Genomic DNA, 56,736 nt, shown 5'->3' with positions numbered 1-56,736 from the left:
CGTGAGCCCGAGTCAGCTGCGCGTCGTGCCGCTGGGCGTCGACACCGAGCTGTTCAAGCCGTCCGACCAGCCGCGGGTGCCCGGCCGCATCATCGCGATCTCCAGTGCCGACCGGCCGCTCAAGGGCATCGGACACCTGCTGAACGCCGTGGCCAAGTTGCGTGCCACCCACGAACTGGAGTTACAGCTGGTGGCCAAGCTCGAGCCGAACGGCCCGACCGAGAAGCTCATCGCCGAGCTGGGTATCAGCGACATCGTGCACACCTCGCACGGATTGACCGACGACGAGCTGGCCCGGTTGTTCGCCTCCGCGGAAATCGCCTGCATTCCCTCGCTCTACGAAGGCTTCTCACTGCCCGCCGTGGAGGCAATGGCCAGCGGTACGCCCATCGTGGCCAGCCGGGCTGGTGCGCTGCCCGAGGTGCTCGGCCCCGACGGCGAATGCGCGGACCTGGTGAGCCCCGGTGACGTCGCCGAACTGATCGAAGCGCTCGGCAGGCAGCTGGACTCCCCCGAACGCCGCCAGTGGCTCGGCGCCGCGGGCCGGCGGCGCGCGCTCGACGTGTTCAGCTGGGAGTCGGTGGCCGCCCAGACGGTGCGGGTCTACGAGCAGGCCATCGCGCGGTCCGGGCGGATGACCACGACGGCCGAGGCGGTGGACGAACCATGCTGACCGTCGACTACGACCGGCTCGAGGTCGGTCCCGGCAAGAAGGTCATCGACGTCGGCTGCGGCGCCGGGCGGCACAGCTTCGAGGCGTACCGGCGCGGAGCCGACGTCATCGCCTTCGACCAGGATGCCGCCGAACTGGCCGACGTGGACACCCTGCTGCAGGCCATGGGCGAGGCCGGCGAGGCACCCGAATCGGCCAAGGCACAGGTAGTGGTGGGCGACGCGCTGGCACTGCCCTATCCCGACGACACATTCGACTGCGTGATCGCCTCGGAGATACTCGAACACATCCCCGACGACGACGCCGCGATCGCCGAGCTGATCCGGGTTCTCAAGCCCGGCGGGAAGCTGGCCGTCACGGTTCCCCGCTGGCTGCCGGAGCGGGTCTGCTGGCTGCTGTCCGACGAATACCACGCCAACGAAGGCGGCCACATCCGGATCTACAAGGCCGACCAACTGCGCGCCAAACTTGTTCGCGGCGGACTCACCTTCACCCATACGCACCACGCCCACGCGCTGCATGCGCCGTTCTGGTGGCTGAAATGTGCTGTCGGCGTGGATAAACCGGACCATCCCGCCGTCAAGGCGTATCACCAGCTGCTGGTGTGGGACATGATGTCTCGACCAGCGCTGACCCGGGTGACCGAGGCCGCACTCAACCCGCTGGTCGGCAAGAGTGTTGCCCTCTACTTCGAGAAGCCGATCTCGAATGCCGCGCCCCGCTGATCTCGAGGGCGTCCCGGGCGTCGCCGGCATCCTCACCCCGCAGCAGTGCCGCCAGACGGCGGAATCCATTGCTGCCGTGCAGGAATCCTCCGGCGAGATCCCGTGGTCGGACACCGGCCACACCGACGTCTGGGACCACGTCGAGTGCGCCATGGCGCTGACCGCGGCCGGACTACTCGAACCCGCCCGTGCCGCGTACGAATGGTGCCGCCGTCAACAGCGTTCCGACGGATCCTGGCCCATCCAGTACCGGCGCGGTGTCATCGAAGATCCCAACAGTGACAGCAACTTCTGCGCCTACATCGCCACCGGCGTGTGGCATCACGTACTGGTGACCGGCGATCGGCGATTCGCCGAGCACATGTGGCCAACCGTGCGGGCCGCGATCGACTTCGTGCTGGGCCTACAGGCCGGCACCGGCGAGATCTATTGGGCGCATAGCCCAGCCGGGGTGCTTGCCGAGGCTCTGTTGACCGGAAGCGCCAGTGTGTACCACAGCATCCGCTGCGCGCTGGCCCTTGCCGACCATCTCGACGACCCCCAGCCCGAATGGGAAGTCGCACTGGGCCGGCTCGGCCACGCGATCGCCGAGCACCCCGACGCCTTCACCGAGAAGCCGCACCATTCGATGGACTGGTACTACCCGATCCTCGGTGGGGCGCTACGAGGCCCGGGGGCATCCGCCCGGATCGCCGCTCGCTGGGACGAATTCGTGGTCGACGGGCTGGGCATCCGCTGCGTCAACGACCGACCGTGGGTGACCGGAGCCGAAACCTGCGAACTGGTCCTGGCCCTCGACGCGATGGGCGACCGGCACCGGGCGCGCGCACAGTTCGCCGCGATGCAGCACCTGCGGGAGGAAGACGGCTCCTACTGGACAGGCCTGGTGTTCTCCGACGGCAAGCGCTGGCCGGTCGAACGCACCACCTGGACCGGCGCGGCGGTCATCCTGGCCGCCGACGCACTGTCGGCGACCACCGGCGGCAGCGGGATCTTCCGCGCGGCCGAACTGCCCCGCGGCCTGGAAGGCGACTACGACTGTGAATGCGTCAGGCGCTGATCGGCTGCTCCCCCCACCGGCCGGGCGTCATCCCCTAGTCGCTTCGCTCGACCCGCTCCAACACCCGCAGCGATCCCGTGGCACCCACCTCGGTGAAATCGCCGGAATCCAGTGCACGGCAATAGATGTTGTAGGGCGGCCGGCCGCCGTCCCGAGGGTCGGGGAACACGTCGTGAATGATCAGCGTCCCACCGACCGCCACCCACTTGACCCATCCGTCGTAGTCCTGCTGCGCCGCGCTCTCGCTGTGTCCGCCGTCGATGAACAACAGCTGCAGGGGCGTTCGCCAACCGCGGGCGACCACCGTCGACTTACCCACCACTGCGACGATGGTGTCGTCGAGGTCTGCCGCGTCCAGGGTCCGGCGGAACGTCGGCAGGGTGTCGAATCGGCCACTGACCGGGTCAACCATGGTCGTATCGTGGAACTCCCAGCCCTGCTGATGCTCCTCGGATCCATGGTGGTGGTCGATCGTGTAGAGCACGCTGTCGGTTGCTGCCGCCGCCGCGCCGAGCAACACCGTCGACTTACCGCAGTACGTGCCGATTTCGACGGCCACGCCGTGGTCCAGGTAGCGGACGGCCGCGTCGTGGAGTGCGCGCCCCTCGTCGGCAGGCATGAAACCCACGACGCGGTCAGCGAGATCGAACAGTCTGGAAGTTTGCGCGGCAAGGGCGGTGTCGGGCTGGCTCATCCTCCGAACCTAGCCCGTCGGCATGGTCGATGGCCAGCGCGCACCTTGTCGCCCCAGATGCGTTGTAGTAGCGTCCGGACATGTGTCTGATCCGGTAGCTCGGGAATCCACGCGACGCCGGTTGACAGCCAAGCAGGCCGACACGGTGGACCGCTTGGGCCGAGCCGCCGTCGACGTGCTCAGCCGGGCAGGCTTCTCCGGCTTGACGATCCGGATGGTCGCCGCCGAAGCCGGCGTGGGTGCGGCAACGGCCTACACGTACTTCTCGTCCAAGGAGCATCTGGTCGCCGAGGTGTTCTGGCGCCGGCTGGCCTCGAGCCCCGCTCCTCCCGACAACTCCCCCGACCCGGTCGAGCGGGTGGTCGGTGTGCTGCGCAACATCGCCCTGCTGGTCGCCGACGAGCCGGAGTTGGCCGGGGCGGTCACCACCGCGTTGCTCGGCAAGGACCCCGACGTGGAGCACCTGCGGTTCCGCATCGGCCGTGAGATTCATCAGCGGCTGTGCTCAGCCCTTGGGACGCAATCCGATTCCGAGGTCATCGAGTCACTCGAACAGCTCTACGCCGGGGCCCTGGTGCGAGCCGGTATGGGGTATGCCTCCTACACCGAGATCGCCTCCCGGCTGGAGGCCTCGGCTCGGCTGCTGCTGACCTGAGGATCCGTCGCCAGGGGTTTCCGTACGGCGGCAGGGTTCTTGCTGACGCTGCCGTTCCAGGATCGTTTCGCGCTGCTGAGTTCCGGCGTCCGCATCGTGTACCTGGCGACCGTGGCCTGCTCGCTGACGGCCACCGTTTTGTTGGTGGCGCTGGCGCTGCGCCGCCTGGGGTCATAGCGCCAGGGTTTGACTGACAACCTGGCTGGGAACACCGCGGCCATGTTGATTCGCAGAGTTGCGCGACCCATGCTGGCTGCGGTGTTCATCGGCCAGGGGTTCGACGCGCTCAGAAGTCCCAAGCCGGCCGCCGAAGCCGCCCTTCCCACCCTCGAGGGTCTGCAGAAACTGCCCGAGCCGATCGGCTCGAACGTGCCCAGCGACCCCGAGACCTTCGCTCGGGTCAACGCGGCGGTGCAGATCGGCGGCGGACTACTACTGGCCTCGGGGCGGCTGCCCCGCCTGGCGTCGGCCGCGTTGGCGTTCACGGTGATTCCGGCCAACCTCGGCGCGCACATGTTCTGGGCCGAGACCGACCAGCACCTCAAGGCTCAGAAGCGCCGCGAGTTCCTGACCGACCTGAGCCTGCTGGGAGGGCTGATCATCGCCTCGGCTGACACCGCGGGCAAGCCGTCCCTGGGCTGGCGCGGGCGCCGGGCGGCCCGCAAGGTCACCGAGGCCGTTTCCTCGAATTTGTCGGGATCGAGTTCGGGCCTGCTGGACAGCGACATTCTGGACAAGGTGGGGCCCAAAGTGGGCCACGGACTGCACGTCGGCGCCGAACGTGGCCGCGAGCTGGCACTGGTCGCCGGCGAGCGAACCGCTCCGCTCCTGGAGACCGCGCGCAAACGAGGTGCGGTCATCGCCGATATCGCCCGCGAACGCGGCGCCGAATTGGCCGACGTCGCCCGCGAACGCGGCGCCGAATTCGCCGACGTCGCCCGCGAACGCGGCGCCGAATTGGCCGACGTCGCCCGCGAACGCGGCGCCGAGTTGGCGGAGGCGGCCAGGGATCAAGGCGGAGACATCGTCGAGACCACCCGTTCCCGCGCCAAGAAGGCCAACAAGAAGGCAACAAAGAAGGCCACGAAGTTAGCCAAGCACTGAGCCTTCGGATCGCGCCGCGGCGAAGCCACTGCCCACTGCGCCCCTCGGGGTAGATTGGGCCAGACCGAGCCAGCGGGAGGAGCGATCGATGACCACGGGTGACTACGATCCCAACGCCTACGGACCGCCCGGGGGGTATCCGCCACCACCGCCGCCCAACCCGTATGGTCAGCCGGGTTACGGTGGCTACCCGCCACCGGCGCCGTACGCGCAGCCGGGTGGGCTGGGGCTGCGTTTCGCCGCACGGCTCATCGACGGCATTCTCGTCGGCATCGTCGCATTCCTGCTCGCACTGATCTTCCATGCGACGAGCAATATCCTTGTCACCGGCCTGTTTTCGGGCGTGCTGACCTTCATCTACTTCGTCGCGTTCGAGGTGACGCAGGGCTGGACACCGGCCAAGAAGCTGCTCGGGCTCAGCGTGCACGGACCGGGCGGCGCACCGAAGCCGACCGTGCAACAATCGGCGATCCGCAACTCGTTCACCCTGTTGTCGATCGTTCCCTACATCGGCGGTCTGCTGGCCTTCATCGCCTACATCGTGATCGCGGTGACGATCAACAACAGCCCGACCAAGCAGGGCAAGCACGATGAGTTGGCCGGCGGCACGCAGGTACTCAAGGGCTGAGCGCCCGCTCAGACCACCAGGCTGAGCAGCAGCACAACCACCAGGCCGGTCACCGACAACACCGTCTCCATCAGTGACCAGGTTTTGATGGTCTGCCCCACGCTGATCCGGAAGTACTGGTTGACCAACCAGAATCCGGCGTCGTTGACGTGGGAGAAGAACAGCGAACCGGCGCCGACGGCGAGCACCACCAGCGACACCTGACTGCTACCGAGGCCTTCCACCAGCCCGAGTATCAGTGCGGAGGCGGTGATGGTTGCCACCGTCGCCGAGCCGGTCGCGAGCCGGATCAGCACGGCGAGTACCCACGCGAGCAGGATCACCGACATGTTGACGTCCTTGGCCCACTCGGCCAGCAGGGTGCCGATACCGCTGTCGACGAGCACCTGCTTGAAACCGCCACCGGCGGCGACGATCAGGATGATGCCGGCCACCGGGGGCAGCCCCGCCTCCACGCACGTGGTCACCTGCGCCCGGGACATCCCTGCACCGAGGCCCAGGGTGAAGATGCCGACGATGACCGCAATCAGCAGCGCCACCAGCGGGGTGCCGAGCACGTCGAAAGTGACTCGGAACCACTGGTCCTTGTCATCGATGAAGATGTCGACGAGCGCCTTGCCGAGCATCAGCGCCACCGGCAGCAGCACGCTGAACATCGTCATGCCGAACGACGGCCGGCGCAGCTGCGATTCCTTGCCGGTCGCCACCGCGGCGCCGGGACCCTCACCGCGCACGGCGAACTCGTCGCGGGCAAAGGTGTCCGGTGCGTCCACGACAACCCAGCGACCGGCCAGCTTCCCGAACAGCGGGCCCGCGACGATGATCGTCGGGATTGCCACGGCCACACCGAGAGCCAGCGTCAGGCCCAGGTCCGCGCCGAGCAGGTTGATCGCCGTCAACGGGCCCGGGTGCGGCGGCACGAAACCGTGCATCGCGGAAAGTCCGGCAAGGGCCGGGATACCGACCGTGATCAGGGACAGTTGCGAGCGCCGCGACACCAGATAGATGACGGGCATCAGCAGCACCAGACCGATCTCGAAGAACATCGGCAGGCCGATGATCGCTCCCACCAGCGCCATCGCCCACGGCAGGGCCCGCGGCGAGGCGTGGCCGACGATGGTGTCCACGATCTCGTCGGCGCCGCCGGAGTCGGCCAGCAGCTTGGCGAACATCGCCCCGAGCGCGATCAGGATGCCCACCCCCGCAGCGGTGGATCCGAACCCGTCGGAGAACGATTTCAGTACCTTCTCCAGGTTCTCCCCCGCCACGATCCCCACCGTCAGGGCCCCGAAGATCAGGGCGAGGAAGGGATGCAGGTGGGCCACCGTGATCAGGACGACGATCACCGCGATGCCGGCCAGGAACGCGATGATCAGCTGCCAGCCCGACGCCACCGGGGCGGCGAGCTCGGGCGCGTCGGCCAGTAGGGTGCTGGGCAGGTTCATCCGATCACTCCTGTCGTGCGGGACATGTAGCTGTCCACGATTGAATCGATGCTCTGGTCGACGTCGATGCTGATGCCGTCCTCGTCGACATCGAGCGGTTCGAGGGTCTCGAACTGCGAGGAGAGCAGTGATGCCGGCATGAAGTGCCCGGGCCTGCTGGCCTGCCTGCGCTGAATTACCTCGGGGGACCCGCTCAGGTGCAGGAACCTCAGGCCCGCGCAGTGCTGACGCAGCTGATCCCGATACTTACGCTTCAGCGCCGAGCAGCTGATCACGGCGCCGTCAGGGTGCTGCGCGAGCCAGTCACCGATCGCCTCCAGCCAGGGGTAACGGTCCTCGTCGTCGAGCGCGTGCCCGGCCGTCATCTTCGCGATATTGGCGGCCGGATGAAGGTCGTCGGCGTCGGCGAATGGCACCCGGAGCCGCTGCGCCAGCGCCGAGCCCACGGTCGATTTGCCCGATCCGGACACTCCCATGACGACGATGGGTGAAGTCATGCCTGCGTCTACCCTCCTGTGCGGCGTATCACACAGAATGCAATAATGATCATACGTTTGCAACCCACCATGATATTGATCTGATCTAAGACCTGTTGGTGCCGGCTATGACACCATGTATGCGTGAGTTCGGAGTCAATGGTCAGCGAGCTGCACAGCAGTGTGCTGACCGGACTCGGCTCCGCGATCGTCTCCGGGCGCTACGAGCCGGGGCACGTACTGACCCTCGAGAGCGTCAGCGCAGAGCATGGTGTGTCACGGTCGGTAGCCCGCGAGGCGATCCGGGTGCTGGAGTCCATGGGCATGGTCGCCCCCCGTCGGCGGGTCGGCATCACGATCCAGCCGGCGACCAACTGGAATGTGTTCGACCCGCGGGTGATCCGGTGGCGGCTGGACGTCGGCGACCGTGCGGCACAACTACTTTCACTCTCCGAGCTGCGGCGTGGCGTGGAACCGGCAGCGGCGGCCCTGGCCGCGCGACGGGCCGACCCGCACCACTGCCGGATCCTGGCGGCCGCCGTGTCCGACATGGTGGTCCATGGCCGCTCTGGAGATCTGGAAGCATACCTGTTGGCGGACAAGGTATTTCATCGCACGCTACTGGAGGCCAGTGGTAATGAGATGTTTCGGGCACTCTACGAGGTGGTCGCCGAAGTGCTCGCCGGACGCACTCACCACGGCATGATGCCCGCCCAGCCGAACCCCGCCGCGATCGAGCTGCACGACGAGGTGGCGCGGGCGGTACGGCTGCGCGACGATGCCGCCGCCGAGCGCGCCATGCGCGCCATCATCGACGAGTCGGCTGCCGCGCTGGCCGGCGATCTGGCCCGCCCTGCCCCCTGATCGTCACGGGCCCTGCAACAGCGCGATCAATGACTGCGCACCGGCAACGCTGCGCATCAGGTCGTTGAGATGGGTGCACGTCGACGTACCGCGCAGCTCCCGCCGGACCCGTGAGTGCAACTGCGCCAACGTCATTCCCGCCATGCGACGCCCGGAGTCGACCGCACCGGGACACTCCTGCCACGGCAGAACCCGCGGCGTCGCCTCGGCCCGCAGGATCAGCCCGGTGCCCCGCTCGACCGTCGCCAGCAACGTGTACTCGTGGATGATCGTCGTGACACCATCTGCGCGCACGTAGCTGTCCCGGAACATCGCATCGATCTCGATCGCGGTGTCCCCGGGACCGCCCGACACATCGATGCGGCGAGCGCGGCGCATCCCGTGCAGCGGGAGTTCACCGACGGCATGCCAGGCGTCGGGATCGTCGGCGTCGGCGAGGTCAGGGGCTGAAGGCCCGGTAACGATCGCGGGATCACCGGACTCGAACGACGTCATCAGCAACCCACCGCTGACGAATCCGGCACACTGGTCGGCGCGCGGGAGGTACCCGGTACGCACCCCGTCGATGTCACCGGACGCACCGAGGGCATGCCCGGAGATCAGGGTGCAACCGGGCACGTCGTCGAGCAGGGTGTAGCTGAGATCGCTGACTCGGTGCAAGTCCGGCATAGCGGCATCGACAACCGCCCGGAAGCCGCCCATCGGTGGGGCCCCGATCAGGTCGCCGACCGCGGAGATCGGCGGATCGACCTCGATGTGGCGCACTCGCTGCGACATCATCTCGACCGTGGCGGCCAAGGCAGCGGTGCCGGTCACCCGGGACGCGCCGTCCGCCCCGGTGACCAGGTCGCGGCCCCGCCCGATCAGCTGCACCGGGTCCGGCTGACCCGGGATTCTGATGATGTCCATCGAGGTCGTCCGGCGCGCCGACCCGGGCCGCCGCGCCGGGGTGACCCGGGTCGGCTCGTGCGGCCCGTGCAAGGGGTGCAGCGAGAAACCCGGCGTTCCGAGTTCGGTCGGCGGCATCGGCCCGGCCCCGTCAGGCCGTTGGTGCGTAGCTGAAATTGACCTGATCGCCGTTCACCTCGGTGACCGTCAAGGTGAAGTCCTGGCTCTGCTCGCCGGCCACGACGGTGCACTCGATGGTGGTGCCCGTCTTGCCCTCCAGGTTGTCCGAGCAGTCCGCGGAGTCTGGCCGCTGTCCCACCTGGGTCGCCAGCTGATCGAGCAACGAGTTCTCGACCTGGTCCTTGGCCAGCACAGGCAGGACGATGAAATTCATCAACAGGCCGTCGACGTTGGTCACCTCGACGGTGCGTTTGAGGGTGATGCCACCCGCCGTCACCTCGCAATGGGCTTCGGCACCCGGCTTGCCGTCCAGGCCGGACTCGCAGTTCACCGAGTCCACCGCCGGGCCGGAGGGCTCGGACAGCAGATTCGAGACCGCCTTGTCGAGTTGCTCTTTGGACACCGCCGGTGTCATGTCGTAACTGACCGTCGACCCGTCGACCTTGGTGACCGTCACGACGGGCTCGAGACGATTGGTGCTGCTCAGTACCAGCTCGCAGCGCGTGCTCTTGCCGACCTCTCCCTGGAGGTCGTCCTTGCAGGTCACTGTCTGCGGCTTCTGGCCCGCCTTCTCCAGCCGGGCCAAGATCTCCTTCTCCAGGTCGGTCTTGGACACCACCGGCGGCCCGCCGGTGCTGACGTTGACCGAACAGCCGCTCAACGCGGTACCGGCGAGACCGACCGCCACCACCGCGGCGCCCAGAACCATCAGTCGCACCATGACCTCCAAGAACTCGTCGCCGCCCGGGCAGTCCGGCCGCATCCGCGAGCAAGATACCAAGCGAGAAGTGGTTGACTGCAGGAGTGAGCAGGACACCTCTGTTGGCCCGGCGCTTCTTCGACCGCTTCGAGCCGGTGCACGCCGTCACCTACTTCGCCCCCGGGGTACGAACCGCGTTGGACGCCATGGGATTCGTCGGATTCTGGCGCGGCTATTTCGCCGCCCGCTCGGCGCCCCTTGGACAGCTGCCCGCCGAGGTGGTGACCGCCATCTTCTACAACTTCTCCGCCGAGCGGGTGGCCAAGGCCGTACCGGCGATCTGGGATATCGCCGCACCCGCCGACATGGTGCGGGTACGCGCTGACACGGCGGTCGCCGCGCTGCGTGGCTACGGCTTGACCGACGACACCCCGGGCGTCGGGCAGGCCGCCGACCTGGCCGGGCTCGCCGCTCGGGGTGCGCCATCCGACGGCCGCCCGCTATTCGCGGCGAACCTGGCATTGCCCTGGCCCGACACCCCATTGGCCGCGCTGTGGCACGCCGCCACGCTGCTGCGCGAGCACCGCGGGGACGGCCATGTGGCGGTGCTGGTGAGCGAAGGCATCAGCGGGCGGGAGTCCAACGTCTTTCACTGCGCCGCTGGAGCGGTGCCGGCCGACTTCATCAAACGCAGCCGTGACTACTCCGACGAGGAATGGGACGCCTGCGTCGCGGCGCTCGCCGAGCGCGGATTACTCACGGCTGCAAGCACTCTCACCGATGAGGGCCGCGCTCTCAAGCACCACGTCGAGCTGCGCACCGACACCCTCGCGCTGGGCGGCTTGCGTGCGCTGGGCGACACCGCGGTGGAGCGGCTCTTCGCCGCGCTGACGCCGATCACCCGCCGGGTCATCGCCGGCGGTGACATCCCGGCCGCGACACCGATGGCCCTGCGCCGCGATGAACTCGACGACAACTCCGCGCGCCTCTAGAGGTTGCGATTCCACTCCACCCAGCCGACTCCGTGGCGACCGTCCGCGGTCTCGACGGAAACCCAGGCCCGCGGGAACTGGCTGATCCGGCCGTCCGGCCCGACCAGTCGCACCGGCGCATGACCCCGGACGTCGATGGTGGTCTGGACCGGACCTGGCTCGTAGTCGATGGTCGTCGACAGCGGTAACCCGTTGTCGGCGAACGATGCCTGCGCGGTGACCGACGTCGTCTCGACGACGAACTCGCCCTGACGCTGCAGATAGCCCACGCTGACCGGCGACATCCCCGGGATGCGCAGGTCGACGCCATGCAGATGGGTGCCATCGTCGAGATGCAGCGCACTCCAGACCCAGTCCATGCTCCACCAGTCCCGCACGCCGTGGGAGTGGTCCCGTTGACCGGGAACCGACTCGAACTGGTAGCTGCGCCCAGCGATGGTGACGGTTCCGGTGATCGTGCAAGGGATCTCGTAGCGGGTGGTGATCCGGTAGGCGTACGGGGTGCCCGCCGTCGTCCAGGTCAGGTCCATCTCCAGGTCGACGGGACGTCCCGGTTCACCGCGCAACAGCGCCGACGGATCGTCGTACTCCTGGGCGGAGCCACGGACCTCAACCCGGTAGGACTGCAGCGGAGTGACTGCCCCGTGGCGCATTTCGGCGCCATCGCCGTGCACCACGGCAGGGTCGGCCGGCAGCGGCGCCTCGAAGTCGAGCAGTGCAACGGTCGGCATGTCCGGGCCGCACACCAGGGCGTTGATCCATGCCACCTTCTGGTTGGGCACCAGGCCCAGCCGGATCCAGCCGCCGACATTCTGCCGCGGATCGGCGAAATCCCAGTACCAGCTCTCGTTCCACAGCGGCTCGTCGCCAGGCTGATGGGGGCCCTCGTCGACCGGGTCGGGGGTCAGGGCCGGCGGGGTGGACGGATCGGGGAGGACCTCCAAGGCGCCCGTGTCGAGCACATGGCTGCTGTGCCGCTCGAGCATGGTCAAGAACATCTGGTCACCGCGTTCGGTGCGTTCGACGAGCATCGCCGACACCACGGCCATCATCACGCCCGCGAAGCTCTGGCGCCGGACGCCGTCGCGGACATCGTCGAGGTTGATCGGCGGATTCGGGCCCAGCCCTTGGTGATACGCACCCAGCAGCCGCTCGTAGTTGGCCCTGCGGTCCTCGACCGGCAACGCGCACCCGATGAAGTACGCCACGTCGGTCATCGCCGGGCCCCACGTGACGGTCTGCCAGTCGACCACGGTGAGGTCGCGCCGCGAACCGGGCCGTCCGAACAGCATGTTGTCCAGCCGGTAGTCGCCGTGCACCAGACCCTTGATCGGATCGGCGCCCTCGGCGATCACGTAGGCGTCGAAGCTGTTCACAAAGCGCTCGCACACCAGCCTCTGCTCGGGGGTGATCGCGTCGCCGTAGCGGTCGGCGAAGGCGGCGAACAGCTGACCGATCATCGCCTGGTTCAGCGGGGCGTCGCGGTTGAGCCACTCCGCCTCGGCCAGGGTGTGGCTGCCGATCACCGGCGCATGCAGGCGTCCGAGTTCGGTCAGCGCCAGGACGGCATCACCGATGGAGGCTCCGCGGATCTCGTCGCCGACCTCGGCGGGGGCGGCGTCGTCGAGCAGGAGCGCGAAGATGCCGGTCTCCGGATCGTAGGACGCGTGGTAACACTGGGCGATCGGGCCGCCCAGCCGGGGTGCCACGTCGGTGTAGAACTTCACTTCCCGCTCGTAGAGCCCCAGCGCCTGCCCGGTCTGCCGGCTCATCGGGTCGGTGGCGGCGACCTTGAGCACGACCGAAGCGGGTCCGTCGCCCTCGCGGTAGGTCAGTCCGATCCGATAGCACTCGCTCATCTGGCCGGTGCCGATCCGCTCGGTGGTGAAGTCGGCGACGTCACCCGCGCCGATCGCGGCAGTCAGCCATTGTGCGGTCAGATCGCTGGGCCGTTCGATGACGATGTCGTTGGTCTGCACGCGACCAAACCTAGGCCACCGCGGCCGATCGCCGATGGGTTTTCCGGGGACTGTTTGACGGCTGTCAACTTGCTAGCGGCTGGCCAGCGAGAACCCCTCCCACGCCATCCGGCGATGTGGGTGCGGGTCGTGTTCGATGCGGGTGTTGCGGTCGAACACGAGCACCGGGCGTTCGGGATCGGTGTAGGCCGGCCAGCCCTCCCCCGGCACGCCCGTCAGGCTGAAACTGCGCCAGCGGGTCTGCACCTCACGGCTGACCTTCAACGCCGACCGCCGGTCGATCCCGGCCGTCAGCGCCGTACCGAACCGCGTTCGATAGATGTCGAACACCGCGAGCAGTTCCATCGCGTGGGTGGCACCCAGGCCCGACCAGTGCAGCGTGCGGGGAGCGTAGTCGTAGCGATACATGTAGGTGGGTGCGTGGGCGCCGTGCGCCTCGGCGATCTGCCAGGCCGCGGTGCCGAAGGCGAAATCGCCGCCCAGTTGGACGCATGCCTCCGGGTGCGGGTACCCCGGATAGGCCGCGGTGATCCGTTCGCGCGTCTCGGGCTCGGCGAAAGCCAGCAGTCGCTCGATGGCGTGCTCGGTGGTCGGGAGCAGCTTCATGAACCGGGTGAACAGCTTGCCCTCGTCGGCATTGGTGCCGACGATCAGCGGGACTGGGTGCGCCTGGCCGCTGCGCATCGCCTCGATCGGGTCCAGCGGCAGGATGTCGTCGCCGTGGGTGGGCCCCACCGCGAACGCACCGTCCATCTCGTGCAGGCTTTGTTCGAGCAGCACATCGAGCGTCTTGACCAGATCGTAGGGGCGGGCCCGCATCAGGGTGGCCGCCGCGTCCGGCCCGTCGGCCCCCAGTGCCGCGGCGAACTTACCGGCGATCGCCGCCGCGGTGTCACCCGTGCTGACCAACCCCGATGCCGGGCTCTCTGAAATCGCTTGAGCAAAAAGGCCTTTGGCCTCGGGGACGGCGAGCAGAGTGGCGACGGCATGCGCACCGGCGCTTTCGCCGAAAATCGTCACGTTACCGGGGTCGCCACCGAAGGCCGCGATGTTGTCCTGCACCCAGCGCAGCGACAGGACGAGGTCACGCAGGAACAGGTTGCTGTCGATCGGAGTGTCCGGCGTTGACAGCGCGGACAGATCCAGGCACCCGAGCGCGCCGAGGCGATAGTTCACCGATACGTAGACACAGCCGCGGCGGGCCAGGGCGGCGCCGTCGTAGAGCGGAGTCGCCGAGCTGCCCATGATGTAACCGCCGCCGTGGATGAAAAACATCACCGGCAGTGGGCCCTGGTCCGGCTCGGAACCCGACCACTGCGGGGTGACGACATTGAGCGTCAGGCAGTCCTCCCCCATCGGCTGGTACCTGCCCACGCCCAGCATCGTGTAGCGGCGCTGCTGGGGCGCGCAGTTGGCGAAGCCGTGGCAATACCGCACCCCGCGCCACGGCTGCGCCGGCTGGGGGGCGCGGAAGCGCAGCGCACCGACCGGCGGCCGGGCATAGGGAATCGAACGCCACCTGTTCACGTCGTCGCGACTGAACCCCTCGACGACGCCGCTGGTGGTGGTGGCGCGGACGGTGTGTTCGTGCATCACTCGACGGTAGCGAACATCTCGAGACTCGACGTGCCTGACGGCCCCTTCGGCCGAAGACCGCTAGCCTGTCGGGATGCGGATCGCCGGGTTACTCGCCGCGTCCCTGCTGGTCGCGGGATGTTCGAGTGCGACCGACGGTCAGGCAGGCCAGACACAGCTGACACCGATCACCCCGTCACCCACGTCGACGTCGCCGTCGGTTACCTCGAGCGCCTCCTCATCTCCCGCGCCCCCCGCCGGGGTGCCGATAGCCGAGGTGATCGCCTGGATCGAGGCCGGCCCGCCGATCGATGCGGCCCAGTACCACATCGCACTTCGCGGCGGCGTCACCACCGAACTGGGTGACGACATCGCCTTCACCACGCCGGCCGGCACGACGTGCATGACCGACGCCAAGCACGGTTCGCCGGCCCTGGCCTGCCTGGTGGACCTGACCGACCCGCCCCCGCGGCCACCGGATGTCTACGGCCAGTGGAAGGGCGGCTGGGTCGATTTCGACGGTGCCGCCGTCCAGGTCGGCTCGGCGCACGGCGATCCGGGCCGGTTCGCCGCCGGACAGGGTCGCGAACTTCCCGTCGACAGCTCGCTGTCCTTCGCCGACTACCGGTGCCGCACCGACGCCGGTGCGCTGTTCTGTGTGAACTACGCACACCGGTCGGCGATCCGGCTCAGCGCCGAAGGCGTCGACGCATACGCCTGCGCCCGCCAGGTCACCCCGCCGGCCGGAATCGGTATCCAGTTCGTCTGTTAGTGCGCGTGTGCCGGGTAGGCGTGCACGACCGCGGTGTCCAGCTTCGGGATGGCATGGGTCAACGCGTGCTCGGCGTCGTGGGCCAGCTCGTGTGCCTGGCGCAGAGTCAGCTGCGGGTCGACATCGAGCTCGATGTCAGCGTCCAGGCGCAGACCGACCCAACGCATCCGAACCCGTTGGACACCAAGCACTCCGGGGTGATCCTCCAGGGTGTGGTAGGCGGTGTCGACGAGGGCGGGGTCCACACTGTCGAGGAGCCGCGCGAAAACCTCCCGGGCCGCAACGACCATCACGACAAGGATTGCCGCCGCGATCAGCAGGCCGATGACCGGGTCGGCCGCCGGGAACCCGAGCGCCACCCCGATCGCGCCGAGGACGACTGCCAGCGACGTCAAACCATCTGCACGAGCGTGCATTCCGTCGGCGTGCAGCGCTGCGGACCCGATCCGCCTGCCGACCCGGATCCGGTACAGGGCGACCAACTCGTTGCCGACGAATCCGACGATCCCGGCCACCGCCACCCAACCCAGATGTGACACCGGGACCGGACGGATCAGCCGGTCGATCGCCTCGGCCGCCGCAACGACGGCCGATATCGCAATGACGGCGACGACGAACAGCCCGGCGAGATCCTCGGCGCGGCCCAGGCCGTAGGTGTAGCGGCGCGTGGCGGTCCGCCGGCTCAGGGAGAAGGCGATCCACAGCGGGATGGCGGTCAGCGCGTCGGAGAAGTTGTGGATCGTATCGGACAGCAGCGCAACAGATCCCGATGCGACGACGATGGCCACCTGGAGGAGTGCGGTGACGCCGAGTGCGGCCAGGCTGACCTTGACGGCACGTATCCCGGCGGCGCTGTCGCGCATTGCGTCGTCGACCCGGCCAGCGTGATCGTGGGTGTGTCCATGGTCAGCGGCGTGGCCCATCAGGCACTCCCCCGGCTGGGCAGCTCCCGGACGCCCCGGTGGTGCGGGGGTATCCCGCCCGCGGCGTGTTCGGCGTTGAACACGGCATCGGCGACGAGTTGGCGGACGTGGTCGTTCTCCAGGCGGTAGAACACCTGGGTTCCTTCGCGCCGGGTGCGCACCAGCCGGGCCATCCGCAGCTTGGCCAGGTGCTGGGACACCGACGGCGGTGGCTTGCCGACGCGCTCGGCGAGGTCGTTGACACTGAGCTCGCCGTCGATGAGCAGCCACAGCAGCTGGACGCGCGTGGCGTCGGCCAGCATGCGGAAGACCTCGACGACCAGGTCCGCGTGATCGTCGGCGAGCCGATCATGCGTATCTGCATTCATACGCAGATAGTAGCGATCGAACGTGGCGGAACAAAACCACCTTCCACCCAGTTTCGGCTGTGGTGAGCGAACACACCCTGGTGGTCTATGCCAACCCGCGCGGGCCCGCGTCCCGCGCGAACGCCGCGCTGCTGCGCGCCATGTCGGCGCGTCCCGACACCGAAATCCGTGATCTCACAACGCTGTACCCAGACGGTGCCATCGACATCGCCGCCGAGCAGACGGCGTTGGAGCGTGCCGACCACGTTGTGCTGCAGTATCCGACCTACTGGTACTCAGTGCCCGCGCCGATGAAGAGCTGGCTCGACCGGGTCCTGACACCGGGGTGGGCATACCACCCCGGGCGGCCCGGAGCGCTGGCCGGAAAAACCCTGCGGATCGCCACGACGACCGGCGGCACGACGGACGGCTACCAGCCCGGGCAACTGCACGGGTTCGAGTATGCGGCGCTGTTGGCACCCATGCAGGCAACCGCTCGGCGACTCGGCATGGAGTTCGCCGAACCCTTTGTGCTCCACGGTGTTCGGGATCTTTCCGACGCGGAGTTGGCCCAAGCGGCCGAGCAGTACGCGGGCCTCGATCGTGATCCAGGCGCAGACGGCTTCAGGAGGCGACGCGCCGCGGCGACGCGGTGATCGGTCGAGCCAGCCGGTGTCGGTTACGCAACGCCGCTGCGCGATCGACGAGCACCGCGAGGATCGCGCCGGAGCCCGCCGTCACGGCAATGGCCAACGGCGTGTTGGCCATGATCATGTAGCCGAACGCCACCGCCACCGCCAGCAGGCCGTACCGCGCGGTCGTCCAGTGCGCCGGGTGGCCGAATCGGGTGCCGACAGCCATGCCCAGTACCAGCGCTGTGGCATGTCCGACATTGGTGAAGTCGCCGATGGTGACCGCCGCCGACGCGACCGCCACCCCCAGCCACCACCCGGTCCAGGCGGGCCGCCAGGGCCGCGGTATCGCCGCGGTGAGTGTGCCGAGGACACCCACGGCGCCATAGCTCATCCCGACGTCGGTGACGTTGACGATCGACCAGGATGTCAACCCGGCGGCCAGCGCGGCGGCCAACCCGGCCGCCACCAGCAGAGTCGCGCCGATGTGACCGACCACGAACGCCACCACCAGGCGCCGGCTGCGCCACAGCAGTTCAGCCAGGGCCAGCAGGGCCACCAGTCCCGGCAACCAGACGTAGATAGGTCCGGTCTCGGTGACGAAGGCACTGCCGATCAGGGTGCCGAGGCGACCCTCACCGAGATTGTGGAGATTGGTACTCGCGTGCCGGATGACCTGGTCGCGGATGTGCGGACCGAGCGCCACCAGCGCGGCCGCCACCGCCAGCAATGCGGCGGTGTAGCCCACCGTGACCCGAACGCGGACCAACCGCGACAACAATGACGACACCATCACCTTCCACTATGCCTGTGCATCGAGGTCATCTGCCTCGTCCTCAGCTGGCAGATCCCTGCGGGTTCGCAGCCGGTACATCGCCAGATCGGTCGGCACGCCGCTCACGCGAGGGGCGAAGACCTGGCGCCGGACCCGCTTGATCGTCACTCCCAGCGCCTCCAGTTCCGCGGGTTCGATCAGTTCGAGCGTCTTCTCCGAGACCATGAGCCCCCCGCGGGTGGCCCGCTCCATCACGCGGGCGGCGATGTTGACGTCCACGCCCAGCCAGTCCGAGCCGATCCGTTGCGGATGGCCGGTGTGGATGCCGGCGCGCATTCGCGGCGTGTAACCGGCGACCTCGACGGTGCGCACCGCATCGCGGGCGGCCATCGTGGCGCGCACCGCGGTGGCGGGATCGCCGAAGACGGCCATCATGCCGTCCCCCATGCGTTTGACGATGTGGCCGCCCGCGTCGAGCAACGGCGGCTCGACGACTTGGGCCACCCGGCGCAACAGCCGCAGCGTGGCGTCGTCACCGGCCTGCAGGGACCAGTCGGAGAAGCCGACCAGGTCGGTGAAGACCAGTGTTACCTCCGGGTTCGCCGGCCGTCCGGAAACCCGCTCGGTCAGTGCCTGCCACAACTGCAACGTGGCCAGGCTCACCTCGCGGGTCGCCGCTTCCCGGTCGCGCAGCAGCCGGTCGGCAGCGCGCGCGGCAGCGCGGGCACCGCCATCACCGGCCGCCGACAACGGGTCACCGAAGTCGGGGTCCCCGGGCAGCACCCGGCGAGCACGACGGACCAGGGCGATGATGCCCGGATTGTGATTGACGTTATGCCACCACACGGCGGGCCCGCGCCCGGACCGGGTCAGATGATGGTTGACGTCAACAGGGGAAACGGGTTGATCGCCGATCGGCTCGACGTCCACACGAGCCAGCCTAGGGAACCCCTTTCGGGCGAGCCAACCTGGTGTGACGCGGGCAACGTATCGCTTCGCCAAACGAGTGGTCACAGCTTCGTCGCCGACATAGACAACGCTCGTTGTCAGCCCTATCGTGGTGGCACATCACTGGCCGACTGTGCGCTGCCGCGCAGAACCGAGGTGACGATGAGGTCAACGACGACCGGGCGATCGGCCGAGCCGACCCCGCTCGGGCCGGACTCCCTGACGTGGAAGTACTTCGGCGACCTGCGCACCGGGATGCTCGGGGTGTGGATCGGGTCGCTGCAGAACATGTACCCCCAGCTCGGCGCGGGCGTCGAGGACCATTCGATCTTGTTGCGCGAACCGCTGCAGCGGGTCGCTCGGTCGGTGTACCCCATCATGGGCGTGGTCTACGACGGCGAGCGGGCCCGGGACACCGGCGAGCAGATCAAGGGCTTCCACCGCGGGATCAAGGGGGTCGATAGCGCCGGCCGGCGTTATCACGCGCTAGACCCCGAGACGTTCTACTGGGCGCACGCGACGTTCTTCATGCTGATCCTGAAGGTGGCCGAGTACTTCTGCGGCGGGCTGACCGAAGCCGAAAAGCGACAGCTGTTCGACGAACACGTGCAGTGGTACCGCATGTACGGGATGAGCATGCGGCCGGTGCCCAAAACGTGGGAGGACTTCTGCGACTACTGGGATCGGGTATGCCGCGACGAGTTGGAGATCAACAGGGCGACGCTGGAGATCTTCGACATCCGGATCCCCAAGCCCAAGTTCGTCCTCATGCCGACCCCGGTGTGGGATCAGTTGTTCAAGCCGATGGTGGCCGGACAACGCTGGATCGCTGCCGGGTTGTTCGACCCGGCGGTACGGGAAAAGGCCGGGATGCGCTGGACGCCCGGCGACGAGGCGTTGCTCCGGCTGTTCGGCAAGGCGGTCGAGATGGCGTTCTGGGCGGTGCCCGACGAGATCCGGCTGCATCCGCGGGCGTTGTCGGCCTACCGGCGGGCGTCGGGGCGGATACCTGCCGATGCGCCGTTGGTCGAGGCGCCCGGTTTCACGGCACCCCCCAAAGACCGCCGCGGGCTGCCCATGCACTATGTCCCTCGACACAAGAGCCTCGTCGCACGGGCGGGCTCACTGGTCCACACGACGTTCTCACTTGCCGGTCTGCGGCCCGCCCGAGGACGTTCCGCCGCCGCCTGAACCGGAGAATCCATGATCGAATGGTCCGACGTCGACCTTGCTGTCCGCGATGCCGTCCGCGAATTTGTCGACAAAGAGGTGCGCCCTCATATCGACGCGCTGGAGAGCGGCGATATGGAGCCCTACCCCATCGTCCGGAAGTTGTTCGCCACCTTCGGCATCGATGAAATGGCACGGGAGTCGCTGACCAAGCGGCTGGCCAGGATGCGGGACGGCGGGGACGCCAAGTCCGGCGGCGGCATGTTCGGCGGCGGCCAGGGCGGCATGGGCTTCGTGGTGATCAGTGAGCTGTGCCGGGTCAGCATGGGGCTGGTCACCGGGATGGGGGTCAGCCTCGGGCTGACGGTGCCCACCATCCAGAGCCGCGGCACCCTGGCCCAGCAGGAACGCTGGCTGCCCGGTCTGGTCACCTACGACAAGATCGGTGCCTGGGCCATCACCGAACCGGATTCGGGCTCTGATGCCTTCGGCGGGATGAAGTCCTACGTGGTGCGAGACGGTGACGACTACATCCTCAACGGGCAGAAGACGTTCATCACCAACGGGCCCGACGCCGATGTCGTCGTGGTCTACGCCAAGCTGGACGAGGGTGATGCCTCGGTCGACAAACGTGACCGCAAGGTGCTCACCTTCGTACTGGATCGCGGTATGGAGGGCTTCGTCCAGGCCAAACCGTTCCGCAAGATGGGGATTCACAGTTCACGCACCGGTGAGCTGTTCTTCAACAATGTGCGGCTAGGACGGGATCGACTGCTGGGCGAGACCGAGGACAGCTCCGCGGGCGACGGCCGGGACAGCGCCCGATCGAACTTCGCCGCGGAGCGGATCGGCGTGGCGTCCATGGCACTCGGAGTGATCGAGGAGTGCCTGCGGTTGTGTGTGGACTACGCCAGGCAGCGCACGCTGTGGGGCAAGGAGATCGGCCAGTTCCAGTTGATCCAGCTCAAGCTGGCCAATATGGAGGTAGCCCGGATGAATGTGCGCAACATGCTGTTTCGGGTGATCGAGTGCGGGCAGACCGGTACACCGATCTCGCTGGCCGAAGCGTCGGCGATCAAGTACTACTGCTCGCAGGCGGCCACCGACGTCGCCATGGAGGCCGTCCAGCTGTTCGGCGGCAACGGCTACATGACCGAGTACCGCGTGGAACAGCTTGCCCGCGACGCGAAGTCGCTGATGATCTACGCCGGCAGTAACGAGGTGCAGATCACCCACGTCGCGAAGGGGTTGCTCAGCGGGTGAGACCCGGGGAGCTGTCCCCGTCCACTAGGTGTGGTGCCCGCCTTCGAGCGACATCACGAGTGCTCGGGCCCGCAGGGCGAGCACGCGCTGGTCTATCCGGTGTTCGGTTCCCCGTGGGATACCACGGGTCGCCGCATAGTGCCCGCGACCGAGACGACGCACTCGGTCCCGGCTCCTCTCCCAGCGGAGGGCATCCGACACCGCCTTCGATGGCCTGCCGGGGACCACGAACCCCCATTCGGCGAGCGCCGCGATCAGCCCGGCGACGGTGTTGGGGCCGTTCAGTTGTAGGTAGCGGGTCAACACATAGCGGAGTTCAATTCCCCGCAGCACCAGCGCATTACTCATGCCGATAACGTCGCACAACCCACCGACACCGGCTGGTGTTGTCGCTCGAAGGCGGGCACCAACCCTAGTTGTCCCCAGAGCTGCCGACGGCCAGCGCACGGACCAGCGCACGGTGTGCGGCGCTGCGCCCTAACTGGACTTTGAAGGAGTTCTGGCTCAGCGGGCGAGCACCCGACATCGCTTGCTGCGCAGCCGCCCGCAAGACCGGATCCTCAGGCCGCTCGCCGACTAACACCGCCTCGGCGGCCGGGACCCGCCACGGGCGAGGTGCGACCCCACCGAATGCGACGGCCGCCGAGACGATCACCCCGTCGGTCACCGCGAGTCCGACCGCCACCGACACCAACGCGAAGGCGTAGCTGTGCCGGTCCCGCAGCTTGAGGTACCACGAGCAATCCGCGTACGGCGACGGCGGAAGTTCGACACCGACAATCAGCTCGGCCGGCAGCAGGCTGTTGTCGACGTGCGCGGTGTCGCCGGGCAGCGCGAAGAACTCGGCAATGGGAATCCTCCGACGGCCGCTGGGACCCTGGACGTGGACGACGGCGTCGAGTATCGCCAGGGCCACTGCCATGTCGGAGGGGTTGATGGCCACGCACTGCTCGCTGGCACCGAAGATCGCGTGCTCGCGGTTGAACCCGTCGACCGCGGCGCATCCCGACCCGGGGGCGCGCTTGTTGCAGTGCGCGAATTCGGTCTGCATGAAGTACGGGCACCGGGTTCGCTGCATCAGGTTGCCGCCGACGGTGGCCATGTTGCGCAGCTGGGTGGTGGCGCCGCTGAGGATGGCCTGCGAGAGGACGGGGTATTGGGTACGGATCAACGGATGGTTGGCCACTGCGCTGTTGGTGACGCCCGCACCGATATGCACACCGCCCGAGGCGGTGGTGCTCACCGATGTGAGCCCGAGCCGCCCGATGCCGATCAGCGCCGGCGGTTGGGCGACACCGTTTTTCATCAGATCGACCAGGTTGGTGCCGCCGGCCAGGTAGGCGCCGCCGGTGTCGACGACCGATCGGATGGCGTCGTCCACCGAACCCGCGTGCTGGAAGCCGAATGTCTTCACCGCGCCGACGCTTTCGCGGCTGCGGCGATGGCGTCGGCGATGTTGGAGTAGGCGCCGCAGCGGCAGATGTTGCCGGCCATGCGTTCCCGGATCTCAGCCTCGGTCAGCGCGGGGCACCCGTCGCGCACCGCGCGGCGGTCACCGTCGAAGGACGCCGCGGACAGGTCGCCGCGGGAGTGCTCGCGCAGCATCGCGTGTGCGGACGAAATCTGGCCGGGTGTGCAGTAGCCGCACTGGAACGCGTCGTGGTCCAGGAAGGCACTCTGCACGGGGTCGAGGTCCTCACCGTCGGCGAGTCCTTCGATGGTCGTCACGGCGGCGCCGTCGACCGATACGGCCAGGGTCAGGCAGCTGAGGATCCGTTCACCATCGAGGGCGACCGTACATGCACCGCACAACCCGTGGTCGCAGCCTTTCTTGGTCCCCGTCAACCCGATTCGTTCCCGCAGGAGATCGAGCAGGGTGGTCCGGACGTCGACGGCAAGCCGGTGGGTGGTTTCGTTGACCCGCAACGTGATGTCGTGCTGGGGGTCCATCAGTCCTCCGGGTTCATCAGTTGCTCGATGGTGATCGGCAGGTCTCGCAGCCTGCGGCCGGTGGCGTGGAACACCGCGTTGGCGACCGCGGCCGCGACCCCGCACGCGCCGATCTCACCGACCCCGCGGACGCCGATCGGGTCGAGGTCGAAATCGGGCTCGTCGATGAACGTGATGTCGAAGTCGGGACGGTCGGCGTGGGTGGGGACGTAGTACTCCCCGATCAGCTGCGCACTGCGGGGGTCGTAGGGCACCTGCTCCAGCAGGGCCATGCCGACGCCGAAGGTGATGCCCCCCATGACCTGATTGCGCGCCAGGTCCGGGTTGAGCACCCGGCCGCAGTCGATGACCGAGACCCAGCGGGTCACCGACGCCCGGCCGATCTCCTCGTCGACCTCGACCTCGCAGAAGTGCGCGCCGAACGACTGTGACGCGGTGCGGTGCTGGTCGCCGCCGTCGACCGACAATGTGAAGGTCAACTCGTCCAGGTAGCGCTGCCCGCCGCGGCGGATCAGGTCGGCGACGGTGGCGCGGCGATTCGCGCTCACCACCTCGCCTGCGACAACGCCGAGTTCGTCGGGGGCGCAACCGTAGAACGGTGCCGCCGAGTCGGAGCTGAGAAGTGCCAGCAGTCGCCGCCGCCACTGTGAGGCGGCAGCGAAGACCGCCGATCCGACCGTCGCGGTGGTCTGCGAGGCGCCGCTGTAGGGCGCGTCGGGAAACGATGAATCACCGGAATCGAAGGTGACTCTGGCCAATTGCAGTCCGGTGGCGTCGGCCGCGACCTGACCCATGACGGTGCGCACGCCGGTGCCGACTTCGTGGGTGGCCGAGGCGAATCGGGCCGAGCCGTCGGCGCAGGTGGTCACACTGCACGACGCCGGCATCCGCCGGCCCGGGTACGTTGCGGTGGCCATGCCCCAGCCGATCTGCACACCGCGATCCGACAGCGACCGCGGCGTGACGGGCCTTTTCGCCCACCCGAACCGTTGGGCGCCGCGTTGGTAGCAGTCCAGCAGATGCTTGCCCGACCAGGGCAGACCGCTGGCCTGGTCGATGTCGGCGTGGTTGCGGATGCGCAGCTCCAACGGATCCAGACCCAGTTCGACGGCCAGTTCGTCGACGGCCGACTCCAGCGCGAATAGGCCCGGCGCCTCCCCCGGCCCACGCATGAAACACGGTGTGGCCGCATTGATCCGCGCGACGCGATGCGACACCACCAGCCGCGGGGACTGGTAGAGCATGCGGGTGGACAGGCCGGCTGGCTCGCAGAAGTGGGCGACCGTCGAGGTTTCGGTGACGGTGTGGTGCTCGATGCTGGCCAGCCTCCCCTCGTCGTCGGCGATCAGCGTGAGGTCCTGGCGGGTTCGGGGCCGGTGTCCGGTGGAGGAGAACATCTGGCTGCGGCTCAGTACCAACTTGACCGGGCGGCCCACCTCCCGCGCAGCGACCGCGCACAACACCACGTGCATCCACAGGAAGCTCTTGGACCCGAAGGCGCCACCGACCAGCGGTGAAATCACGCGGATGTCGGCCTCGGCGATGCCGAGGTAGGCGGCCAGCGCGGCACGCTCCCCGGTGATCCAGCGGGTGGCGTCGTGGATGGTGAGCCGCTGGCCCGTCCACGCGGCGATGGTCGCCGACAGCTCGATGGGATAGTGCGCGTTGTGGGGAGTGGTGTACCTCACGTCGACCCGGATGGGCTGCTGCGGCTCCTCGAGCGGGCCCCGGTGGTCCTGCAGCTTCTCCTCGTCCAGCTTGACGAAGTGGTCCGGGAGGTAACTGCCGTGCCGGATCTGCTGGCCCTTGTCCTGCTGTGGCGGCGGCGCCGCCAGCACGGCCTCGGCACTGAGCTGGGCCGGCAGGATGTCGTAGCGCAGGTCGAACAGCTCCGCGGCCCGGACGGCGTTCTCCGGTGTGTCGGCAACGACGAGCGCGATGTGCTGCCCGACGTGCTGGACGGTCAGATCGGACAACGGCGGGCGTCGCTCCATGGGCAGATCGAATGTCATGTCGACCGGAAGCTGCTGCAGCGGTGGGCAGTTCAGGGGCGTCAGGACATGGATTACCCCGGGGACCGCGCTCGCCAAGCGGGTACTGGCCTGCAGCGACTCGACGGTCACCACCCCATGGGGCACCTGCGCCTGGACCACGACAGCGTAGGTCAGGTCGTCGATCACGGTGTCGGCGGTGTAGCGCGCCCGGCCGGTGACCTTATCGCGGCCCTCCACCCGCGGTACCGGCCGCCCGACCTGGCGACGGGTCAACGGAAGGCCCGGGTGTACTGCGGCGGGTGCGCTAGGGGCGCGCCGAGGCTGTCGGCGGCGCGGCGGGCCCAGATCGGATCGCGCAGCAATGCGCGGGCCAGGAACACCGCGTCGGCCTGCCCGCCGGCGATGATCGCCTCAGCCTGCTCCGGTTCGGTGATCATTCCGACTGCGGCCGTCGGCATTTGGGCCTTGTCGCGGACGACTTCGGCGAACCGCACCTGGTAACCGGGCCCGACCGGGATCTTCGCATCGGGAACCAGCCCACCGGTGGAGACGTCCATCAGGTCGACGCCGAGTCCCTTGAGCCGGGACGCCAGCGCCACCGAATCGGCCAGCGTCCAGCCGGGACGGGAATCCTCGGTGTCACCGGCCAGCCAGTCGGTCGCCGAGACCCGGAAGAACAGCGGCAACTCGTCGGGCCATTGCCGGCGAACCGCGGCGACCACCTCGAGCGCGAATCGCAGTCGATTCTCCAGGCTTCCGCCGTAGCGGTCGGTTCGCGTGTTGGACTGCGGAGACAGGAACTGGTGGATCAAATACCCGTGCGCGCCGTGCAATTCGAGCACCTGGAAGCCGGCCAGCGCCGCGCGGCGCGCCGCCTCGGCGAAGGATTGCACAATCGACTCGATCTGGCTCACCTCGAGTTCGGCCGGTGCGGGCAATCGGCCGAAGGGCACCGGGCTCGGGCCAACCGTGGGCCAAGTCTGGGGTTGCCGCGCGTCGTCCGGCCACGGCCGCCCGGTCGACCCCTTGCGCCCGGCGTGGACGAGCTGGATCCCCGGCACCGCCCCCTGGTCGGAGATGAAACCGGTGATGCGGCGAAAGCTGCTGACCTGAAGGTCATTCCACAGTCCGACGTCGTAGATGCTGCTGCGGCCGACCGGATCGATGGCGGTTGCCTCCACCATGACCAGCGCCGCACCGCCGACCGCGCGCGACCCAAGGTGTTGCAGGTGCCAGTCCGTCGGTGAGCCCATCTGAGGGCCGTCCGGTACCGCCGAGAATTGCATCATCGGCGACATCCAGACCCGGTGGGCGAAGGTGACCTCGCGCAGGGTCAGCGGGGTGAACAGGTGGCTGGTCATGACACGGCCCGCTCGGTCGTCCGGTGGGCGTGCAATCCCAGGAATGCCTGCGCGGCTCGGCGCAGCGCATCCGGTCCTGGCCCCTGTTCGACGGCGAAGCGGGCGGGTTCGGGATCACCCATGTCGAAAGGGTAGTCGCTACCGCAGAGGATCTTGTCCACGCCGGCGAGCTCGCCGAGCATCGCCAGCTGCGCGCTGCCGTGGGTGACGGTGTCGAAGTACAGGTCGTGGAAGGACTCACTGGGCCGGCGCGGCGCTCGGGCACTGACATCTGCCCGGGCGGACCACGCATGCGTCCAGCGGCCGACCAGCCCTGGCGCACAACCGCCGCCGTGGACGAAGCAGATCCGCAGGCCGGGCAGCTCGTCGATCAGTCCGCTGAGCAACAGGGTGGCGACCGCGGTGGTCGATTCCACCGGGTTACCGATCAGGTTCGTCAGGTAGTACTGCGACCACTCCGGGCGCGCCAGCTGCATGGGGTGAACCAGAACAGCCAGGTTCAGCCGGGCCGCCTCGACGAGAACGTGCCGGAGCGGATCGCTGTCCAGGGATCCACTGCCCACCAGCGGTGGAATCGCCACTCCGGCGATGCCGTCGACGCCTGCCATCGTTTCGAGTTGACGGGTGGTTTCGGCGCTGTCGCCGAGGGTGACCACCCCCATTCCCAGCAGACGCCCGGATGAGCGCCCGACGAGCTCACCCAGCGCGGTGGTGAAATCATCGGCGTATGTGGCGGCTTCGGGCCCGGGCTGCAGCGGGAAGGCGAACGGCGGCGCCGACAGCACCCGCACCCCCACCCCCGCGCGGTCCATGTCGGCCAGGGTCGCCACCGAATCGCTCATCGCCTCGGTGGCGATGGACAGCGGCAGGTCGCCGAGGTAGAGCTGGCCGCCCCGATCGTGCATCGGCCCGTACGGCGCCCCCGGTGGGAGACCGAACAGCGACCGCGGCAGCCAGTGCGCGTGGACGTCGACGACCCCGTCCGCCAGTGGGGTCGTGATCACCGTTCACCTCGCCGGTCATTCGTCGGGTGGCTCAGGTCGAGCGCGGTGTTGGCGCTGTCGAGGTGTTCGACGGTGGTGAAGACCAGTTCATCCTCCCCGATGTTCTCGATGTCGTGCAAAAGGAACTCGCCGGCACCGAAGTGGAAGTGGCGCGTCTCACCCGCTTCGTAGGAGACTTCGCGGGTGGTGCCGTCGTGGGTGTGCTGACGACTGTGACCGGCGTTGACGGCGGTCCAGAAGTAGTCCAGCACGTGGCGATGGGCATGCCAGCGTTCGCCGGGGGCAAGCCGGATCTCCCAGACCCGGACCCGGTCGTTCTCGCTGAGCAGCCGTGACCCGACGTTGCCGTCGTACGCGTGCTCGGCGAACTCGGTTCGCAGCCAGTCGGGCCAGCTTTCGAAGTCGGTTGCGACGAGATCGCCTGCCAGAGGCAGATCGGCCAAGAATCTGTTGTCGGTCATGGTGTTTCCTTTCGTCGGTGGGTCTATCGCCCAGGTCCGTAGAGTCCAAAACGCAGGTCGGGGTCACCGGGACGCCAGGTGTTGTGGAACTGGGAGCGCTCCCCCATGTCCACGACCCGGCGCAGCAGCGCGTCGCTGAGCTGAAGCTGGGCGGGCTCCCATTTGGTGAGCGCCGAGGCGATGTCACCGCCGGCATCGCCCAGTGCCGCGGCCAGCGCCCAGGCGTCGGCGGCGGCCTTGGCCGTCCCGGCGGCGGCGTGCGGCCGGGACGCGCACGCGGCATCGCCGATGAGGGCGACCCGGCCCTGTGCCATCCGCGCGGACCTGACGTCGTAGAGGACTTGCAGATACGGGTTGGCGGTTGCCGTGACCACCTCGGCGACTGCCGGCGCGAACAAGGCCGCGGCCGCCTCGCGCATCTCGGTGACGTAGCGGTCCTGCACCTGCCCGGGGTGCACCGATACCGAACCCTGGAACCCCCGCTTGTCGATCACCAGCTCGGTCAGCTCCGGGCCCGCCGGCACGTTGCGGTACCAGACGTAGTTCATCAGCCGGTGCGCCGCCCCCAGGCCCTCCTCACCGGGTATCGGGTACATGGTGATGTGCGAGTGCGGCACAACGTCGTAGGTGATCGCATCGTCGAGCAGGGCGCGGGTCTGCGAGGTCAACACCGACTGGGCCACCGTGCCGCGCCAGCCGATATAACCCGAATAGCGCAGCGTGGCATCGGGGTCGAAGCGTTCCCGCGCGGTGGAGGTGATGCCGTCGGCGAAGATCACCAGCTCCGCCGATGCGGTCGCGCCGCTGACGAACCGCACCGTCGCCCGGTCGTCGTCCTGGCTGAAACCGCAGGCGTACTCGCCGTAGTGATAATGCTCGGTACCGAAGTCGGCAAGGAGTGCTCGGTAGAACGTCCCCCAGGACGTGTAGGTCCAGGTTGCCTTCTCGCGGTGGACGACCTCGCCGTCGTGTTGCAGGTATTGCACATAGGAGCTCGAGGTCTGCAGATCGGCCAGCTGCTGGCTGCTGCGCTCGGCGAACCAGCGCACCGTATCCGGTTGCAGCACGATTCCGCTGCCCCGCCCGTCGAGTGGAGTGGGGGTGCGTTCGTAGACATCGACTCGAAAACCCAGATCCCGCAACAGCAGTGCCGCGGTAAGCCCGCCGATGGATCCGCCGATGACGACGGCCGTCGCGCTGGAGTATTCGTTCACGATTCGCTCTTTTCGTCGTGGTGGACAGCTACCTCTGCGCCCGGGTCGGCCGGCATCGGCTCGCCCCGGGTCTCAGCGGCGAAGGCCAGCCCGACGATGGCGATGAGTCCCAGTGCGGCCACCCACGCGGTGGCCTGACCGAGGTTTCCGCCGAACCATCTGGTGGCAATGACGCCGGCGGTGAGCGGGCCGAGTGCGGTGACATACCGCCCGACGCTGTTGCAGACGGCCAGCGCGGTGGCCCGCACGCTGGGCGGGAACAATTCGGGGGCGTAGATGAAGGTGCCCGACAGTGCACCGAACAGCCCGAATCCCAGGACCGGCATGGCGGAGAGGAATTCGGTGTAACTGCGCGCGAACGGAAAGGCCCACGCGATGCTCACCGTCGACACCAGAAAACTCATCAGGAAGGTCGTGCGGCGACCGATCAGGTCGGCGATGAACCCCCAGGAGGCGTAGCCCACGATGCCACCGGCGTTGAAGAGCATCGCCGCGACCGCCACCCGGTGATCGGCCACGGTCGGCGGCAGACCCGCAGCCACGGTCAACTGCCTGATGATCTGCGGGTACCAGGTGGATACGCTCCAAAACGCGATCAGCGCACCGGTGGCCAGGGCCGTACACACCAGCATCGGCCGCAGGAACGGCGGGCTGAACAGCCGCAGCAGCACGAATCGATCGTGGGATGTGCTGGTGCCCTGGGCTTTCCGTTGGCGCCGCGAATGCAGGTGGGCGCTGATCTCCGGCGGTTCGGGCACGAAGCGCCGGATGAACCACACCACGATGGCGGGCAGGCCCGCCAGCAGCAGCATGGCGCGCCAGCCCTGGCTGCCCAGCAGCGCGTAGGCACCGGCGGCGGCGAAGAAGCCGGCGGCATAGCCCGCCATCATCACCCCGCCGGCCCGGGCCCGGAACCGGTTCCGCCAGGTCTCGGCGATCAGTGCGGCCCCGACCGGGGCCTCCACCCCCGAGCCCAAGCCGGCGATGAAGCGCAGGATGCCCAGCTGCCACCAGTTGTCGACGAATGCCGCCGCGGCGCTGAACACCGCGTAGGTCAGGATCCCCGCGGACAACACCCTGGTGCGGCCGAAATAGTCGGCCAGGATGCCGAATAGGATGCCGCCGGTCGCCCATCCGGCGAGGAACAGCGCCATCGTCAGCCCGCCGTAGACGCCGATCGAGGCGCGGGTGGCTTCAATTCCGCTGTTGGGCAGCAGGTCGGTCATGGCGGGACCGAGCACGAGGACGTAGAGACTGCCGGCGAAGCCGTCGAGTCCCCAGCCCAGTGTCGTGCCGGCCAGCACCAGCCATTGGGTCCGGGTGATGTCCCGGCGCCAGCCGGTACCCGTCCGGGCCCCGGCCGTGGTGTCTATCGCCATTGAATTCCCCTCGCTACGTTGTCGATTGGGCGTGACGGATCAGTTCAGCCGTTCGGGTTGCCGGTCGCCGTACCAGTCGACCGGTTCGGCGGCGGTGCGCACCACGATGGTCTTGACCCAGGAGAAGTCGTCGAAGGACTCGGTTCCGGCGTCCTTGCCCATCCCGGATTCCTTGACGCCACCCCACGGCAACGAGGGCTCCAACCGGTGGTGGTCATTGACCCACACCATTCCGGCGACGATGCGGGAGGCGACCCGGTGTGCGCGGGCGACGTCGGTGGTCCAGACACCCGCGCCCAGCCCGTAGCGGTTGTCGTTGGCCATGCGGACGGCGTCGGCCTCGTCGTCGAACGGGATCACCACGGCGACCGGCCCGAAGATCTCCGTGCTGGCGATCGACATCGCCATGGTGGCCTCGGACAGCACGGTCGGTTCGAGGAAGAAGCCGGACTGAAGCGGCGGCGCCAAATCCGGGGCCCCGCCGCCGGCGGCCAGCCGCGCCCCCTCGGCGAGGCCGGCGTCGATCAGTGCACGCACCTTGTCGCGCTGGGTGGCGCTGATCAGTGGCCCCATCTGGGTGGTGGGCAGGCTGGGGTCACCCACCCGGATCGCGCGGGCACGGGTCGCCAGCGCATCCACGAAGCGGTCGTAGATTCCGCGCTGGACCAGGAATCGTGAACCAGCGACGCAGGATTGACCAGCCGCGACGAACGCGGCGAAGGCCGCCCCCTCCGCGGCCGTCGCCGGGTCGACGTCGTCGAAGACCAGGACCGGCGTCTTGCCGCCGAGTTCGGCGGTTACCCGGGCGAACCGCGACGCCGTCGCGACCGCCGCGGAGCGACCGGCTTCGGTGCCGCCGGTCAGCGTGATCTTCGCGATGTCGGGATGCTCGGTAAGGCGTTGTCCGGCGGCCCGCCCGCCGGTGACCACGGAGAACACCCCGTCGGGAAGCCCGGCCTGGCGCAGGATGTCGGCCAGCGCCAGGGTGGTCAGCGGAGTCAGCTCCGACGGTTTGACCACCACCGTGTTGCCGTTGGCCAGCGCGGCGGACAGGCTGCGCGCCAGGATCAGCATGGGATGGTTGAACGGGGTGATGATGCCGCAGACCCCTAGTGGAAGGCGCTGTTGGTAGGTCAGGTACGGCCCGTCGCCGGGCAGCACCGCGGCACGCTGCGCGGCCAGCAGTCCGGCGTTGTAGCGGAACCATTCCGGAACCCGCGACAGCTGTGCCCTGGTTTCGGTGATCGGGCGACCGTTGTTCTGCGCTTCAAGGGTGTAGAGCCGTTCGTTGGCCGCTTCGATCGCATCGGCCAGGCGCAGCAGCAGCCGGCCGCGCTCGCTGCGTGCCAGCTGCGGCCAGGGCCCGCTGTCGAATGCCGCGCGGGCTCGAGCCACCGCCGCGTCCACCTCGACGGCCGCCCCCTCGGCAACGGTGGCGATCACGGCGCCGGTCGACGGGTTGAGGATGCTTCGGACCGCAGGTGCACCGTTGCCGAGATCCGTTGTGCGGGACGGCGATTCGGCGTCGGCGTAGCTCATGGGTCCTCAAATCCGTGGTCTGTTGAACATCGGGAGATGACTATGAGTGTCGTCACGCACCAACGGCCCAGCAATGTCGCAGCAGACATACTTTTGCCTGATTCATGTCACTGATGACATCTGTCGGGCAGAATGGCGGGCATGGCTGCCCCGTCGTCGGCTCAGCGCCCCGGACTGGAATTGCTGACCTGGCTGGACGCACTGGGGGTACTGAGTGCGGCCGCGACCGCGGATGCCGACGTCGACCAGGTGCTCAGCCTGGTCGCCGACACCGCGCGGACACTGCTCGGGTTCGACTTCTGCGGTGTCCTGGTGCCGGATCCGCCGCGCCGCCGGCTGCGCATCGCCGGCTGGAGCGGACTGTCCGACGACTATGTCGAGCGGGTCAACTCCGACCGGCCGATCCAGCTGGATAGCACCTCGCCCTCGAGCCGCGCCTTTCACACCGGCATGCCGGTGGCGATCCGAGACGTGACCGCAGAGCCCGAGTTCGCGTTATGGGCCGGTATCGCCCGTGAGCAGGGCTACCGCGCGGTGATCGCGGTGCCGCTGATCGCGCACAACGAGGTCCTGGGCACACTCAACGGCTACTACGCCCCGATTCACACATTCACCCAGCACGCCGTGCAACGCATGACCCTGCTGGCCAACCACGCCGCGATCGCGCTGACCTCGGCCAGCCGGCTCGACGAACTGCGCGCGCTCAACGTGTCGCTGCGCGAGCAGCGGGATACGTTGCGGCGCTCCGAGCAGATCCACCAACGACTGGTCAACGTTACGCTGCGCTCCGGCGGCTTGGACGGGATCGCGGCAACCTTGCAGGAGCTGATCGGCCGGCCGGTGCTCATCGACGACGCCCGCCACGGTGTGCTCGCGCTGGCCGGAGACGGCGACCGCTTTCCGGACGCCGCCTGGCGGGCCACGGTGGTCGACGGCACCGACGACGCCGGCTCCACGCCGGTATCCGTCAGCGAGAGCCCGGACGGCGCAGGGTGGTTCGTCAGTGCCGTCCGGCTGGGCAGCGAGGTGGTGGCACGAATCTGGTTTCCCGGCAACGACTCCCCCGCCGATCCGATCGACCTACGGGCAGTCGAGCACGGATCGCTCGTGGTGGCCCTGGAACTGCTGCGGGCTCGCACCGCGGCCGAAGTCGAGCATCGGCTGCGCGGGGAACTGCTGGCCGACCTGTTGTCCAGCCGAACAGCTCCCCCAGCATCACTGCTGCAGCGCGCTCAGCGGCTGGGCCACGATCTGAACCTGCCCCACGTGGCGATGGTGGCCGCGCTGAGCGCGGCGACCGGGCAGAGCGAGCAACGCAACTACGAACGGGCGTTGAGCCAGGTGGCCAAACTCGCCGCCGGCTACCGCCCGCGCCCGCTGGTCGCCATGCACGGCGGGCACATCGTGATGCTCTGGCCGCCGGCGGCCACCCCCGTCGACGTCGTGCCGCCGGGTTCGGAGCCGCTGCCCACCGTGCCCGCCATGGTGTTACGGACGCTGGAGGCTTCCCTTCCCGGTGTCGCGGTGACCGTGGCCGTCTCGGAGCACGATTCCGAGGCATACGGTGACTCCTACCGAATTGCCAAGGGGGCGCTGGAAATCGCGGTGCGGGCCGGGCGCACCAGCACTGTGGTCACCGTCGAGGAACTCGGCATCCTGGGCCTCCTCCTGCAAATCGACGACCCGGAGAAGCTGAGCGCCTTCGCGTTGCGCACCTTAGCTCCGGTGATCGACTACGACGCCGACCACCGCACCGAACTGGTCGCAACGTTGCGCGCCTACATCGAGTGCCGGCGAGACCGGGCCGCGACAGCGGCCACACTGGTCATCCATCCCAACACCGTGGCGCAGCGGTTGCGTCGCATCGAGAAGCTCTGCCACCAGGATCTCGACGACCCGGCGGCGGTCATGCAACTGACGGCCGCGATGGCGGTGTACGACCTAGCGGGTCTGCCCTGAGTCGCCGCGGATGGCCCGCGCGCTCTGGTACAGGCAGATCGCCGCGGCGGCAGCAACATTGAGGCTCTCCGCACCGCCCGCCATCGGAATGGTCACCCGGTGATCGGCCAGCGCCGCCGTCTGGGCCGACAGGCCGTGGGCTTCCGGGCCGAACATCCACGCGGTCGGCGCGGCCAGCATCTGGTCGGCGTCGTCGAGACCGACCTCGCCGTCCAGGGTGGTCGCGAGCACCTGCAACCCCGCCGCCTGCAGCCGCGCTATGACCAGGCCCGCGTCGGGCTCGAGTATCACCGGGACCGCGAAGATGCTGCCCGCCGAGGAGCGCAGGCACTTGCCGTTGTACGGGTCCACACTGTGCCCCGCGAACACCACTGCTGCCGCGCCCATCGCGTCGGCGAGCCGGATCAGCGTGCCGGCATTGCCGGGCTCGGAGAGTTCGACGGCGACCACCACCAGGCGGGGCGCGGTGCTCAGCACCGCGTCGAGGTCGGCGTCCGGCATCCGGCACACCGCAATCAGTCCCGACGGAGTCACCGTCTCCGACAACGCCTTTGCAGCCCGCTCGGTCACCTCGTGGACCGCTAACCCGGTCAGCAACCCGGCGTGGCGCGCCGCAGCGGCCTCGGTGGCGAACACCTCGATCACCAGCCCATGCCGCGCCGCCGCCTCGACCAGATTCGGGCCCTCGGCCAAAAAGTGCCCGGCACGACGCCGCCCGGTGTGGCGCTGCAGTTTGGCTGCAGCCACCACCCGGGCGGATCGTTCAGTGAGTGCCGTTATCAGGCGGCTTCACCGGAGGGTGCGTTGACATCCTCCGGCAGGGCGGCCTTGGCCACCTCGACCAGCGCGGTGAACGCGGCCGGGTCGCTGACCGCGATCTCGGCGAGGTTCTTGCGGTCCACCTCGACACCGGCGGCCTTGAGGCCCTGGATCAGCCGGTTGTAGGTGATGTCGTTGGCGCGGGCTGCGGCGTTGATGCGGGAGATCCACAGCTTGCGGAACTCACCCTTACGGGCACGACGGTCCCGGTAGGCGTAGGTCAGCGAATGCAGCTGCTGCTCTTTGGCTTTGCGGTAAAGCCGCGAGCGCTGGCCGCGGTAGCCCTTCGACGCCTTCAGTACTGTGCGCCGCTTCTTCTGGGCATTGAGTGCGCGCTTCACGCGTGCCATTGCGGTCTTCCTATTCTCGTTCGGTCACAACAAAGGGGGCTACGGCGTTTCAGCCGTTCAGCAACGCGTTGACACGCTTGGTGTCATTGGCCGACACGGTGGCGCGGCCGTCGAGACGACGGGTGCGGCGGCTCGACTTGTGCTCGAGCAGGTGGCGACGGTTCGCCTTCTGCCGAACGATCTTGCCGGTGCCGGTACGGCGGAAGCGCTTGCTGGCCCCGCTGTGGGTCTTGGCCTTAGGCATGTGTCCTCAGTTCTGCGTTGTTTCGGTGTCTTGCGGCTGCTCGGTGCTGGGCTCGGGCGTAGGTTCGGCCCGGCGCGCCAGTGGTGCGTCGGCGTCGTGCGCTGCCCTGGCACGAGTCTTCGCGCCGCGGTGCGGCGCCAGCACCATCGTCATGTTGCGGCCGTCCTGCTTGGCGGACGTCTCGATGAAGCCGTAATCGGCGACGTCGGCGCCCAGCCGTTGCAGCAACCGGTACCCGAGTTCGGGCCGGGACTGCTCGCGACCGCGGAACATGATCGTCACCTTGACCTTCGACCCCGCCTCGAGGAAGCGGATGACGTGACCCTTTTTGGTCTGGTAGTCGTGGTCGTCGATCTTGGGACGAAGTTTCTGTTCCTTGACGACGGTCTGCTGCTGGTTCTTGCGAGACTCGCGCTCCTTGAGAGCCGTCTCGTACTTGTACTTTCCGTAGTCCATGATCTTGCAGACCGGAGGTCTGGCATTCGGGGCTACTTCGACAAGATCGAGATCGGCATCCGCGGCGACGCGAAGGGCGTCTTCGATGCGCACGATGCCTACTTGCTCCCCGCCCGGTCCGATCAGGCGGACTTCAGGTACGCGGATGCGCTCGTTGACGCGGGTCTCAGTGCTGATGGGGCCTCCCTGGTTCGTGTTCCTCTGCGGACCACCGCGGGGTCACGCTCGGGAAACAGCTCGGGGAGTTCCCAGCACTCTGTTCCATCGAACAGAAGGGCCCTGCCTAAAGCAGGGCCCAATGCCGACCGATCGCGGCTTGCGCCGCCTGCGAAACCGCAGACCAGATACCATTACGGCATCTGTGACCGGACCGTTGTACCTGCGGAAATCTCCGTGGCCAACGGTGGGAGTGGGACTCCACTTGCTGTCCCTGGCGTACGCCGGGACGGTCGTGCATGCCAGTCTAGCAGGCATGACGGATTCCGAACCAACGCCACCTGAGGCAGGCCTGCCGACCCGCGACCTGGCCGACATACCCGCCGTCGAGGTCATCACCCGTGCCGCGGTCATGCTGATGAGCGCGGCGGCCGAAAAACTCGGCTTGGCCGCCCCCGATCCCGACGCCAGCGACCACCGCGATCTCGATGAGGCCCGCCGGCTCATCACCGCCCTGGCCGGCCTGGTGACCGCCTCGGCGGAGTATCTCGGCCCGCACGCGGGGCCGGTCCGTGACGGATTGAAGACTCTGCAATTGGCCTTCCGGGAATCCAGCGCTGCCCCCGACGAGCCTGGCCGCGGCCCTGGCGAGAAATACACCGGCCCGGTCTCCTAGCGCGGCACAGACAATTCGCATGTCGAGCGAATATCCTCGCGGCCTATGACCGTCACCATGAGTCGGCCAACCTCGAGATTCCACTGGGTGCCCGCCGCCGCCGGCTGGATCATCGGCGTCATTGCGACCGTGTCGCTGTTGTCGAGTGTGTCCACGGTGCTGCGGCACCTCATCAGGATCCCGCGCGAATTCATCAACGACTACATCTTCAACTTCCCCGACACCAGCTTCGCGTGGGCGTTCGTCCTGGCATTGCTGGCCGCGGCGCTCGCGGCCCGCAAGCGCATCGCCTGGTGGATTCTGGTGTTCTACATGGCCGCCGCCGCGGTGTGGAACATCGCCGATGTCGTCGCCGGCGGCGAGACCGAGGCCGTGGACGTCGGCGAGATCATCGGCCTGGTCTTCCACCTCGCCTCGATCGGCATTCTGCTGCTGGCCTACAAGGAGTTCTGGGCCCGGGTGCGCCGCGGTGCGCTGCTGAAGGCGGCCGCGGCCCTGGTGGCCGGCCTGGCTGTGGGTACCTTCGTCGGCTGGGGCTTGCTGGAGTTCTTCCCCGGCTCGCTGGCCCGCGAAGACCGGTTCTGGTACGCCCTGAACCGGGTCAGCGCCTTCGCCGGTGCCGGTGCCGATTCGTTCACCGGTCATCCGCACGTGTTCGTCAACGCCCTGCTGGGTCTGTTCGGCGCCCTGGCGCTCATGGTGGCCGCTATCGTGCTGTTCCAGTCGCAACGCGCCGAGAACGCGCTGACCGGCGAGGACGAATCGGCGATCCGCGGATTGCTGCAGACCTACGGCAAGAACGACTCGCTGGGATATTTCGCCACCCGTCGGGACAAGTCGGTGGTCTTCGCCCCCAACGGACGCTCGGCCATCACCTACCGCGTCGAGGTGGGAGTCTGCCTGGCCAGCGGTGATCCCATCGGCGACCCGCGCGCCTGGCAGCAGGCGATCACGGCGTGGCTCTGCCTGTGCCAGGACTACGGCTGGGCGCCCGGGGTGATGGGTGCCAGTTCCACCGGCGCGCAGGCATACCGGGAGGCCGGCCTCAACGCGTTGCAACTGGGCGACGAGGCGATCCTCTACCCCGACCAATTCCACCTGTCCGGCCCCGACATGCGCGCCGTCCGCCAGGCGGTCACCCGCGCCCGCCGCGCGGGGCTGACCGTCCGGATGCGTCGGCACCGCGAGTTCTCCGCCGAGGAGATGGCCGAGGTGGTGAAACGCGCCGACGCCTGGCGCGACACCGAAACCGAACGCGGTTTCTCCATGGCGCTGGGCCGGCTCGGCGACAGCGCCGACGGCGACTGCCTGCTGGTCGAGGCGGTTCAGGGCGACGCGGGATCGGACGGCGACGGCCAGGTGGTCGCGATGTTGTCGTTGGCACCGTGGGGCAATAACGGCTTGTCGCTGGACCTGATGCGCCGGTCGCCCAACTCGCCGAACGGAACCATTGAGCTGATGGTCACCGAACTTCTGCAGAACGCCGAAGACATCGGCGTCACCCGCGTGTCGCTGAACTTTGCGATGTTCCGCGCCGCGTTCGAGCAGGGCGCCCAGCTGGGTGCCGGTCCGGTTGCCCGGCTGTGGCGGGCGGTCCTGGTGTTCTTCTCGAAATGGTGGCAGCTCGAGACGCTCTACCGGTCGAACATGAAATACCAGCCGCAGTGGGTGCCCAGATACGCCTGCTACGAGGACGCCCGGCTGATCCCCAGGGTAGGCGTCGCCTCAGTCATCGCCGAGGGTTTCCTGGTGCTGCCGTTCTCGCGCCGCACCAAGCAGCACACCGGCCACCATTCGTCGGTGCCCCACGACCTGGTGGCCACCGGACGATTGCACGCCGACGGCAGCGCGCCGGACAACGCCGAACCTGCCACCGGGCCGATCAAGAATGACGAGCTGCGGCTGCCCGACCAGGTACGGGTCCGGATGGCGAAGCTGAAAACGTTGCAGGACAACGGGATCGATGCCTACCCCGTCGGCAAGCCCCCCAGCCACACCGTCGCCCAGGCCCTGGCGGCCGACGACGACGTGACGCTCAGCGTCGCCGGCCGAATCCTGCGCACCCGCGATTACGGTGGTGTCATCTTCGCCCAGCTGCGCGACTGGTCCGGTGACGTGCAACTGCTGCTGGACAAGTCCGACCTCGACGGCGCCGCCGAGGACTTCGCCGCTGTCGACCTCGGCGACCTCGTCGAGGCGACCGGGCACATGGGTTACAGCAAGAACGGCACCCGCTCGATCCTGGTGAAGCAGTGGCGGATGCTGGGAAAGTGCCTGCGCCCCTTACCCGATAAGTGGAAGGGACTGCAGGACCCGGAGGCACGGGTACGCGCCCGCTACGTCGACCTGGCGATCAACCGTCAGGCGCGCGATCTGATCCGCGCCCGCAGCAATGTCCTGCATTCGATCCGGGAAACCCTGTTCGCCAAGGACTTCCTGGAAGTCGAGACCCCGATCCTGCAGCAGATCCACGGTGGAGCCAACGCCCGGCCGTTCAAGACCCACATCAACGCCTACGACCTGGACCTGTACCTGCGCATCGCCCCCGAGCTGTACCTCAAACGGCTGTGCGTCGGTGGTGTCGAGCGGGTTTTCGAGCTGGGCCGGGCCTTTCGCAACGAAGGCGTCGACTTCAGCCACAACCCCGAGTTCACGTTGTTGGAGGCCTACCAGGCGCACGCCGACTACCGGGTCTGGATCGACGGCTGCCGGGAACTGATCCAGAACGCGGCGATCGCCGCCAACGGCTCGGCGGTCGTGATGCGGCCCCGCGACCACCACGAGGATCAGCTCGAGCCCGTGGACATCTCCGGCGCGTGGACGGTCACCTCTGTGCACGACGCCGTCTCCGCGGCACTCGGCGAGCAGGTCGACGCGCAAACCGAGCTGGCGACGCTGCGCCGGCTGTGCGACGCCGCGCATATCCCGTACCTGACCCATTGGGATGCCGGCGCAGTGGTGTTGGAGATCTATGAGCGGCTGGTGGAAGACCGTACCGAGGCACCGACGTTCTACACCGACTTTCCGACGTCGGTGTCCCCGCTGACCCGGCCGCACCGGAGCAAGCCGGGGGTCGCCGAGCGTTGGGATCTGGTGGCCTGGGGTGTCGAATTGGGAACGGCCTACAGCGAACTCACCGATCCGGTCGAACAGCGCCGTCGGCTGCAGGAGCAGTCGCTGCTGGCCGCCGGCGGCGACCCCGAGGCGATGTCGCTCGACGAGGACTTCCTGCAGGCGATGGAATACGCCATGCCGCCCACCGGCGGCCTGGGAGTCGGTGTCGACCGGGTCGTCATGATGATCACCGGACGGAGCATCCGCGAGACGCTGCCCTTCCCGCTGGCCAGGCCACGGTAGTCGACAGCGTCCTCACAGCGACCCTCAAGGAAGTGTGGTCACGATGTACCCGTGACACCTTCGACGACGATGGTCGCCGACGCGCGGCTGGCGGACCTGGCGAGCCAGCAACACATTTCGTTGATCCACGGCTGGGTGCCGCTGACCGTGCAGATCGTGACCGGCGCCGCGCTGGTGCTGGCTGTGGGCTGGCGGACACGGCGGTGGCGGCTGCTGTGGTTGCCGGTGGCGGCAGCCGTCGGTGTCGCGGCGGCGGCCTACGCCCACTGGAGCATCGCCGATGATGGCCTGGCCGGCGATCCGGCGCCCCAACAGTTATGGGTGTGGATCGCGCTGACCGGCGTTGCGGTGATGGTGGCGGTCGTGGGCTGGCGCAGCGCCCGGTGGTGGCGGCGCGGGGTGTCGGCGGCCGCAGTGCCGCTGTGTGCGTTGTCCTCGGCGATGATGCTCAACGTGTGGGTGGGCTACTTCCCCACCGTGGCGACCGCCTGGAACCAGCTGACTGCCGGACCACTGCCGGATCAGACCGACCGCGCCACCGTTACCGCGATGGTGATCCACCACGCGATGCCGGCGACCGGCACGGTGGTGCCGGTGACCATCCCGTCCGACGCCTCACACTTCACCCACCGCGGCGAATTGGTGTATCTGCCCCCGGCTTACTTCGCCACCAACCCACCACCGAAGCTACCCACCGTGATGATGATCGGCGGCGAGTTCAACACCCCGGCCGACTGGCTGCGAGCGGGCAACGCCGTCAAGACGATCGACGAATTCGCGGCCGCACATCACGGCAACGCGCCGGTGTTCGTGTTCGTCGATTCCGGCGGCGCATTCAACAACGACACCGAATGCGTCAACGGCCCGCGCGGCAACTCCGCGGATCACCTGACCAAAGATGTTCTCCCCTACATGATTTCAAACTTCGGCGTCAGCCCCGATCGAGCGAATTGGGGCGTGGTCGGCTGGTCCATGGGCGGCACCTGCGCGGTCGATCTGGCGACCATGCACCCGGAGAAGTTCAGCACCTTCGAGGACATCGCGGGCGATCTGGCACCCAATTCAGGCGACAAGAGCCAGACGATCGCCCGGCTCTTCGGCGGCGACGCGGCCGCCTATGCCAGCTTCGATCCCACGACTGTGATCACCAATCACCCTCGCTACCAAGGCGTCTCCGGCTGGTTCGCGATCTCGGGCAATCCGTCGGCCCAGCACCGCACGCCGTCGGTGGTCGAGGTCGGCGCCACCGGCCTCGGGGGGCGAGACGCCAGCCCGAACCCGGGCGACCAGACCGCCGCCGCCAACACACTGTGCGCGCTGGGAAGCGCCAACGGCATCAGCTGTTCGGTGGTCGCCCAGCCGGGCAAGCACGACTGGCCCTTCGCCGCCCGCGCATTCACCGCGGCGCTGCCCTGGCTGGCCGCCCAGATCGGCACCCCCGGCGTCCCAACCGTCGGTTTGCCCGGGCCGCCGATGCAACCACCGGGGCCCGTCACGATCGCGGCCGCGGGCGGGCCGCCCGGGGTGCGGTGATCTCCGGCGGCACAGCTACTGGCGCAGGCCGGCCAGGATGATGCCGATCAGATGATCGGCGCGGGGATCCCATTCGTCGTCGTCGACCTTCATCAGGCCGCTGAGCAGGAGGATGACGTCGCGAGCGTCGACGTCGCGCCGCACCGTCCCGTCGGCCTTCCCGGCATCGAGCAGCGCGGTGATCACCCCGGCGATCGAACCGGCGCTGTGACCGGCCAGATCGGACCGCACGCTCGCCGTGACGGCCGCGAATACGCCGCGCTTCACCCGGGCATAGTCGGTTACCCGACGTAGCCAGCTTTCCAGCGCCTGGGCCGGTGGCACCTGGCTCAAGAGCGCCGGGGCGGCCGCGACCAGCGCCTCGACGTCATCGCGGTACACCTCGATGAGCAGGTCGTCGCGGGTGGGAAAGTGCCGGTACAACGTGCCCTGACCGACACCGGCCAGCTTCGCGACCTCGTTGAGCCTCAGCTCACCGGGCCCAACGACGAGCCGGCGAGCCGCCTCGACGATCCGAGCCCGGTTCTCGGTCGCGTCGGCTCGCCGCGGCGCTGACATGGCAACCCCTTCGCACCAGACAAACGGACACGTGTCCGCTACCGTGGGGAGTTAAGCGGATACGTGTCCACTTTAGTCCTGCGAAGGGGTTGTCATGTCAGCCAGCAGCGGAAAAGTCGTCGCCATCACGGGTGCCAGCAGCGGCATAGGCGCCGCGACCGCCCGGCTGCTGGCTGCGCGCGGAGCAAGCGTCGTTCTGGGTGCTCGACGCGAAAAGCGGCTCGACGACATCGCCGGGGAGATTCGCCATGCGGGCGGGGCGGTTGCCACCGCCTGTATCGACGTGACACGGCGCGCCGACGTGGAGCGGCTGGTCGACGTGGCCGTACAGCAGTTCGGGCGCCTCGACGTGTTCGTCGGCAATGCCGGCATCAGCAGGATCGGGCCGATGAGCGAGCTCGACGTCGACGGCTGGTCGGCGATGATCGACGTGAACGTGCGTGGCGTCCTGCACGGCATCGCCGCGGCACTGCCGGTCTTCCGCGCCCAGGGGCACGGTGATTTCGTGACGGTCGTTTCGACGGCCGGACTCAAGATCGTGCCGACCATGGCGGTCTACGCCGGCACCAAGAACGCCGTGCGCACCCTGCTGGAGGGGTTGCGCCAGGAATCGACCGATGGCGTCGTGCGCACCACCTCGATCTCCCCCGGGTATGTCAACACCGAGCTGGACTCCTCGATCGACGACCCCGAGGCGCGTCGGGCGGCCCGGGCCGAAATGGAACGCCTCGGCATGCCACCGGAGGCGGTCGCCCGGGCGATCGCCTTTGCCATCGAGCAACCACGCGATATCGAGATCGGTGACATCACTATCCGCCCGACGGTCCAGGGCTGACAGCGGTCGCCGGGAGTACGGTGACGCTATGGCCGACGCACCCGCACCCGATCCGACCCCGGCCCACCCGGTGACTCCGGTACCGGCCCCCGAGACCGACACCGGATACACCGCCTCGGGTGTCCCCACCTTCGATTCGGTGCGGGAGAAGATCGAAACCAGGTACGGAACCGCCTTGGGCTCAGCGGAATTGGATGCCGAAACACCCGAGGGTCGCCGCGTCGAGGAGCAGTACGAGGCCCGCCAGAAGGCTGCGCACGACAAGCTGGAAGAGATCCGGGCCGCATTGCACAATCACGACCAGCCCTGAACCCGTGTGGCGGCTCAGGCGCTGACCTTGCGACGCCGGGTCACCCGTTTCGGCGCGGGAGCGGCGAGCACCTCGGCGAGAAACTTGCCGGTGTAGCTTTCCGGCACCGCAGCGACATCCTCGGGAGTGCCCTGTGCGATGACCGTACCGCCGCCGGAACCGCCCTCGGGACCCATGTCGATAATCCAGTCCGAGGTCTTGATGACGTCGAGGTTGTGCTCGATCACAATCACCGAATTGCCCTTGTCCACAAGACCATTGATGACCTTGAGCAGCTTGCGGATGTCCTCGAAATGCAGACCCGTGGTCGGCTCGTCGAGAATGTAGACGGTGCGGCCGGTTGACCGCTTCTGCAGCTCGGCGGCCAGCTTCACCCGCTGCGCCTCACCCCCGGACAAGGTGGGTGCCGGCTGGCCCAGCCGCACATAGCCCAGCCCCACGTCGACAAGGGTGCGCAGGTAGCGGTGGATACCGGTGATCGGCTCGAAGAACTCGGCCGCGTCCTCGATGGACATGTCGAGCACCTCGGAGATGGTCTTGCCCTTGTAATGCACCTCGAGGGTCTCGCGGTTGTACCGGGCGCCGTGGCAAACCTCGCAGGGAACGTAGACGTCGGGCAGGAAGTTCATCTCGATCTTGATGGTGCCGTCACCCGAGCATGCCTCGCAGCGACCGCCCTTGACGTTGAACGAGAACCGGCCCGGTTGATAGCCGCGCACCTTGGCCTCGGTGGTGGCGGCGAACAATGTGCGGATCTTGTCGAACACTCCGGTGTAGGTCGCCGGATTGGATCGCGGGGTGCGCCCGATCGGCGACTGGTCCACCCGCACCAGCTTGTCCAGATGCTCCAGCCCGTTGATCCGGGTGTGGCGGCCCGGGACCTGGCGCGCCCCGTTGAGCTTGTTCGCCAGCACCGCGGCCAGGATGTCGTTGACCAGCGTGGACTTGCCCGAGCCCGACACCCCGGTCACCGCGGTCAGCACCCCGAGCGGGAACGCGACGTCGATGTCGTGCAGGTTGTGTTCCCGGGCGCCGATGACGGTGAGCTGCTTGCGCCGGTCGACCGGGCGGCGGATCTCCGGGACGTCGATGCGCATCTTGCCCGACAGGTAGGCCCCGGTGATCGATTCCGGATTGCGCAGCAGCTCCGCGTACGGGCCGCTGTGCACCACCTGTCCGCCGTGCTCGCCGGCGGCCGGACCGATGTCGACCACCCAGTCCGAGTGCGCGATGGTGTCCTCGTCGTGTTCGACGACGATCAGCGTATTGCCCAAATCCCTGAGCCGCGTCAGGGTTTCGATGAGGCGTCGGTTGTCGCGCTGGTGCAGCCCGATCGACGGCTCGTCGAGGACGTAGAGCACGCCCACCAGACCAGACCCGATCTGGGTAGCCAGCCGGATGCGCTGCGCTTCGCCGCCGGACAGAGTGCCCGCCGCGCGGGCCAGCGACAGGTAGTCCAGCCCCACGTCGAGCAGGAAACCCAGCCGCGACTGCACCTCCTTGAGCACCTGCCCGGCGATGGCCTGCTCCCGGGTGCCCAGCGTGAGCTCGTTGAGGAACTCCGAGCAGTCGGCAATCGACAGCTCGCACACCTCGGCGATCGACTTCGCGCCGAGGTCGCCGGCGGCCAGCGTGACCGCGAGGATCTCCGGCTTGAGCCGGGTGCCGTTGCAGACCGGGCAGGGGACATCCCGCATGAACCCGTCGTAGCGTTCCTTCATCTGCTCGGACTCGGTCTGCTCCATGCGGCGGTGCAGAAACGCCATGACGCCCTCGAACTCGGCGTAGTACGACCGGGTACGGCCGTAGCGGTTCTTGTAGCGCACGTGAACCTGCTGGTCGCAACCCTCGAGAATCGCCTTGCGAGCCTTGGCCGGAAGCTTGCGCCAGGGTGTGTCGACGTCGAAGCCCATCGCTTCACCCAGGCCGGCCATCATCCGGGTGAAGTACTCCGCGGTATGGCCCATCGCCCACGGTGCGACGGCGCCTTCGGCCAGCGTCAGGTCGGGGTCGGGGACGACCAGGTCGGGGTCGACCTCCTTGCGGATGCCCAGGCCACTGCATTCCGGGCAGGCACCGTAGGGCGAGTTGAACGAGAACGACCGGGGCTCCAGGTCGTCGACGGCCAACGGATGGCCGTTGGGGCAGGCCAGTTTCTCGGAGAACCGCTGCTCTCTGGGATCACCGTGCGGGTCATTTTCTTCCCGGTCGACGAACTCCAGGACCACGATGCCGTCGGCGAGGTTCAGCGCGGTCTCGACCGAGTCGGTCAGCCGCTGCTTGGCGCTGGCCTTGACCGTGAGCCGGTCGACCACCACCTCGATGTCGTGCTTCTCCTGCTTCTTGAGCTTGGGCGGGTCGGTGAGCGAATGCACCACGCCGTCCACCCGCACCCGGCTGTAGCCCTGACTGTTGAGCTTGTCGAAGAGGTCGACGAACTCGCCCTTGCGGGTGCGTACCACCGGGGCCAGGACCTGGAACCGGAGGCCCTCGTCCATGGCCAGCACCTGGTCGACGATCTGCTGGGGGGTCTGCCGGGCGATGCGCTCACCACAGACCGGGCAGTGCGGGGTACCGGCCCGGGCGTAGAGCAGACGCAGGTAGTCGTAGACCTCGGTGATGGTGCCGACCGTCGAGCGCGGATTGCGGTTGGTGGACTTCTGGTCGATCGAGACCGCCGGTGAGAGACCCTCGATGAAGTCGACGTCCGGTTTGTCCATCTGGCCCAGGAACTGGCGGGCATAGGCCGACAGCGACTCGACATAGCGACGTTGGCCCTCGGCGAAAATGGTGTCGAACGCCAGCGAGGACTTGCCCGATCCGGAGAGCCCGGTGAACACGATCAGACTGTCGCGAGGCAGGTCCAGATCGACGCCGCGCAAGTTGTGCTCCCGCGCGCCCTTGACTATCAGCCGGTCAGCCACCAGCTCCCCTTCCTGCGGGTTTGTGGGCACGACGGTGCCGCCGAGGGAACAGATCATCTCGCGCGCGGCTCATTGGTCCCCATGCTATGTCGACCCACCGACAAGTAACGTGGCGACCATGACAGTCGTCGACGACACCTACACCGGACACGTCGAATCGCAGACGGCCGCGCGCCGGACGCTGCCCGGCGCCACCATCATCAAGATGTCGGTGGGCCCGATGGACAACAACGCCTACCTGGTGACCTGTTCCCACACCGGTGAGAGCCTGCTCATCGATGCCGCCAACGATCCGGATCTACTCGTCGAACTGGTGCGTGAGTACGCCCCGAAACTGGCGTTGATCGTGACCAGCCATCAGCACTACGACCACTGGCAGGCGCTGGCGGCCGTGGCCGAGGCGACCGGGGCACCCACCGCCGCCCACCAGCTCGACGCCGAGCCGCTGCCCGTACCGCCGGAGCGGTTCCTGGCCGGCGGCGACACCATCACCATCGGTGACCTCGTCTTCGACATCATCCATCTACGCGGCCACACCCCCGGCTCGGTGGCCCTGGCATTGCGACCCACCGGCGAGCGCACGGCCACCCAGCTGTTCACCGGCGACTGCCTATTCCCCGGCGGGGTCGGCAAAACCTGGGAGCCCGGCGGCTTCGAACAACTGCTCGGCGACGTGAACGCCAAGGTGTTCGGCGCCTACGACGACGCGACGGTGGTCTATCCCGGTCATGGCGATGACACCACCCTGGGCGCCGAACGCCCGCATCTTGACGAATGGCGCGAGCGCGGCTGGTAATCGGCAACCCCGACCACCCGGTGGTCTAAATTGACAGCGACGTCACAGCCACCCCACACCATTAGGAGTCCCATGACTCGCGCTGCCCTGGCCACCCTCGGCGCCGTCGCCGTCCTCGCCCTGGGAGCTTGCAGTTCCCACTCGTCGCCGTCCGCGCCGAAGGGCGCCGACCTCAAGGGCACCTGGGTGCAGACGGGGGCCGGCTTCGAGAAGGGCGTTCCGGTCACGTGGGTGAACCAGACCGTGGTGATCGACAAGGCCGACGGCCAGGGTTTCGCCGGGTACAAGGAATACACCCGCGAAGGGGAAGCGCCGCAGAAGGAGATCGTCGACGGCGTCATCGGCCCGACCGGCGACATCCTCATCACCGACAACGACGGCATCTTCCGCGGCAGCCTCGTCGACGGCAAGATCCAGGGCCAGTATGCCGAGACCGGCGATGACGGAGCAGCCATGAACGTCGAGCTGACCAAGAAATAGCACAGCCGAGCCCCGCTCGGCTGTGCCCTGACGAAAGCCCTTCTCGGCGTTGACCATCCGAGATGCGCGAGCCCGTGGACCGCCCCTGTCGGATCCCGGTCAGCTCGGATTGCCGACTCCGTCGACTTTCGTTCACTGCGTGTTCGCCCCATGTTCATTGCCGGAGCCTCGCTTCGCCGCAAGGGTGCCCTAAGTTACGCATGGGTCAAATAGAAGAGGGCGGTCGGACATGACGAAATCAGCGCGTGCACAGCATGTTTGGACGCAGAGATCAGCGAGCACTAGCCGAGCATCGGGCCGACACCGGCAGCCCTATGCTTGGTTGGGTGCGGGGGCGCTGACCCTCGGTGTGGGAATGGCGTTGGCCGGTGCCGGAGCCGCGCACGCCGATGACGCCTCCACCGCGAGTTCGTCCACCTCGGCCAGGCCCCACGGTTCGGCCTCCGCCGGCAAGTCAGCCCGCCACGCCGGCAGCCCGACCACACCGACCATCGCAGCAGCCAAGGTGAAGCCCACCGCGACCGCCGCCTCCGTGGCCAGATCCCGCGTCCGGACCATCCCCGCCACCCCGGCCGTCGCCTACGTGACCCATCCCCGGAAGCCGCTGGACCCCAACGACTTCGGCCCCGTACTCGGCACCATCGTACGGCTCGCCAACGAAATCCAGTATGTAATCACCGATCAGAAACCAATCGTCAAACCCTTCCAACTCCCCTCCGCCCCAAACCAATCGGTGGTCGTCGGCACCCTGGGCGCCTACAGCACCACTGGCAATCCCGTTGCCGTCACCGTCACAACCGCCCCCACCAACGGCACCGTCGCTATCGCCCCGAACGGGGGCTACTACGTCTACACCGCCAACTCCACCACCGGTGCCGCCGGTGCCACCGACTCCTTCACCATCACCGCCACCGATACCGGCTACCACCCCCTCGCCGACTTGCTCCACCTATTCGGCGTCGGGCAGCACAGCACCACCGTGACCGTGCCGGTCAACGTCATCGAAGCAACCCAACCCCCGGGTGAGGCCGACACCACCCAGTACACGGTGTTCAACACCAGTTACCAATCCCTGCAGATCGGCGGCTACGGCATCAACCAAGGCTCGCTATCTCCCGCCGTGGGGTGGGTGATCCAATCACCGGCCACCGCCACCGACAGCAGTCAGACCCAGGCGCTGTTCGAGATCGCCGACGGTAAGACCGTCACGGTCTACCTCAACCCGGTCGGGGTGGTCCACGAGGGCGTCACGCAGAACTTCGGTGTCCAGACGCCCACCGCGTTGGCGCTCAGCCCGGATGGCACCTACCTCTACACCGTCGACGTTTATGGAAAGGTGGTGGCCACCAACACCTCTAGCGGTCTGACCACCGCCTCCACCTCAGTTCCCGGGGCATGGAACTTGGCGATCACGCCTGATGGTTCGCGACTCTATGTAACCCAGAGCACCGGAGCGTCGGTGTCGGTGATCGATACCGCCACCGGCGCTGTCACCGCATCCATCGCCGTGGGCACCAACCAGCAGGGCATCGCCGTCAGCCCTGACGGCAAATACGCCTACACCGCCAACGGTGACGCCAACACGATCTCAGTGATCAGCATCGATCCCACCGACCCGAACTACAACACCGTCACCGCTACCATCGGCGGCGTCGGCCAGGTGGAGACACTCACGGTCAGCCCGGACAGCGCCCGGGTGTACGCCCTGGACTTCAACACCAGCACGATGCGGGTGATCGATACCGCGACCAACACGGTCACCGCTTCAGTCGGCGTCTCCAATCCGTCCGATGTGGCAGTGAGCCCCGACGGCACCCGCATCTACGTCGTCGACGAGGGAACTCTCCCCTACTACAACAACGGCTCAGTGACGGTGCTGAACTCGACCACCTTCGCCGTCGAGGCGACGATCGCGGTCGACGATCCGGGCCACCTCGCCCTCAGCGCCGATGGCACCCAGCTCTACGTCACCACCAGCGATTCGGTCGCGATTGTCGACACCGACCCGGCCAGCACCCACTACAACACCGTGGTGAATTCCGTCCGAACCGGGGACATCACCGTCGACGTCGTCGCGGGACCCAGCAACACCACCTTCTATGCCTCGAATTACCTGAGCAATTCCGTATCACAAGTCAGCGTCGCGCCCGCCGGTGTGACCGGCGACGGCGGAAGCTGGGGTTACGTGATCACGATGACGGGCGGCTCCGCGCCGACGTGCTCAGCCGGCAGCTCCAGGGACTGCGCGGCGGCTGGTACCTCCACCTACGCCGAGGACGCCCCGGGCACCGTCTATCACATACCCTCCGACCAAGCCCAGGAGCAGTCCGACGTGCTGCAGAACCTGGTCGACGACGACCTGTCGAACGCCGTCTTCTCGACCAAGTCCACGCCGACCATCGGGTACACCAACCCGCTGAAGGCCCAGGGTTTCAGCCCGTACACCAACAACACCTCGTCGGCATCGACCAGTGCCTACGCGACGACCACGACGACTTCCACCGCGGACAGTACGACGTTCAATCTGGCTGTGAAGGTCGCCGAAGAATACAAGATGGGCAATCTCACCTTGAAGGCCGAGGAAAGCGCCTCCCTCACCTGGGGGGTTACGACGACAAACACCATGACCTACACCCAAACGCTGACCCAGACCGTCCAGCCTGGCGAGACGCTCTACCTCTACACCGAAACCCCGGTCTATCGGTTCTACGGCGACTGGACTGTCACCTACGGCAACACGACCTATGTGCTCGAGAACGTCTGGTACGACACCCCCTATCCGGCCAGCAGCCTGTATCCCAGCTATGTAGCGGCCTACACCTGCAACACGGGCTCCACCCAGTGCAGCCAGCTGGCCTCAGGGGACCTCAGCGGCTACCCCGATGCATTCCCCACGGCTGCACCGACCTACCCCGTGGCCGAATCGGATCCGGACTCGAGCTATAGCTCCGGCGCAACCGGCAAAGCCACGGCGGAACGCTCAGCCCGCATGGTCTAGCCCTCGATCGCCATCGGCGAAAACAGCTGGCAGCCAACATCCTTCGGTTTGCGGGCAAGGCCAGGCCCAAGCTAGGCGTTCGCGCGTCTCACACGACAGCACAGATCGTTTGCCCATCGCACGCTGTTCACATCCCGGCCGTCATGCGTCCAGCACCTCAGCGACCCTGGTCCACTCGCTGTGCATACGTTTAAACCTACGTTCGACCAGGAGGGTGGACATCGTTAAGGTGACGAAACCAATACGTGCACAGAGGTATTCGAGCCGACGTCGGCAGCCCTATGCGTGGCTGGGTGCGGGGGCGCTGACCCTCGGCGTGGGAATGGCGTTGGCCGGTGCCGGAGCCGCGCACGCCGATGACGCCTCCGCCGGCAAGTCAGCCCGCCACGCCAGCAGTCCGAGCGCACCGACCAGGACCACCACAGCAGCCAGCACCAAGCCCACCGCGACTGCCACCTCCGTGGCCAGATCCCGCGTCCGGACCATCCCCGCCACCCCGGCGCTCGCCTACGTGACCCATCCGGCACGGCCGCTCGACCCCAGCGACTTCGGCCCCGTACTCGGCACCATCGTACGGCTCGCCAACGAAATCCAGTATGTAATCACCGATCAGAAACCAATCGTCAAACCCTTCCAACTCCCCTCCGCCCCAAACCAATCGGTGATCGTCGGCACCCTGGGCGCCTACACCCCCAACGGCGACCCCTACGCCGCAACCATCACCACCGCCCCCACCAACGGCACCGTAGCGATCGACGCCACCAGCGGCGCCTACGTCTACACCCCCAACACCACCCTGGCCACCACCGGCGGCACCGACACCTTCACCCTCACCGCCACCGACACCGCCAACCACCCCCTGGCCGACCTCCTGCACCTGTTCGGCATCGGCCAACACAGCACCACCGCAACAGTGACCGTGAACGTCGCCGCGGCAACGCAACCCGCGAGCGAGAACGGCGACATCGCCTACTACCTCACCAACACCAGCTACCAAAACCTGCAGATCGCCGGATACGCCGTCAACCAAGCCGCACTGTCACCGGCCATCGGCCAAGTGATTCAGTCACCCGCTACCGCGGCGAACAGTGAACTAACGCAGGTGCTCTTCGAAATCTCCAACGGCAAGACCGTCACCGTCTATCTCAATCCCGTCGGCGTCATCCACGAGGGGGTCATCCAGAACTATACGACGCACGAGCCCCTTGCTTTGGCGGTGAGCCCGGACGGCAGCTACCTCTACAGCGTCGATGCGTCCAACAATTCCGTCTCGTTCATCAACGTCTCCACCGGCCTCACCACTGCCACGATTCCGGTCGGAACGTTTCCCGACGGCATCGTGGCCACACCCGATGGCTCGCGACTCTACGTCAGCAATTTGACCGACTCCACGGTGTCAGTGATCGACATCGCCGCCAACCTCGTCGTCGCCACCATTGCCACCGCCCCGGGCACAAATGCCGGCGGGATCGCGGTCAGCCCCAATGGTGACTACGTCTACACCGTCGGTGCCGCGAACGGAAGGAATGGCTCGGTATCGGTGATCAGCACCAATCCCACTGACCCGCAGTACAACACCGTGACCGCCACCATCGACGTGGGCAATGACCCGTATGCGGTGTATCGCGTAGCGGTGGGCGTCGGCGGCACCCGGGTCTATGTCAGTGACTCCAACGCCGGCCAGCTCAAGGTCATAGACACGGCCAGCAACACCGTCATCGCCACCGTCACCGGCATCACCAATGCCGGCGCGGTGGCGGTAAGCCCGGACGGCGCACGCATCTACGTCGCCAACTCACTCAATTCAAACGGTTCTGTGACCGTAGTCAACGCGGCGACCCTCGCCGTCGAAGCGACCATCAAGCTGCCCGCCGACCCGAGCGGTATGGCGGTCAGTCCTGACGGCACGCGGCTCTACGTGACCAGCTACTCCAGTCCCGTTGCGATAGTCGACACCGACACGACCAGCGCGAAGTACAACACCGTGATCAGCACCGTCGCTGTCGGCGATGGTGCACTGCCGGTGATCTTCAGCCCTGACGGCACAACCGCGTACGTCGGGAATTTCCTCAGCGACACCGTGTCGAAAATCGGTGTCGCGACAAGTGGTTCGCCCACCGATGGTGGGACGTGGGGATACGTCGTCACGATGACCGGTGGTTCCACGCCAACGTGCTCGGCCGGAGGCAGCAGTCAGTGCCCGGTCGCCGATAACAGCACCATCCTCGAGGATGCGCCGGGCACCGTGTACCACATTCCTTCCGACCAGGCCCAGCAGCAGTCCGATGTGCTGCAGAACCTGGTCGACGACGACATGTCGAATGCCACCTTCTACACCAAGTCCCAGCCCACCGTCGGCTACACCAATGCCATGATCGCCACCGGCTTCAGCCCTTACGCGAACAACACGTCGAACCCCTCGACCAGTAACTTCACCGCGACCACCACCACCTCCACAGCGAGCAGTTCGACGTGGAATGTGACCCAAAAGGTCACGGAGGAAGAGAAAATGGGCAACCTGACCCTGAAAGCCGAAGAGAGCGCGTCCTACACGTGGGGAACCACGACGACCAACACTCTGACCTATACCCAGACTGTGACACAGACCGTCGACCCCGGCGAGACGCTGTACCTCTACACCGAAACACCGGTCTATCGGTTCTACGGCGACTGGAACGTGGTCTACGGCAACACCACCTATTATCTCGAAAATGTCTGGTATGACACGCCTTACGCCGCCAACAGCCTCTACCCCAGCTATATCGCGGCCTACACCTGTAAAACCGGGTCGGCACAGTGCAGCCAATTGGCCTCAGGTGACCTCAGCGGATACCCGAACTCGTTCCCCACCAGTGCGCCCACCTATCCCGTCGCAGAATCCGACCCCGACTCCAGCTACAGCGTCGCGTCGCGCTCTACCTTGGTCTGAGCCACCGCAACGCTGCGGCCCGCGTCCGCCCGGAAACCCCGCTCTGCTGGCATGTCATCGGGTACCGTAAGCACCGCTTTTGTCCGTCTGGCTGTCCGAACACGGAGGCGTCGATGACCCAGCAACCGCCCGGCGACTATCCCCCGCCACCTCCGCCACCGGGCGGGTACTACCCGCCGCAGGGCATGGCACCTGGCGCCCCACCCAACAGCTATCTGGCGTTCGCCATCCTGACCACCCTGTTCTGCTGCCTTCCGCTCGGGGTCGTGTCGATCGTGAAGGCCAGTCAGGTGAGCGGGCTGTGGGCTCAGGGCCGCTACGCCGAAGCGCAGCAGTCCTCGGCCGCGGCCAAGAAGTGGGCGATGTGGAGCGCGATCCTGGGTGTCGTCGCGATCGTCATCTACGGAATCCTCTTCGCAACCGGGGCGATCAACATGGACGTCGACACCACCACGTCATGACTCCGGGCGGGGTCGGGCAGGCCCGGGCCCACCTCGGCGGCCTCGGCACACCAAGCCTGGTGGGTGCGTTGGCCGCCGGAACCTGTGCGGCGGTATGGATCGGCGATCCGACGACGCCGGGCGGATTCCTGCCGGTCTGTCCGACGAAAGCGCTTCTGGGCGTTGACTGTCCTGGGTGCGGTGCGTTGCGAATGCTGTACGCGCTGATGCACGGCGACTTTGCGGCGGCACTCCGGTTCAATGCGCTGGCGGTGGTGGCACTGGGACTGCTGGCCGTCGCCTACGCCACGTGGACCTATGGCCGCGCCACCGGCCGGCAGGTGCGCGGCTGGCAACACCACCGGTGGGCGGCCGCGGTGACACTGGTGCTGGTGTCGCTGTGGTTCGTGGTGCGGAACCTACCCTTTGCGCCCTTCACTGCGCTGCACGTCTGAACTCGGAGCACTGCTCTTCTTCACTTGCCCTTTGGTGCGGATTAACCACAGCGGTCACTGCAGGCTGCCAGAATCCCCTATTTTGCACGTGAGTCAAATAGTAGAGGGGTGGCGCATGATGCCGAAAAAGACTGGTGTGCAGAGCAATTCACCAAAAAGGCAAGCGAATTCGTCGACCCGTAAACCCCGGCAGCCATACGCCTGGCTCGGCGCGGGCGCGGTAGCGCTGGGCGTAGGAGCAGCGTTGGCCGGTGCCGGTGTCGCCCACGCCGACGACACCCCCGGCGCTGGGCCGTCGACCTCGACCAAGAGCCAGGGAACCAGTTTCGCCGGCAAGTCCGCACGTCAGGGCAGCACAACGACAGCCAAGCTGAAACCCGTTGCCAACCAGCACTACTCAATCACCCCGGCCGGCCGTGCCGCCGCCGGCACGGCACTCACCGGACGCCCCGCACCAGCAGCTGCGGTGTTCCCTCGAGCCCGCATCCACGCCGCTGTCAGCACCACCACCGTCCCCGCGGCCGCCACCGGAACAAACTTGCCCACCGTCGGATACGTCACCCACCCCCGACAACCCCTCAACCCAGACAACTACGGCCCAGTTCTCGGCGCGCTGGTCCGCCTGGTCAACGAAGTCAACTACATCACCACCGACGTCAAACCGCGGGTGAAACCCTTCCAACTCCCCTCCGCCCCAACCCAAACCGTGATTGCAGGCACCCTCGGCGCCTACGCCCCCAATGGCGACCCATTCTCAGTCACCGTCACAACCGCCCCCACCAACGGCACCGTGACCATCGCCCCCACCGGCGGCTACTACGTCTACACCCCGAACCCCGCCATCGCCGCCACCGGCGGGACCGACACCTTCACCATCACCGCCACCGACACCGGCTACCACCCCCTCGCCAACCTCCTCGGAATCCGTCCCCGCAGCGTCACGGTGACAGTCCCGGTCCGCGTCGCCGCACCCGGAGTCCAAAGTCTCACCGACACCGGCGACACCGCGTACTACGTCATGAACACCAGCTACCAACCGATGCAGATCGCGGGCTATCTGGTCAACGAGGCATCGCTGTCACCGGCTGTGGGTCAGGTGATCCAATCACCAGCCACCGCAGCAGACAGTGGCCAGACGCAGGGCCTCTTCGAAATTGCGCCAGGAAAGACCGTGACGGTCTACCTCAACCCGGTCGGCATCGTCCACGAAGGCGTCGTCGCAAATTACTACGCGGCCAGCGCGGACGCGTTGGCGATCAGCCCCGACGGCGCCAGTATCTATGTCACGAATGCCGGCGGGAAATCAATCTCGGTGATCGACGCCGCGACCGGACTGACCTCATCGACGATCCCCGTCGGCTCTTATCCCTACGGGATTGCCGTCACCCCCGACGGGTCGCGGCTCTATGTCAACAATGACGGCGACTCAACCGTGTCGGTGATCGAGGTCGCGTCGAACATCGTCACCGCGACCATCCCCACGGGCAAGGTCCCGTACCGCATCGCAGTGAGTCCGGACGGCAACTACGCCTACACCGCCAACAACGGTGACAACACCGTCTCAGTGATCAACATCAATCCGTCCGACCCGGACTACAACACAGTGACCGCTACCATCGGCGTCGGCCGGCTGCCGAGCGGCATCGCGGTGAGCCCCGACAACAAGTACGTCTACGTCACCAACTACAGCGACAACACGGTGTCGGTAATCAATGTCGCCAGCAATACCGTCATCGACACCATCTCCGGCTTCACCGCCCCGTTCGGGATTGCGGTCAGCCCCAACGGCAGCCGCATCTACGTCACCGGCGCATACGACATCGCCAATCGCGTCAGCTCCAATAGTGTCTCGGTGGTCAACGCGGCCACCCGCACCATCGATGCCACCATCGGTGTGGGCAACGATCCGCTATGGGTGGCGGTCAGCCCCGACGGAAATTCGGTGTACGTCACCAACTCGCTGTCGAACACCATGTCGGTCATCAACACCGATGTGACCAGCCCGAACTACAACACCGTGGTCAACACGATCGCGGTGGGCACCGCGCCGCAGGCGGTGATCTTCCGCCCGGACGGCACGGCAGGATACGT

General features: G+C 67.5%; 52 protein-coding genes and 2 pseudogenes (2 of these 54 running past the window's edge). 26 read left to right on the top strand and 28 right to left on the bottom strand.

The genetic code is table 11. The annotated features are described in order from the left end of the window. The 3 genes in view from manT to mmpH are tightly spaced (each overlapping or abutting the next) and all read left to right on the top strand, a layout consistent with a single transcriptional unit that may run on beyond the window. Window positions 1–673, top strand: the 3' portion of a protein-coding gene (manT, locus tag ADBZ9K_RS03290) for an MMP alpha-(1->4)-mannosyltransferase (RefSeq protein WP_526618484.1). It extends 599 nt beyond the left edge of the window; only the last 673 of its 1,272 coding nucleotides appear in the window; its start codon lies beyond the left edge, outside the window; its stop codon occupies window positions 671–673. After that, complete coding sequence (locus tag ADBZ9K_RS03285; RefSeq protein ID WP_526618483.1) at window positions 667–1,398, top strand: class I SAM-dependent methyltransferase; 732 nt, start codon at window positions 667–669, stop codon at window positions 1,396–1,398. The genes manT and ADBZ9K_RS03285 overlap by 7 nt, the downstream gene beginning before the upstream one ends. Next, on the top strand, window positions 1,382–2,458 hold the full coding sequence (gene mmpH / locus ADBZ9K_RS03280; protein ID WP_526618481.1) for an MMP endo-(1,4)-3-O-methyl-alpha-D-mannosidase: 1,077 nt from the start codon (window positions 1,382–1,384) through the stop codon (window positions 2,456–2,458). Before ADBZ9K_RS03285 ends, mmpH begins: the two co-directional genes overlap by 17 nt. A gap of 34 nt (window positions 2,459–2,492) precedes the next feature. Here the strand turns inward: mmpH and ADBZ9K_RS03275 are convergent, their stop codons facing one another. Next, the gene (locus ADBZ9K_RS03275) at window positions 2,493–3,152 is read right to left on the bottom strand and encodes a class I SAM-dependent methyltransferase (protein ID WP_526618480.1); all 660 of its coding nucleotides are present in this window, start codon (window positions 3,150–3,152) and stop codon (window positions 2,493–2,495) included. 82 nt (window positions 3,153–3,234) lie between these two features. Here ADBZ9K_RS03275 and ADBZ9K_RS03270 point away from each other — a divergent pair, with 82 nt between their 5' ends. The 4 genes and pseudogenes from ADBZ9K_RS03270 (at window position 3,235) to ADBZ9K_RS03255 (ending at window position 5,539) form a co-directional block, all read left to right on the top strand. Continuing rightward, window positions 3,235–3,807 (top strand): TetR/AcrR family transcriptional regulator, encoded by a 573-nt coding sequence (locus tag ADBZ9K_RS03270; RefSeq protein WP_526618479.1) that lies wholly within the window; start codon window positions 3,235–3,237, stop codon window positions 3,805–3,807. 6 nt (window positions 3,808–3,813) lie between these two features. Continuing rightward, window positions 3,814–3,975, top strand: a pseudogene (locus ADBZ9K_RS03265) (DUF6328 family protein); the annotation flags it as partial. Between the two features lie 51 nt (window positions 3,976–4,026). Further along, window positions 4,027–4,911 (top strand): DoxX family membrane protein, encoded by an 885-nt coding sequence (locus tag ADBZ9K_RS03260; RefSeq protein ID WP_526618478.1) that lies wholly within the window; start codon window positions 4,027–4,029, stop codon window positions 4,909–4,911. An 88-nt stretch (window positions 4,912–4,999) separates the two neighbouring features. Beyond that, the gene (locus tag ADBZ9K_RS03255; RefSeq protein ID WP_526618477.1) at window positions 5,000–5,539 is read left to right on the top strand and encodes an RDD family protein; all 540 of its coding nucleotides are present in this window, start codon (window positions 5,000–5,002) and stop codon (window positions 5,537–5,539) included. Window positions 5,540–5,547: 8 nt separating this feature from the next. Here the strand turns inward: ADBZ9K_RS03255 and ADBZ9K_RS03250 are convergent, their stop codons facing one another. Beyond that, entirely contained in the window at window positions 5,548–6,984 is a 1,437-nt protein-coding gene (locus ADBZ9K_RS03250) for a GntP family permease (protein WP_526618475.1), read from the bottom strand. Then, entirely contained in the window at window positions 6,981–7,481 is a 501-nt protein-coding gene (locus ADBZ9K_RS03245) for a gluconokinase (protein ID WP_526618474.1), read from the bottom strand. Before ADBZ9K_RS03245 ends, ADBZ9K_RS03250 begins: the two co-directional genes overlap by 4 nt. Window positions 7,482–7,619: 138 nt before the next feature. On the opposite strand from ADBZ9K_RS03245, the gene ADBZ9K_RS03240 reads away from it, so the two are divergent. Then, window positions 7,620–8,324 (top strand): FadR/GntR family transcriptional regulator, encoded by a 705-nt coding sequence (locus ADBZ9K_RS03240; RefSeq protein WP_526620689.1) that lies wholly within the window; start codon window positions 7,620–7,622, stop codon window positions 8,322–8,324. 96 nt (window positions 8,325–8,420) lie between these two features. Here ADBZ9K_RS03240 and ADBZ9K_RS03235 read toward each other — a convergent pair. Together ADBZ9K_RS03235 and ADBZ9K_RS03230 are read right to left on the bottom strand one after the other, a co-directional pair. Next, window positions 8,421–8,702, bottom strand: a pseudogene (locus tag ADBZ9K_RS03235) (DUF2889 domain-containing protein); the annotation flags it as partial. A gap of 661 nt (window positions 8,703–9,363) precedes the next feature. Next, window positions 9,364–10,155, bottom strand: coding sequence for a DUF4333 domain-containing protein (locus ADBZ9K_RS03230; RefSeq protein ID WP_526618472.1), 792 nt, complete (start codon window positions 10,153–10,155; stop codon window positions 9,364–9,366). Window positions 10,156–10,196: 41 nt separating this feature from the next. Between ADBZ9K_RS03230 and ADBZ9K_RS03225 the strand changes: the two genes are divergently transcribed. Then, window positions 10,197–11,084: an SCO6745 family protein gene (locus ADBZ9K_RS03225; protein ID WP_526618471.1), complete on the top strand. Its 888-nt coding sequence runs from the start codon at window positions 10,197–10,199 to the stop codon at window positions 11,082–11,084. Here ADBZ9K_RS03225 and ADBZ9K_RS03220 read toward each other — a convergent pair. Together ADBZ9K_RS03220 and ADBZ9K_RS03215 are read right to left on the bottom strand one after the other, a co-directional pair. Next, entirely contained in the window at window positions 11,081–13,063 is a 1,983-nt protein-coding gene (locus tag ADBZ9K_RS03220; RefSeq protein WP_526618469.1) for a DUF7064 domain-containing protein, read from the bottom strand. The genes ADBZ9K_RS03225 and ADBZ9K_RS03220 overlap by 4 nt on opposite strands. Before the next feature lie 72 nt (window positions 13,064–13,135). Next, entirely contained in the window at window positions 13,136–14,656 is a 1,521-nt protein-coding gene (locus ADBZ9K_RS03215) for a carboxylesterase/lipase family protein (RefSeq protein WP_526618468.1), read from the bottom strand. A 76-nt stretch (window positions 14,657–14,732) separates the two neighbouring features. On the opposite strand from ADBZ9K_RS03215, the gene ADBZ9K_RS03210 reads away from it, so the two are divergent. After that, window positions 14,733–15,410: a hypothetical protein gene (locus tag ADBZ9K_RS03210; protein WP_526618467.1), complete on the top strand. Its 678-nt coding sequence runs from the start codon at window positions 14,733–14,735 to the stop codon at window positions 15,408–15,410. Here ADBZ9K_RS03210 and ADBZ9K_RS03205 read toward each other — a convergent pair. Both ADBZ9K_RS03205 and ADBZ9K_RS03200 read right to left on the bottom strand, forming a co-directional pair. Next, complete coding sequence (locus ADBZ9K_RS03205) at window positions 15,407–16,333, bottom strand: cation diffusion facilitator family transporter (RefSeq protein WP_526618466.1); 927 nt, start codon at window positions 16,331–16,333, stop codon at window positions 15,407–15,409. The two genes, ADBZ9K_RS03210 and ADBZ9K_RS03205, sit on opposite strands and share 4 nt — an antisense overlap. Next, window positions 16,333–16,701 carry an ArsR/SmtB family transcription factor gene (locus tag ADBZ9K_RS03200; RefSeq protein ID WP_526618465.1) on the bottom strand — a complete coding sequence of 123 codons (369 nt, stop codon included), beginning with the start codon at window positions 16,699–16,701 and terminating at the stop codon, window positions 16,333–16,335. Before ADBZ9K_RS03200 ends, ADBZ9K_RS03205 begins: the two co-directional genes overlap by 1 nt. Before the next feature lie 62 nt (window positions 16,702–16,763). Between ADBZ9K_RS03200 and ADBZ9K_RS03195 the strand changes: the two genes are divergently transcribed. Next, the gene (locus ADBZ9K_RS03195; RefSeq protein WP_526618464.1) at window positions 16,764–17,336 is read left to right on the top strand and encodes an NAD(P)H-dependent oxidoreductase; all 573 of its coding nucleotides are present in this window, start codon (window positions 16,764–16,766) and stop codon (window positions 17,334–17,336) included. Here the strand turns inward: ADBZ9K_RS03195 and ADBZ9K_RS03190 are convergent. Together ADBZ9K_RS03190 and ADBZ9K_RS03185 are read right to left on the bottom strand one after the other, a co-directional pair. Then, on the bottom strand, window positions 17,305–18,105 hold the full coding sequence (locus tag ADBZ9K_RS03190) for a rhomboid-like protein (RefSeq protein ID WP_526618462.1): 801 nt from the start codon (window positions 18,103–18,105) through the stop codon (window positions 17,305–17,307). The genes ADBZ9K_RS03195 and ADBZ9K_RS03190 overlap by 32 nt on opposite strands. A 9-nt stretch (window positions 18,106–18,114) precedes the next feature. Beyond that, window positions 18,115–19,017, bottom strand: coding sequence for an adenylate/guanylate cyclase domain-containing protein (locus ADBZ9K_RS03185; RefSeq protein WP_526618461.1), 903 nt, complete (start codon window positions 19,015–19,017; stop codon window positions 18,115–18,117). Between the two features lie 180 nt (window positions 19,018–19,197). Here ADBZ9K_RS03185 and ADBZ9K_RS03180 point away from each other — a divergent pair, with 180 nt between their 5' ends. Continuing rightward, window positions 19,198–20,226, top strand: coding sequence for an oxygenase MpaB family protein (locus ADBZ9K_RS03180; protein ID WP_526618459.1), 1,029 nt, complete (start codon window positions 19,198–19,200; stop codon window positions 20,224–20,226). A 12-nt stretch (window positions 20,227–20,238) separates the two neighbouring features. Then, on the top strand, window positions 20,239–21,468 hold the full coding sequence (locus ADBZ9K_RS03175) for an acyl-CoA dehydrogenase family protein (protein ID WP_526618458.1): 1,230 nt from the start codon (window positions 20,239–20,241) through the stop codon (window positions 21,466–21,468). 24 nt (window positions 21,469–21,492) lie between these two features. Here ADBZ9K_RS03175 and ADBZ9K_RS03170 read toward each other — a convergent pair whose 3' ends face one another. The 10 genes from ADBZ9K_RS03170 to ADBZ9K_RS03125 all read right to left on the bottom strand — a co-directional run bounded on the left by ADBZ9K_RS03170 (window position 21,493) and on the right by ADBZ9K_RS03125 (window position 32,370). Continuing rightward, window positions 21,493–21,816, bottom strand: a complete 324-nt coding sequence (locus ADBZ9K_RS03170) for a hypothetical protein (RefSeq protein ID WP_526618456.1) — start codon at window positions 21,814–21,816, stop codon at window positions 21,493–21,495. A gap of 64 nt (window positions 21,817–21,880) precedes the next feature. Beyond that, window positions 21,881–22,882: an FAD binding domain-containing protein gene (locus ADBZ9K_RS03165; RefSeq protein ID WP_526618455.1), complete on the bottom strand. Its 1,002-nt coding sequence runs from the start codon at window positions 22,880–22,882 to the stop codon at window positions 21,881–21,883. Beyond that, window positions 22,879–23,418 (bottom strand): (2Fe-2S)-binding protein, encoded by a 540-nt coding sequence (locus ADBZ9K_RS03160; RefSeq protein WP_526618454.1) that lies wholly within the window; start codon window positions 23,416–23,418, stop codon window positions 22,879–22,881. The genes ADBZ9K_RS03165 and ADBZ9K_RS03160 overlap by 4 nt, the downstream gene beginning before the upstream one ends. Then, a complete protein-coding gene (locus tag ADBZ9K_RS03155) occupies window positions 23,418–25,649 on the bottom strand; it encodes a xanthine dehydrogenase family protein molybdopterin-binding subunit (protein ID WP_526618453.1) in 2,232 nt (743 codons plus the stop codon). The genes ADBZ9K_RS03160 and ADBZ9K_RS03155 overlap by 1 nt, the downstream gene beginning before the upstream one ends. A 32-nt stretch (window positions 25,650–25,681) precedes the next feature. Continuing rightward, complete coding sequence (locus ADBZ9K_RS03150; protein ID WP_526618451.1) at window positions 25,682–26,773, bottom strand: NADH:flavin oxidoreductase/NADH oxidase; 1,092 nt, start codon at window positions 26,771–26,773, stop codon at window positions 25,682–25,684. Further along, the gene (locus ADBZ9K_RS03145; protein WP_526618449.1) at window positions 26,770–27,777 is read right to left on the bottom strand and encodes an amidohydrolase family protein; all 1,008 of its coding nucleotides are present in this window, start codon (window positions 27,775–27,777) and stop codon (window positions 26,770–26,772) included. The genes ADBZ9K_RS03150 and ADBZ9K_RS03145 overlap by 4 nt, the downstream gene beginning before the upstream one ends. After that, a complete protein-coding gene (locus ADBZ9K_RS03140) occupies window positions 27,774–28,238 on the bottom strand; it encodes a cupin domain-containing protein (protein WP_526618447.1) in 465 nt (154 codons plus the stop codon). Before ADBZ9K_RS03140 ends, ADBZ9K_RS03145 begins: the two co-directional genes overlap by 4 nt. Window positions 28,239–28,261: 23 nt before the next feature. Beyond that, entirely contained in the window at window positions 28,262–29,452 is a 1,191-nt protein-coding gene (locus ADBZ9K_RS03135) for an FAD-dependent oxidoreductase (protein WP_526618446.1), read from the bottom strand. Next, window positions 29,449–30,831, bottom strand: a complete 1,383-nt coding sequence (locus ADBZ9K_RS03130) for an MFS transporter (RefSeq protein ID WP_526618444.1) — start codon at window positions 30,829–30,831, stop codon at window positions 29,449–29,451. Before ADBZ9K_RS03130 ends, ADBZ9K_RS03135 begins: the two co-directional genes overlap by 4 nt. A gap of 39 nt (window positions 30,832–30,870) precedes the next feature. Continuing rightward, window positions 30,871–32,370: an aldehyde dehydrogenase family protein gene (locus ADBZ9K_RS03125; protein ID WP_526618443.1), complete on the bottom strand. Its 1,500-nt coding sequence runs from the start codon at window positions 32,368–32,370 to the stop codon at window positions 30,871–30,873. A 141-nt stretch (window positions 32,371–32,511) separates the two neighbouring features. Between ADBZ9K_RS03125 and ADBZ9K_RS03120 the strand changes: the two genes are divergently transcribed. Then, the gene (locus ADBZ9K_RS03120) at window positions 32,512–34,329 is read left to right on the top strand and encodes a helix-turn-helix domain-containing protein (protein WP_526618441.1); all 1,818 of its coding nucleotides are present in this window, start codon (window positions 32,512–32,514) and stop codon (window positions 34,327–34,329) included. Here ADBZ9K_RS03120 and ADBZ9K_RS03115 read toward each other — a convergent pair. From ADBZ9K_RS03115 to infC, 4 genes are read right to left on the bottom strand one after another with little or no spacing between them, the layout of a single operon-like run. Then, window positions 34,312–35,109 (bottom strand): TrmH family RNA methyltransferase, encoded by a 798-nt coding sequence (locus ADBZ9K_RS03115; RefSeq protein ID WP_526620687.1) that lies wholly within the window; start codon window positions 35,107–35,109, stop codon window positions 34,312–34,314. The two genes, ADBZ9K_RS03120 and ADBZ9K_RS03115, sit on opposite strands and share 18 nt — an antisense overlap. Continuing rightward, a complete protein-coding gene (rplT, locus tag ADBZ9K_RS03110; protein WP_011780528.1) occupies window positions 35,109–35,498 on the bottom strand; it encodes a 50S ribosomal protein L20 in 390 nt (129 codons plus the stop codon). Before rplT ends, ADBZ9K_RS03115 begins: the two co-directional genes overlap by 1 nt. Before the next feature lie 49 nt (window positions 35,499–35,547). Beyond that, window positions 35,548–35,742: a 50S ribosomal protein L35 gene (gene rpmI / locus ADBZ9K_RS03105; RefSeq protein WP_526618439.1), complete on the bottom strand. Its 195-nt coding sequence runs from the start codon at window positions 35,740–35,742 to the stop codon at window positions 35,548–35,550. 6 nt (window positions 35,743–35,748) lie between these two features. Next, window positions 35,749–36,375, bottom strand: coding sequence for a translation initiation factor IF-3 (gene infC, locus ADBZ9K_RS03100; protein ID WP_526620685.1), 627 nt, complete (start codon window positions 36,373–36,375; stop codon window positions 35,749–35,751). Window positions 36,376–36,670: 295 nt separating this feature from the next. Between infC and ADBZ9K_RS03095 the strand changes: the two genes are divergently transcribed. The 3 genes from ADBZ9K_RS03095 (at window position 36,671) to ADBZ9K_RS03085 (ending at window position 41,920) form a co-directional block, all read left to right on the top strand. After that, window positions 36,671–37,030, top strand: coding sequence for a DUF1844 domain-containing protein (locus tag ADBZ9K_RS03095; protein WP_526618438.1), 360 nt, complete (start codon window positions 36,671–36,673; stop codon window positions 37,028–37,030). Window positions 37,031–37,075: 45 nt separating this feature from the next. Continuing rightward, window positions 37,076–40,387 (top strand): bifunctional lysylphosphatidylglycerol synthetase/lysine--tRNA ligase LysX, encoded by a 3,312-nt coding sequence (gene lysX / locus ADBZ9K_RS03090; protein WP_526618436.1) that lies wholly within the window; start codon window positions 37,076–37,078, stop codon window positions 40,385–40,387. Window positions 40,388–40,456: 69 nt separating this feature from the next. Further along, the gene (locus ADBZ9K_RS03085; protein WP_526620684.1) at window positions 40,457–41,920 is read left to right on the top strand and encodes an alpha/beta hydrolase; all 1,464 of its coding nucleotides are present in this window, start codon (window positions 40,457–40,459) and stop codon (window positions 41,918–41,920) included. A 15-nt stretch (window positions 41,921–41,935) separates the two neighbouring features. Here the strand turns inward: ADBZ9K_RS03085 and ADBZ9K_RS03080 are convergent, their stop codons facing one another. Next, window positions 41,936–42,478 carry a TetR/AcrR family transcriptional regulator gene (locus tag ADBZ9K_RS03080; RefSeq protein WP_526618435.1) on the bottom strand — a complete coding sequence of 181 codons (543 nt, stop codon included), beginning with the start codon at window positions 42,476–42,478 and terminating at the stop codon, window positions 41,936–41,938. 94 nt (window positions 42,479–42,572) lie between these two features. Between ADBZ9K_RS03080 and ADBZ9K_RS03075 the strand changes: the two genes are divergently transcribed. Then, the gene (locus ADBZ9K_RS03075) at window positions 42,573–43,313 is read left to right on the top strand and encodes an SDR family oxidoreductase (RefSeq protein ID WP_526618433.1); all 741 of its coding nucleotides are present in this window, start codon (window positions 42,573–42,575) and stop codon (window positions 43,311–43,313) included. A 28-nt stretch (window positions 43,314–43,341) separates the two neighbouring features. Continuing rightward, window positions 43,342–43,623, top strand: a complete 282-nt coding sequence (locus tag ADBZ9K_RS03070; protein ID WP_526618432.1) for a hypothetical protein — start codon at window positions 43,342–43,344, stop codon at window positions 43,621–43,623. A 14-nt stretch (window positions 43,624–43,637) separates the two neighbouring features. On the opposite strand, the gene uvrA is transcribed toward ADBZ9K_RS03070, so the two are convergent. Then, complete coding sequence (uvrA, locus tag ADBZ9K_RS03065; protein ID WP_526620682.1) at window positions 43,638–46,547, bottom strand: excinuclease ABC subunit UvrA; 2,910 nt, start codon at window positions 46,545–46,547, stop codon at window positions 43,638–43,640. 118 nt (window positions 46,548–46,665) lie between these two features. Between uvrA and ADBZ9K_RS03060 the strand changes: the two genes are divergently transcribed. Further along, entirely contained in the window at window positions 46,666–47,343 is a 678-nt protein-coding gene (locus tag ADBZ9K_RS03060) for an MBL fold metallo-hydrolase (protein WP_526618431.1), read from the top strand. 72 nt (window positions 47,344–47,415) lie between these two features. Further along, complete coding sequence (locus ADBZ9K_RS03055) at window positions 47,416–47,823, top strand: hypothetical protein (protein ID WP_526618430.1); 408 nt, start codon at window positions 47,416–47,418, stop codon at window positions 47,821–47,823. A gap of 312 nt (window positions 47,824–48,135) precedes the next feature. Here the strand turns inward: ADBZ9K_RS03055 and ADBZ9K_RS03050 are convergent, their stop codons facing one another. Next, on the bottom strand, window positions 48,136–48,381 hold the full coding sequence (locus ADBZ9K_RS03050) for a hypothetical protein (RefSeq protein WP_526618428.1): 246 nt from the start codon (window positions 48,379–48,381) through the stop codon (window positions 48,136–48,138). On the opposite strand from ADBZ9K_RS03050, the gene ADBZ9K_RS03045 reads away from it, so the two are divergent. From ADBZ9K_RS03045 to ADBZ9K_RS03025, 5 genes are all read left to right on the top strand, one after another. Further along, window positions 48,356–50,821 (top strand): hypothetical protein, encoded by a 2,466-nt coding sequence (locus ADBZ9K_RS03045; protein ID WP_526618427.1) that lies wholly within the window; start codon window positions 48,356–48,358, stop codon window positions 50,819–50,821. The two genes, ADBZ9K_RS03050 and ADBZ9K_RS03045, sit on opposite strands and share 26 nt — an antisense overlap. Before the next feature lie 229 nt (window positions 50,822–51,050). Further along, window positions 51,051–53,750, top strand: a complete 2,700-nt coding sequence (locus ADBZ9K_RS03040) for a beta-propeller fold lactonase family protein (protein WP_526618425.1) — start codon at window positions 51,051–51,053, stop codon at window positions 53,748–53,750. Between the two features lie 113 nt (window positions 53,751–53,863). Continuing rightward, on the top strand, window positions 53,864–54,211 hold the full coding sequence (locus tag ADBZ9K_RS03035; RefSeq protein ID WP_526618424.1) for a CD225/dispanin family protein: 348 nt from the start codon (window positions 53,864–53,866) through the stop codon (window positions 54,209–54,211). Next, window positions 54,208–54,645: a DUF2752 domain-containing protein gene (locus ADBZ9K_RS03030; protein WP_526618423.1), complete on the top strand. Its 438-nt coding sequence runs from the start codon at window positions 54,208–54,210 to the stop codon at window positions 54,643–54,645. The genes ADBZ9K_RS03035 and ADBZ9K_RS03030 overlap by 4 nt, the downstream gene beginning before the upstream one ends. Before the next feature lie 244 nt (window positions 54,646–54,889). Continuing rightward, window positions 54,890–56,736, top strand: the 5' portion of a protein-coding gene (locus ADBZ9K_RS03025; RefSeq protein ID WP_526618421.1) for a beta-propeller fold lactonase family protein. 913 nt of this gene lie beyond the right edge of the window; 1,847 of the gene's 2,760 nt are visible here — the first part of the coding sequence; it begins with the start codon at window positions 54,890–54,892; its stop codon lies beyond the right edge, outside the window.

Origin of the sequence: Mycobacterium sp. (genome assembly GCF_965229265.1) — a bacterium.
GTDB lineage: Bacteria > Actinomycetota > Actinomycetes > Mycobacteriales > Mycobacteriaceae > Mycobacterium.
This window is presented reverse-complemented; position numbering and strand designations above follow the sequence as displayed.

Bases quoted from the DNA above. Each gene is read 5' to 3' on its own strand.
- ADBZ9K_RS03285 (WP_526618483.1), top strand. From the start codon at position 667: ATGCTGACCGTCGACTACGACCGGCTCGAGGTCGGTCCCGGCAAGAAG.
- mmpH (WP_526618481.1), top strand. From the start codon at position 1,382: ATGCCGCGCCCCGCTGATCTCGAGGGCGTCCCGGGCGTCGCCGGCATC.
- ADBZ9K_RS03275 (WP_526618480.1), bottom strand. From the start codon at position 3,152: ATGAGCCAGCCCGACACCGCCCTTGCCGCGCAAACTTCCAGACTGTTC.
- ADBZ9K_RS03260 (WP_526618478.1), top strand. From the start codon at position 4,027: ATGTTGATTCGCAGAGTTGCGCGACCCATGCTGGCTGCGGTGTTCATC.
- ADBZ9K_RS03255 (WP_526618477.1), top strand. From the start codon at position 5,000: ATGACCACGGGTGACTACGATCCCAACGCCTACGGACCGCCCGGGGGG.
- ADBZ9K_RS03250 (WP_526618475.1), bottom strand. From the start codon at position 6,984: ATGAACCTGCCCAGCACCCTACTGGCCGACGCGCCCGAGCTCGCCGCC.
- ADBZ9K_RS03245 (WP_526618474.1), bottom strand. From the start codon at position 7,481: ATGACTTCACCCATCGTCGTCATGGGAGTGTCCGGATCGGGCAAATCG.
- ADBZ9K_RS03240 (WP_526620689.1), top strand. From the start codon at position 7,620: ATGGTCAGCGAGCTGCACAGCAGTGTGCTGACCGGACTCGGCTCCGCG.
- ADBZ9K_RS03230 (WP_526618472.1), bottom strand. From the start codon at position 10,155: ATGCGGCCGGACTGCCCGGGCGGCGACGAGTTCTTGGAGGTCATGGTG.
- ADBZ9K_RS03215 (WP_526618468.1), bottom strand. From the start codon at position 14,656: ATGCACGAACACACCGTCCGCGCCACCACCACCAGCGGCGTCGTCGAG.
- ADBZ9K_RS03210 (WP_526618467.1), top strand. From the start codon at position 14,733: ATGCGGATCGCCGGGTTACTCGCCGCGTCCCTGCTGGTCGCGGGATGT.
- ADBZ9K_RS03205 (WP_526618466.1), bottom strand. From the start codon at position 16,333: ATGGGCCACGCCGCTGACCATGGACACACCCACGATCACGCTGGCCGG.
- ADBZ9K_RS03200 (WP_526618465.1), bottom strand. From the start codon at position 16,701: ATGAATGCAGATACGCATGATCGGCTCGCCGACGATCACGCGGACCTG.
- ADBZ9K_RS03190 (WP_526618462.1), bottom strand. From the start codon at position 18,105: ATGGTGTCGTCATTGTTGTCGCGGTTGGTCCGCGTTCGGGTCACGGTG.
- ADBZ9K_RS03180 (WP_526618459.1), top strand. From the start codon at position 19,198: ATGAGGTCAACGACGACCGGGCGATCGGCCGAGCCGACCCCGCTCGGG.
- ADBZ9K_RS03175 (WP_526618458.1), top strand. From the start codon at position 20,239: ATGATCGAATGGTCCGACGTCGACCTTGCTGTCCGCGATGCCGTCCGC.
- ADBZ9K_RS03170 (WP_526618456.1), bottom strand. From the start codon at position 21,816: ATGAGTAATGCGCTGGTGCTGCGGGGAATTGAACTCCGCTATGTGTTG.
- ADBZ9K_RS03160 (WP_526618454.1), bottom strand. From the start codon at position 23,418: ATGGACCCCCAGCACGACATCACGTTGCGGGTCAACGAAACCACCCAC.
- ADBZ9K_RS03150 (WP_526618451.1), bottom strand. From the start codon at position 26,773: ATGACCAGCCACCTGTTCACCCCGCTGACCCTGCGCGAGGTCACCTTC.
- ADBZ9K_RS03140 (WP_526618447.1), bottom strand. From the start codon at position 28,238: ATGACCGACAACAGATTCTTGGCCGATCTGCCTCTGGCAGGCGATCTC.
- ADBZ9K_RS03130 (WP_526618444.1), bottom strand. From the start codon at position 30,831: ATGGCGATAGACACCACGGCCGGGGCCCGGACGGGTACCGGCTGGCGC.
- ADBZ9K_RS03125 (WP_526618443.1), bottom strand. From the start codon at position 32,370: ATGAGCTACGCCGACGCCGAATCGCCGTCCCGCACAACGGATCTCGGC.
- ADBZ9K_RS03120 (WP_526618441.1), top strand. From the start codon at position 32,512: ATGGCTGCCCCGTCGTCGGCTCAGCGCCCCGGACTGGAATTGCTGACC.
- rplT (WP_011780528.1), bottom strand. From the start codon at position 35,498: ATGGCACGCGTGAAGCGCGCACTCAATGCCCAGAAGAAGCGGCGCACA.
- rpmI (WP_526618439.1), bottom strand. From the start codon at position 35,742: ATGCCTAAGGCCAAGACCCACAGCGGGGCCAGCAAGCGCTTCCGCCGT.
- ADBZ9K_RS03095 (WP_526618438.1), top strand. From the start codon at position 36,671: ATGACGGATTCCGAACCAACGCCACCTGAGGCAGGCCTGCCGACCCGC.
- lysX (WP_526618436.1), top strand. From the start codon at position 37,076: ATGACCGTCACCATGAGTCGGCCAACCTCGAGATTCCACTGGGTGCCC.
- ADBZ9K_RS03085 (WP_526620684.1), top strand. From the start codon at position 40,457: ATGGTCGCCGACGCGCGGCTGGCGGACCTGGCGAGCCAGCAACACATT.
- ADBZ9K_RS03080 (WP_526618435.1), bottom strand. From the start codon at position 42,478: ATGTCAGCGCCGCGGCGAGCCGACGCGACCGAGAACCGGGCTCGGATC.
- ADBZ9K_RS03075 (WP_526618433.1), top strand. From the start codon at position 42,573: ATGTCAGCCAGCAGCGGAAAAGTCGTCGCCATCACGGGTGCCAGCAGC.
- ADBZ9K_RS03070 (WP_526618432.1), top strand. From the start codon at position 43,342: ATGGCCGACGCACCCGCACCCGATCCGACCCCGGCCCACCCGGTGACT.
- ADBZ9K_RS03060 (WP_526618431.1), top strand. From the start codon at position 46,666: ATGACAGTCGTCGACGACACCTACACCGGACACGTCGAATCGCAGACG.
- ADBZ9K_RS03055 (WP_526618430.1), top strand. From the start codon at position 47,416: ATGACTCGCGCTGCCCTGGCCACCCTCGGCGCCGTCGCCGTCCTCGCC.
- ADBZ9K_RS03050 (WP_526618428.1), bottom strand. From the start codon at position 48,381: ATGGTCCGGACGCGGGATCTGGCCACGGAGGCGGCGGTCGCGGTGGGC.
- ADBZ9K_RS03035 (WP_526618424.1), top strand. From the start codon at position 53,864: ATGACCCAGCAACCGCCCGGCGACTATCCCCCGCCACCTCCGCCACCG.
- ADBZ9K_RS03030 (WP_526618423.1), top strand. From the start codon at position 54,208: ATGACTCCGGGCGGGGTCGGGCAGGCCCGGGCCCACCTCGGCGGCCTC.